At 71.4% G+C, this 56,064-nt stretch carries 58 protein-coding genes (2 of these 58 cut by a window edge); 49 read left to right on the top strand and 9 right to left on the bottom strand.

Annotated elements, in window-relative coordinates; all coding sequences use genetic code 11:
* The 4 genes from ACSGDB_RS03075 to ACSGDB_RS03060 all read left to right on the top strand — a co-directional run.
* Positions 1 to 173, top strand: the end of a protein-coding gene (locus tag ACSGDB_RS03075; RefSeq protein ID WP_434992756.1) for a CoA transferase subunit B. It extends 478 nt beyond the left edge of the window; 173 of the gene's 651 nt are visible here — the last part of the coding sequence; its start codon lies off the left edge, out of view; the stop codon is at positions 171 to 173.
* A complete protein-coding gene (locus tag ACSGDB_RS03070) occupies positions 170 to 676 on the top strand; it encodes a MaoC family dehydratase (RefSeq protein WP_434992754.1) in 507 nt (168 codons plus the stop codon). Before ACSGDB_RS03075 ends, ACSGDB_RS03070 begins: the two co-directional genes overlap by 4 nt.
* Positions 673 to 1,497 (top strand): HpcH/HpaI aldolase/citrate lyase family protein, encoded by an 825-nt coding sequence (locus ACSGDB_RS03065; protein ID WP_434992753.1) that lies wholly within the window; start codon positions 673 to 675, stop codon positions 1,495 to 1,497. Before ACSGDB_RS03070 ends, ACSGDB_RS03065 begins: the two co-directional genes overlap by 4 nt.
* Positions 1,498 to 1,581: 84 nt before the next feature.
* Positions 1,582 to 2,367, top strand: a complete 786-nt coding sequence (locus ACSGDB_RS03060) for a hypothetical protein (RefSeq protein WP_434992752.1) — start codon at positions 1,582 to 1,584, stop codon at positions 2,365 to 2,367.
* Positions 2,368 to 2,386: 19 nt separating this feature from the next.
* On the opposite strand, the gene ACSGDB_RS03055 is transcribed toward ACSGDB_RS03060, so the two are convergent.
* Together ACSGDB_RS03055 and ACSGDB_RS03050 are read right to left on the bottom strand one after the other, a co-directional pair.
* Entirely contained in the window at positions 2,387 to 3,640 is a 1,254-nt protein-coding gene (locus tag ACSGDB_RS03055) for a hypothetical protein (protein WP_434992750.1), read from the bottom strand.
* 514 nt (positions 3,641 to 4,154) lie between these two features.
* Positions 4,155 to 5,660, bottom strand: a complete 1,506-nt coding sequence (locus ACSGDB_RS03050) for a DUF222 domain-containing protein (RefSeq protein WP_434992748.1) — start codon at positions 5,658 to 5,660, stop codon at positions 4,155 to 4,157.
* A gap of 125 nt (positions 5,661 to 5,785) precedes the next feature.
* On the opposite strand from ACSGDB_RS03050, the gene dxr reads away from it, so the two are divergent.
* The 9 genes from dxr (at position 5,786) to ACSGDB_RS03005 (ending at position 14,806) form a co-directional block, all read left to right on the top strand.
* Positions 5,786 to 7,060 (top strand): 1-deoxy-D-xylulose-5-phosphate reductoisomerase, encoded by a 1,275-nt coding sequence (dxr, locus tag ACSGDB_RS03045; protein ID WP_434992746.1) that lies wholly within the window; start codon positions 5,786 to 5,788, stop codon positions 7,058 to 7,060.
* Positions 7,057 to 8,397 carry a M50 family metallopeptidase gene (locus ACSGDB_RS03040; protein ID WP_434992745.1) on the top strand — a complete coding sequence of 447 codons (1,341 nt, stop codon included), beginning with the start codon at positions 7,057 to 7,059 and terminating at the stop codon, positions 8,395 to 8,397. Before dxr ends, ACSGDB_RS03040 begins: the two co-directional genes overlap by 4 nt.
* 39 nt (positions 8,398 to 8,436) lie before the next feature.
* Positions 8,437 to 9,042 carry a MarR family transcriptional regulator gene (locus ACSGDB_RS03035; protein ID WP_434992744.1) on the top strand — a complete coding sequence of 202 codons (606 nt, stop codon included), beginning with the start codon at positions 8,437 to 8,439 and terminating at the stop codon, positions 9,040 to 9,042.
* A 140-nt stretch (positions 9,043 to 9,182) separates the two neighbouring features.
* Positions 9,183 to 9,629, top strand: coding sequence for a hypothetical protein (locus ACSGDB_RS03030; RefSeq protein WP_434992743.1), 447 nt, complete (start codon positions 9,183 to 9,185; stop codon positions 9,627 to 9,629).
* Between the two features lie 10 nt (positions 9,630 to 9,639).
* Positions 9,640 to 9,930, top strand: a complete 291-nt coding sequence (locus ACSGDB_RS03025) for a YciI family protein (RefSeq protein WP_434992741.1) — start codon at positions 9,640 to 9,642, stop codon at positions 9,928 to 9,930.
* A 99-nt stretch (positions 9,931 to 10,029) separates the two neighbouring features.
* Positions 10,030 to 11,196, top strand: a complete 1,167-nt coding sequence (gene ispG, locus ACSGDB_RS03020) for a flavodoxin-dependent (E)-4-hydroxy-3-methylbut-2-enyl-diphosphate synthase (RefSeq protein ID WP_434992740.1) — start codon at positions 10,030 to 10,032, stop codon at positions 11,194 to 11,196.
* Entirely contained in the window at positions 11,150 to 12,052 is a 903-nt protein-coding gene (locus ACSGDB_RS03015; RefSeq protein WP_434992738.1) for a GNAT family N-acetyltransferase, read from the top strand. The genes ispG and ACSGDB_RS03015 overlap by 47 nt, the downstream gene beginning before the upstream one ends.
* Positions 12,053 to 12,191: 139 nt before the next feature.
* Positions 12,192 to 13,991, top strand: coding sequence for a proline--tRNA ligase (locus ACSGDB_RS03010; protein ID WP_434992737.1), 1,800 nt, complete (start codon positions 12,192 to 12,194; stop codon positions 13,989 to 13,991).
* 2 nt (positions 13,992 to 13,993) lie between these two features.
* On the top strand, positions 13,994 to 14,806 hold the full coding sequence (locus tag ACSGDB_RS03005) for a sulfite exporter TauE/SafE family protein (protein WP_434992735.1): 813 nt from the start codon (positions 13,994 to 13,996) through the stop codon (positions 14,804 to 14,806).
* Positions 14,807 to 14,813: 7 nt separating this feature from the next.
* Here the strand turns inward: ACSGDB_RS03005 and ACSGDB_RS03000 are convergent, their stop codons facing one another.
* Positions 14,814 to 15,860 carry an aminoglycoside phosphotransferase family protein gene (locus ACSGDB_RS03000; protein WP_434992734.1) on the bottom strand — a complete coding sequence of 349 codons (1,047 nt, stop codon included), beginning with the start codon at positions 15,858 to 15,860 and terminating at the stop codon, positions 14,814 to 14,816.
* Positions 15,853 to 16,989, bottom strand: a complete 1,137-nt coding sequence (locus ACSGDB_RS02995; RefSeq protein ID WP_434992733.1) for a DUF4439 domain-containing protein — start codon at positions 16,987 to 16,989, stop codon at positions 15,853 to 15,855. The genes ACSGDB_RS03000 and ACSGDB_RS02995 overlap by 8 nt, the downstream gene beginning before the upstream one ends.
* A 108-nt stretch (positions 16,990 to 17,097) precedes the next feature.
* Here ACSGDB_RS02995 and rimP point away from each other — a divergent pair, with 108 nt between their 5' ends.
* The 5 genes from rimP to rbfA all read left to right on the top strand — a co-directional run bounded on the left by rimP (position 17,098) and on the right by rbfA (position 22,795).
* Positions 17,098 to 17,724, top strand: a complete 627-nt coding sequence (gene rimP, locus ACSGDB_RS02990) for a ribosome maturation factor RimP (RefSeq protein WP_434992943.1) — start codon at positions 17,098 to 17,100, stop codon at positions 17,722 to 17,724.
* 10 nt (positions 17,725 to 17,734) lie between these two features.
* Positions 17,735 to 18,724 carry a transcription termination factor NusA gene (nusA, locus tag ACSGDB_RS02985; RefSeq protein ID WP_434992732.1) on the top strand — a complete coding sequence of 330 codons (990 nt, stop codon included), beginning with the start codon at positions 17,735 to 17,737 and terminating at the stop codon, positions 18,722 to 18,724.
* A 35-nt stretch (positions 18,725 to 18,759) separates the two neighbouring features.
* Positions 18,760 to 19,191 carry a YlxR family protein gene (locus tag ACSGDB_RS02980; RefSeq protein ID WP_434992731.1) on the top strand — a complete coding sequence of 144 codons (432 nt, stop codon included), beginning with the start codon at positions 18,760 to 18,762 and terminating at the stop codon, positions 19,189 to 19,191.
* Positions 19,192 to 19,301: 110 nt separating this feature from the next.
* Positions 19,302 to 22,247, top strand: coding sequence for a translation initiation factor IF-2 (infB, locus tag ACSGDB_RS02975; RefSeq protein WP_434992728.1), 2,946 nt, complete (start codon positions 19,302 to 19,304; stop codon positions 22,245 to 22,247).
* 110 nt (positions 22,248 to 22,357) lie between these two features.
* Positions 22,358 to 22,795, top strand: a complete 438-nt coding sequence (gene rbfA / locus ACSGDB_RS02970) for a 30S ribosome-binding factor RbfA (RefSeq protein ID WP_055772560.1) — start codon at positions 22,358 to 22,360, stop codon at positions 22,793 to 22,795.
* Between the two features lie 64 nt (positions 22,796 to 22,859).
* Here the strand turns inward: rbfA and ACSGDB_RS02965 are convergent, their stop codons facing one another.
* Entirely contained in the window at positions 22,860 to 24,050 is a 1,191-nt protein-coding gene (locus ACSGDB_RS02965; RefSeq protein WP_434992726.1) for a pyridoxal phosphate-dependent aminotransferase, read from the bottom strand.
* Positions 24,051 to 24,105: 55 nt separating this feature from the next.
* Here ACSGDB_RS02965 and truB point away from each other — a divergent pair, with 55 nt between their 5' ends.
* From truB to ACSGDB_RS02895, 14 genes are all read left to right on the top strand, one after another.
* Entirely contained in the window at positions 24,106 to 25,008 is a 903-nt protein-coding gene (gene truB / locus ACSGDB_RS02960) for a tRNA pseudouridine(55) synthase TruB (RefSeq protein ID WP_434992725.1), read from the top strand.
* A gap of 2 nt (positions 25,009 to 25,010) precedes the next feature.
* The gene (locus ACSGDB_RS02955) at positions 25,011 to 25,379 is read left to right on the top strand and encodes a hypothetical protein (protein WP_434992724.1); all 369 of its coding nucleotides are present in this window, start codon (positions 25,011 to 25,013) and stop codon (positions 25,377 to 25,379) included.
* Positions 25,376 to 25,819, top strand: coding sequence for a hypothetical protein (locus tag ACSGDB_RS02950; protein WP_434992723.1), 444 nt, complete (start codon positions 25,376 to 25,378; stop codon positions 25,817 to 25,819). Before ACSGDB_RS02955 ends, ACSGDB_RS02950 begins: the two co-directional genes overlap by 4 nt.
* A gap of 45 nt (positions 25,820 to 25,864) precedes the next feature.
* Positions 25,865 to 26,479, top strand: coding sequence for a DUF4345 family protein (locus ACSGDB_RS02945; RefSeq protein ID WP_434992721.1), 615 nt, complete (start codon positions 25,865 to 25,867; stop codon positions 26,477 to 26,479).
* A 130-nt stretch (positions 26,480 to 26,609) separates the two neighbouring features.
* Positions 26,610 to 27,605 (top strand): bifunctional riboflavin kinase/FAD synthetase, encoded by a 996-nt coding sequence (locus ACSGDB_RS02940; RefSeq protein WP_434992720.1) that lies wholly within the window; start codon positions 26,610 to 26,612, stop codon positions 27,603 to 27,605.
* A gap of 103 nt (positions 27,606 to 27,708) precedes the next feature.
* Entirely contained in the window at positions 27,709 to 27,978 is a 270-nt protein-coding gene (rpsO, locus tag ACSGDB_RS02935; RefSeq protein ID WP_043447493.1) for a 30S ribosomal protein S15, read from the top strand.
* A gap of 246 nt (positions 27,979 to 28,224) precedes the next feature.
* Positions 28,225 to 30,477 (top strand): polyribonucleotide nucleotidyltransferase, encoded by a 2,253-nt coding sequence (locus tag ACSGDB_RS02930; RefSeq protein WP_434992941.1) that lies wholly within the window; start codon positions 28,225 to 28,227, stop codon positions 30,475 to 30,477.
* 106 nt (positions 30,478 to 30,583) lie between these two features.
* On the top strand, positions 30,584 to 31,969 hold the full coding sequence (locus ACSGDB_RS02925; protein WP_434992717.1) for a M16 family metallopeptidase: 1,386 nt from the start codon (positions 30,584 to 30,586) through the stop codon (positions 31,967 to 31,969).
* Positions 31,970 to 31,971: 2 nt separating this feature from the next.
* Positions 31,972 to 32,664, top strand: coding sequence for a DsbA family protein (locus ACSGDB_RS02920; RefSeq protein ID WP_434992716.1), 693 nt, complete (start codon positions 31,972 to 31,974; stop codon positions 32,662 to 32,664).
* A 5-nt stretch (positions 32,665 to 32,669) separates the two neighbouring features.
* Positions 32,670 to 33,308: a vitamin K epoxide reductase family protein gene (locus tag ACSGDB_RS02915; protein WP_434992715.1), complete on the top strand. Its 639-nt coding sequence runs from the start codon at positions 32,670 to 32,672 to the stop codon at positions 33,306 to 33,308.
* 123 nt (positions 33,309 to 33,431) lie between these two features.
* A complete protein-coding gene (locus ACSGDB_RS02910; protein ID WP_434992713.1) occupies positions 33,432 to 33,923 on the top strand; it encodes a DUF7793 family protein in 492 nt (163 codons plus the stop codon).
* A gap of 61 nt (positions 33,924 to 33,984) precedes the next feature.
* Entirely contained in the window at positions 33,985 to 34,374 is a 390-nt protein-coding gene (locus ACSGDB_RS02905; protein ID WP_434992711.1) for a DUF7793 family protein, read from the top strand.
* Between the two features lie 77 nt (positions 34,375 to 34,451).
* On the top strand, positions 34,452 to 35,969 hold the full coding sequence (locus ACSGDB_RS02900; protein WP_434992709.1) for a CHAD domain-containing protein: 1,518 nt from the start codon (positions 34,452 to 34,454) through the stop codon (positions 35,967 to 35,969).
* Positions 35,970 to 35,983: 14 nt separating this feature from the next.
* A complete protein-coding gene (locus ACSGDB_RS02895; RefSeq protein WP_434992708.1) occupies positions 35,984 to 36,325 on the top strand; it encodes a hypothetical protein in 342 nt (113 codons plus the stop codon).
* Here the strand turns inward: ACSGDB_RS02895 and ACSGDB_RS02890 are convergent.
* Together ACSGDB_RS02890 and moaA are read right to left on the bottom strand one after the other, a co-directional pair.
* Positions 36,322 to 36,573, bottom strand: coding sequence for a MoaD/ThiS family protein (locus ACSGDB_RS02890; protein WP_434992940.1), 252 nt, complete (start codon positions 36,571 to 36,573; stop codon positions 36,322 to 36,324). The genes ACSGDB_RS02895 and ACSGDB_RS02890 overlap by 4 nt on opposite strands.
* A 1-nt stretch (position 36,574) precedes the next feature.
* On the bottom strand, positions 36,575 to 37,645 hold the full coding sequence (gene moaA / locus ACSGDB_RS02885; protein ID WP_434992706.1) for a GTP 3',8-cyclase MoaA: 1,071 nt from the start codon (positions 37,643 to 37,645) through the stop codon (positions 36,575 to 36,577).
* A 178-nt stretch (positions 37,646 to 37,823) separates the two neighbouring features.
* On the opposite strand from moaA, the gene ACSGDB_RS02880 reads away from it, so the two are divergent.
* From ACSGDB_RS02880 to ACSGDB_RS02855, 6 genes are read left to right on the top strand one after another with little or no spacing between them, the layout of a single operon-like run.
* On the top strand, positions 37,824 to 39,137 hold the full coding sequence (locus tag ACSGDB_RS02880; RefSeq protein WP_434992704.1) for a molybdopterin molybdotransferase MoeA: 1,314 nt from the start codon (positions 37,824 to 37,826) through the stop codon (positions 39,135 to 39,137).
* Positions 39,134 to 39,619, top strand: a complete 486-nt coding sequence (moaC, locus tag ACSGDB_RS02875) for a cyclic pyranopterin monophosphate synthase MoaC (protein WP_434992701.1) — start codon at positions 39,134 to 39,136, stop codon at positions 39,617 to 39,619. The genes ACSGDB_RS02880 and moaC overlap by 4 nt, the downstream gene beginning before the upstream one ends.
* Entirely contained in the window at positions 39,616 to 40,101 is a 486-nt protein-coding gene (locus ACSGDB_RS02870; protein WP_434992698.1) for a MogA/MoaB family molybdenum cofactor biosynthesis protein, read from the top strand. Before moaC ends, ACSGDB_RS02870 begins: the two co-directional genes overlap by 4 nt.
* Positions 40,088 to 40,525 carry a molybdenum cofactor biosynthesis protein MoaE gene (locus ACSGDB_RS02865; protein WP_434992697.1) on the top strand — a complete coding sequence of 146 codons (438 nt, stop codon included), beginning with the start codon at positions 40,088 to 40,090 and terminating at the stop codon, positions 40,523 to 40,525. The genes ACSGDB_RS02870 and ACSGDB_RS02865 overlap by 14 nt, the downstream gene beginning before the upstream one ends.
* A 10-nt stretch (positions 40,526 to 40,535) precedes the next feature.
* Positions 40,536 to 41,309: a 4-hydroxy-tetrahydrodipicolinate reductase gene (gene dapB, locus ACSGDB_RS02860; protein WP_434992696.1), complete on the top strand. Its 774-nt coding sequence runs from the start codon at positions 40,536 to 40,538 to the stop codon at positions 41,307 to 41,309.
* A 17-nt stretch (positions 41,310 to 41,326) separates the two neighbouring features.
* A complete protein-coding gene (locus ACSGDB_RS02855) occupies positions 41,327 to 41,806 on the top strand; it encodes a hypothetical protein (protein WP_434992939.1) in 480 nt (159 codons plus the stop codon).
* A gap of 8 nt (positions 41,807 to 41,814) precedes the next feature.
* Here the strand turns inward: ACSGDB_RS02855 and ACSGDB_RS02850 are convergent, their stop codons facing one another.
* Positions 41,815 to 42,993 (bottom strand): heparan-alpha-glucosaminide N-acetyltransferase domain-containing protein, encoded by a 1,179-nt coding sequence (locus ACSGDB_RS02850; protein WP_434992694.1) that lies wholly within the window; start codon positions 42,991 to 42,993, stop codon positions 41,815 to 41,817.
* Between the two features lie 101 nt (positions 42,994 to 43,094).
* On the opposite strand from ACSGDB_RS02850, the gene dapA reads away from it, so the two are divergent.
* The 6 genes from dapA (at position 43,095) to ACSGDB_RS02820 (ending at position 50,338) form a co-directional block, all read left to right on the top strand.
* On the top strand, positions 43,095 to 44,033 hold the full coding sequence (gene dapA, locus ACSGDB_RS02845) for a 4-hydroxy-tetrahydrodipicolinate synthase (protein ID WP_434992692.1): 939 nt from the start codon (positions 43,095 to 43,097) through the stop codon (positions 44,031 to 44,033).
* Positions 44,030 to 45,730 carry a ribonuclease J gene (locus ACSGDB_RS02840; RefSeq protein ID WP_434992691.1) on the top strand — a complete coding sequence of 567 codons (1,701 nt, stop codon included), beginning with the start codon at positions 44,030 to 44,032 and terminating at the stop codon, positions 45,728 to 45,730. Before dapA ends, ACSGDB_RS02840 begins: the two co-directional genes overlap by 4 nt.
* Before the next feature lie 76 nt (positions 45,731 to 45,806).
* A complete protein-coding gene (locus ACSGDB_RS02835; protein ID WP_434992689.1) occupies positions 45,807 to 48,683 on the top strand; it encodes a DNA translocase FtsK 4TM domain-containing protein in 2,877 nt (958 codons plus the stop codon).
* 9 nt (positions 48,684 to 48,692) lie between these two features.
* On the top strand, positions 48,693 to 49,280 hold the full coding sequence (pgsA, locus tag ACSGDB_RS02830) for a CDP-diacylglycerol--glycerol-3-phosphate 3-phosphatidyltransferase (RefSeq protein WP_434992688.1): 588 nt from the start codon (positions 48,693 to 48,695) through the stop codon (positions 49,278 to 49,280).
* Complete coding sequence (locus ACSGDB_RS02825) at positions 49,277 to 49,774, top strand: CinA family protein (protein WP_434992685.1); 498 nt, start codon at positions 49,277 to 49,279, stop codon at positions 49,772 to 49,774. The genes pgsA and ACSGDB_RS02825 overlap by 4 nt, the downstream gene beginning before the upstream one ends.
* Before the next feature lie 123 nt (positions 49,775 to 49,897).
* Complete coding sequence (locus ACSGDB_RS02820) at positions 49,898 to 50,338, top strand: helix-turn-helix domain-containing protein (RefSeq protein ID WP_043447546.1); 441 nt, start codon at positions 49,898 to 49,900, stop codon at positions 50,336 to 50,338.
* A gap of 63 nt (positions 50,339 to 50,401) precedes the next feature.
* On the opposite strand, the gene ACSGDB_RS02815 is transcribed toward ACSGDB_RS02820, so the two are convergent.
* A complete protein-coding gene (locus ACSGDB_RS02815) occupies positions 50,402 to 50,911 on the bottom strand; it encodes a MarR family winged helix-turn-helix transcriptional regulator (protein ID WP_434992682.1) in 510 nt (169 codons plus the stop codon).
* A gap of 218 nt (positions 50,912 to 51,129) precedes the next feature.
* Here ACSGDB_RS02815 and ACSGDB_RS02810 point away from each other — a divergent pair, with 218 nt between their 5' ends.
* The 5 genes from ACSGDB_RS02810 to miaA all read left to right on the top strand — a co-directional run.
* Positions 51,130 to 51,348 carry a DUF3046 domain-containing protein gene (locus ACSGDB_RS02810; RefSeq protein ID WP_434992681.1) on the top strand — a complete coding sequence of 73 codons (219 nt, stop codon included), beginning with the start codon at positions 51,130 to 51,132 and terminating at the stop codon, positions 51,346 to 51,348.
* Positions 51,349 to 51,557: 209 nt separating this feature from the next.
* Positions 51,558 to 52,601 carry a recombinase RecA gene (recA, locus tag ACSGDB_RS02805; RefSeq protein ID WP_434992678.1) on the top strand — a complete coding sequence of 348 codons (1,044 nt, stop codon included), beginning with the start codon at positions 51,558 to 51,560 and terminating at the stop codon, positions 52,599 to 52,601.
* Between the two features lie 5 nt (positions 52,602 to 52,606).
* The gene (locus tag ACSGDB_RS02800) at positions 52,607 to 53,572 is read left to right on the top strand and encodes a regulatory protein RecX (protein WP_434992677.1); all 966 of its coding nucleotides are present in this window, start codon (positions 52,607 to 52,609) and stop codon (positions 53,570 to 53,572) included.
* Between the two features lie 64 nt (positions 53,573 to 53,636).
* Entirely contained in the window at positions 53,637 to 55,178 is a 1,542-nt protein-coding gene (miaB, locus tag ACSGDB_RS02795; protein WP_434992675.1) for a tRNA (N6-isopentenyl adenosine(37)-C2)-methylthiotransferase MiaB, read from the top strand.
* Positions 55,175 to 56,064: the 5' portion of a tRNA (adenosine(37)-N6)-dimethylallyltransferase MiaA gene (gene miaA, locus ACSGDB_RS02790; protein WP_434992674.1), read on the top strand. It continues 31 nt past the right edge of the window; 890 of the gene's 921 nt are visible here — the first part of the coding sequence; the start codon lies at positions 55,175 to 55,177; its stop codon lies beyond the right edge, outside the window. Before miaB ends, miaA begins: the two co-directional genes overlap by 4 nt.

The following is a 56,064-nucleotide window of genomic DNA, read 5'->3' as shown; positions in this document are numbered from 1 at the left end:
TCCCGCTCACCGGCAAGGGCTGCGTGGACCGGATCATCACGGACCTCGCGGTCATCGACGTCGAACCCGACGGCCTCGTGCTGCGCGAGACGGCCCCCGGCGTCAGCGCCGACGACGTCGTCGCGGCGACCGGTGCACCGCTGCGCCTGGAGCTCGGGGGAGACGCGGCGTGAGCGAATCCTCGTCCGATCGCACGGTGATCGAGCAGCGCGGCCGCTACGTCGACGAGCTCGAGGTCGGGGCCGTGTACGCGCACCGGCCGGGCCGCACGCTCACCGAGGCGGACAACGTCCTGTTCACCACGCTCACCATGAACACGCAGGCGCTGCACCTGGACGCGGCGTGGTCGGCGGGCCAGCCGTTCGGGCAGCGCCTCGTGAACTCGATGCTGACCCTGGCGACGCTCGTGGGGCAGTCCGTCTCCCAGCTGACGCAGGGCACCATCGTGGCCCAGCTCGGCCTCACCGACGTCGCGTTCCCGAAGCCGCTCTTCCACGGCGACACCCTGTACACGGAGACCGAGATCACCGGTGTGCGCCCGTCGTCGTCCCGGCCCGGGCAGGGCATCGTCTCGATGGCCCACACCGGACGCAACCAGCACGGCGACATCGTGGCGACCGCTACCCGCAGCGTCCTCATGTGGTTCTCGACGGCGCGTCAGGACGCGCAGGGATGAGCGGCATCGGCATCGGACCCGCGCTGCTGTTCTGCCCCGCGGACCGTCCTGAACGGTATGCCAAGGCAGCAGACCGCTCCGACACCGTGATCCTCGACCTCGAGGACGCCGTCGCGCCGGCGGCGAAGGAGGCGGCGCGGGAGGCGCTCGCCGCGTCCACGCTCGATCCGGAGCACACCGTGGTGCGCGTCAACCCGGTGGGGACACCCGACTTCGCCCTCGACGTCGCCGCCGTCCGCCGTACGTCCTACCGCACCGTCATGCTCGCCAAGACGGAGACGCCCGACGACGTCGCCGCCGTCCGGGCGGCCCTCGGAGACGTCGAGATCATCGCGCTCTGCGAGACCGCGCGCGGCGTCGTGAACGCCGTGGAGATCGCCCGCGCCGACGGGGTCGCCGCGCTGATGTGGGGTGCCGAGGACCTCGTGGCCTCGCTCGGCGGCACCTCGAGCCGGCGGGCCGACGGCGCATACCGTGCGGTGGCCCTCCAGGCGCGCTCGCAGGTGCTGCTCGCCGCCGGTGCCGCCGACCGGCTCGCCGTCGACGCCGTGTACGTGGACATCGCCGACCTCGACGGCCTCGCGGCGGAGGCCGACGACGCCGTCGCCTCGGGATTCGCGGCGAAGGCCTGTATCCATCCCGGCCAGGTCGCGCCGGTCCGGGCAGCCTTTGCGCCCGCCGAGGCCGACGTCGAGTGGGCGCGTGCGCTCCTTGCGGCGGCCGAGACCGAGCGCGGGGTCTTCACCTTCGAGGGGCGCATGGTGGACGAGCCGATCCTCCGGCATGCCCGCAGTGTCCTGGGGCGGGCGTCGGGGAGCTGAAGATCCCGCTTCGACTCCCAAGCGCTATAGAAAGCGGAGTCCAGCGCGCGACGGATGGCCGGTAATCGGGATGAGGAGCAGCTGGTGATGGAAGTGAAGCGGTCCGACGAATGGCACGCGACTGCCCTGACCGCCGAGCAGGCAGCGGAGCGTCTTGGCATGACGGGCAAGGCATTGCGCTCCTGGTTGCGAGCTCACCGCCCCGACGGCGCGGTTCAGGTGCCCCCGCAGAAGAACGGAAGTTGGTACCTCGGCGAAGAACTCGTGACCGCGCTCGAAGCCGGCAACCGGGTATCCAAGCAGACGCCCAACGCCCGAACCGCTACGCCTCCAGATGCAGCGCCTCTGCAACCGAGCACTCGCCCTCCCCAGCCGGACCAGAGTGTGATCAGCGAGCCAAACACGACTGAAACCGTGGAGGCGCCTGCAGGCTCAGGAGACCGGGCGCTCGAGTGGTCGGCGTGGGTACCCTTCGGGGACGTCATGGCAGTCGCCCCACGAAGCCCCGGCGTGTACATGATGCGCCTTGCTGCTGATCCCGAGCGCGGACCGGTGTACATCGGCATGGCGGGGGAGCGGAAGGGCAATGGGGTACGAGGACGCCTCGCGATCTACTTCAGCGGTCAGGGAGCCGCCTCAGGGCTCGGCGGGCACGCGTTCGATCGTGCGCTCGCTGACCCGGTCTGGGTGGAGGAACGACTCCGCGAGGCACGCGAGGGGCGCTCTGAGCGAGCGAAGAAGGCAGCGCGATCGGCTATCGACCACCTCGGATTGGAAGTGCGCTGGACGCTCGTTTCATCGCGCGCAGAGGCACTTCTGCTTGAATCGCAGTTGATCGGCCAGTACAGGGATCAATTGTGGAACTGGTGACATCTGGGACGTGACGATCTCAGCCCTCCTCGACGCGCTGCTCATCCTTCACGGCCTCGCGGAACGCTCGAACTCCGTTCGAGAGTCTGTCCTTCGATAACTTCGCGCGGTCCAGAGCCCCATCGCCGAAGCTACGGGCGGCGCCGACGCCGTCCACTCCAGTCTCGACGACCCTGTCCTTCACATCGACGACGGCTTCCATCCACCGCTTAGCAGCCAGAGGTTGTCGGTCTCCTTCTATGCCGAGCCGCTCGTGGAAGTCTCCGACTCCCGCAGCAAGTTGATTGCTGGTGTGGATCACGGCACGGGATGAAGCAGGGTGGAGGAGCACTTTCGAATTGGCCCACCCCGCGGCAGCGTCTATGCGATTCAGGAGTCGTTGGGTGCTGCGCGCGATGAGGTTCAAGCGGTTCTGACGGGCAGCCTGCAGCGCAACGCGATGCCGGTCCAGCTCGCTGGGAGATGCCTCCAGCACTCGGTCGAGTTCCAGCACAGCGATTGCATCCTGTAGCTGGAAGCAACGAGCCAGCACGGCGAGCCATTCGTGGATGGTCGCTTCGGCGTCTCTCGACGCCTTGGCAAGGTCTCCGACCTTGGCCTTTCGGTCCATCTTCTCCGCGAGGGCGTCGAGTTGTCTCAAGGCGTATCCCTGGGTGCGGGCAATTGTTGCCGAACTTGCCTGAACCTTCGACCATGTCGTCTCGGAGACCAGACCCACCTGCTCCCGGATGGTCATCGCCTCCTCGATGATGAAGTCCACGCCGATCACGTCCGCCAGCACCGTATCCTTCTGGGCGCGGAGCAGGTCGTCGACTTTTTCATCGATGGTGGCGAGGTAGTCGGTAATGTCATCCATGGTCTGTTGCATGGCTGCCTGCGTCATGATTCCGGCCACTCCGGACAACAGGGCCGGACTGGTCATGAGGGATCCCGGCCCCTTCGCGAATTGGACGATGCCCTTGATCCCGCTGGTCTCTCCCTTCGCTACGACGACACCCATGCTGAGACCCGTCTCCGAGTTCTTCATGAGGCCGTACTTCTTGACCAGCTGCGCGGATTCCTCGGTCAATTTCACCCATCGCCCCGAGTTGGCTGAGACCTCCGAGCCGGCCTGCGCAACCGCAGCCGCGCCGAAAGCGGTCGATTTGAGCTGTCGTATGCCCAGTTCCCTCGACGAGAACCCCTCTCCGACGAGAAACCGTTCGACGGTCGATGCATCCCCGATGATCGCGAGTCCGTCGTCATCGCTGATCAGCTGAATGTTGTCGTCCATTGCTGCGTCCCCCAAAGGCATGGAATGACCCCGAAAGAGTCCGGGGCTCGAAAGGATCCTATCCGGATCATGACCTCACGATGAGGCAGATGCCCCGTGCAACTCAGATGCCGTCGTGGCTCACACCGATGCCGGGGACGCGTCACGCGGGCGGACAGCTGGCACAGACATTCTCGCCTCGACAACTCTCGCGGCTTCATCCGCCGGAACAAGTTCGTTGAACTTCAGCGGGCGCAGGCTCGCGAGGTCGACCCTCGTATGCGCCTTCTCGAGTGCCGGGCTGAGAGTCTCTCTTGCTGGAGTGCGTCTCGCACCGCGCTGGTGTCGCATGCCCTGCGCAGGTTGATGAGCCGATCGCCGGGCGCGCGAATCCCATCCCGCCGCTCCTTGCCATACGAGTGGCTGTGGTAGCACTCGTAGGGTGCTGTGGCACCGCACCAACCTGTCCGCGCCGAGGTGATCGGACGGGACTGCGCTCGCCGGATGTGCTGTGGCGACGCCGCCCGCGCGACTATCAGAAGGGTGGGCTTTGCGCCGCGGGCATTCGCTTAGTAAGCATCGCCGTCTCGAGCTCGCGCAGGACGTGCACTGTCGCTGATGAGTCCGCGTCCGCGGGCGGTGGTTCGGGCGGCGTCGAATAGGTCCGGTCACCCGGCGACCGCCAGCTCAGTCCACCACCCGGATCCGGGCTCGGGGTCCAGTCCGTCCGGTGCTTCAGCATGTGGTGCCGCCTGCAGACGGGGTAGAGATTGGTCGCACCCGTGGAACCGTCCTCGGCCCAGGCCAGCAGGTGGTCGAGATCGCAGCGACTCGCCGGGCGGGAACAGCCGTAGAAGCTGCACGTCTTCTCCCGGAGCTGGACCCAGGTCCGCAGGTCCTCGCTCGGACGGTACCGGGTCCGGTCCAGGCCGAGCACCGCCCCCGTGTACGGATGCGTGAGCAGGCGCAGCCACGAGGTGGCGTCCGCGGCCAGTCGACGGGCTGCGTCGGCAGGGATGGGACCGTAGCCCTCCAGCTCGGCCGGCTCGTCGGTGAGCCCCATCAGCGAGAAGACCGGGACGGTCACCACGATCTTCGCCGCTACGGAGCGCGCACCCGAGGCGAAGGGCACGCCGGTGCCGCCCCGGCCCGCGCCCGTGAGCCCGCCGCCGAGCAGCATGTCGGCCAGGACGTCGGCCCGCAGTTGCGGCAGCGTCCGCGGATCGTCACCGCTCCGCAGGGAACGGGCCAGTGCGTCCACCGACGTGTGGACGGCGAGTGCCTGCTCCGCCGGCAGATAGGCGCTCAGCCACGCCATCCCGTCGTGGTCGGGCTCGAAGACGACGCACCGGTCGGACGCTGCCCGGACCCGGCGGGCTGTCACCGTCTCGGGGTGGAGTCTCTCCCGCAGCCGACGGCACCGTGCCGTGAGCCTCGGACGGTTCAGGCTTCCCGCCATCGTCAGGATCTCCGCTTCGAAGGCGGGCACCGCCTCGTCCGGGAGGGTCCGGGACTGCTCCACGACGACCGACGCCCGCCCCGGGCAGATCTCGCCCTTCTCCAGAGCGGCCAGTGTGTTCGTGAGCGGACCGGTCAGGGCCAGGGACTCCGAGACGAGGCGGGCGGCGGAGCCTTCGGACTGCTTGAGCAGCGCTGCGGTCTCGGCGACGGTTTCAGTGAACGCAAGCGAGGAGGACGGCCCCGACCAGGAGCGGTGGTCCGGATCGCTGAACGTGTGGACCCGGGCGACCAGTCGGGCCCGCTGCGCGGCGGCCCAGGACGCCAGCCGGTCGGCGGCCCGCAGCAGGTCGAGGGTGGCCGGGAGACTGGAAGGATCGACAGCGCCGGACCCGGCACTCTCCAGCCGGCCGACCAGCCCGTACGGCGATGCATCCTCGACGCGCGCCCGGGCATGCTCGTCGACCCCGTCGTCGTCGAACTCCCCGTCCGACCCGAGGATCTCCTCGAATGCCTGCGCAGGCCAGCCCCAGGTCGCCTCGCTGTAGGCGTCCTCGAGGGTCAGCAGCGCCGGTCCGTTCATGGTCTTATTCCATCATCCGGCACTGACAGAACAGGCGGCCGGAGAAGGCCGGGAACGGCTCATCTCGTCGGTCGGGAACCGCCGCCCGGCGCATCAGCACCGTCGGTCTGCGGGATACTGGGGCCATGGATTTCAGCAACCCCACCCGCGGGCACCGGCGCGTCACCATCCTCGGCTCCACGGGCTCGATCGGCACCCAGGCACTCGAGGTGATCGCCGCCGCCCCGGACCGCTTCAGCGTGGCCGGCCTGACCGCCGGCGGGCGGAACCTCGACCTCCTCGCCCGCCAGGCCGTCGCCGTCCGCGCCCCCGCCGTCGGTGTCGCGTCCGGCACCGAGGCCGAGCTCGAGAAGGCCATCGGAGAAGCCGCCGACGACGCCGGCGTCACCGGCTACGCCCCCCACCTGTTCGCCGGCGACCGCGCGGCGGCCGACGTCGCCGCCTGGCCGGACGCCGACGTCGTGCTCAACGGGATCACCGGGTCGATCGGTCTCGAGCCCACCCTCGCCGCCCTCGGCGCCGGGCACCTGTTGGCGCTCGCCAACAAGGAGTCGCTGATCGCCGGGGGGGCCCTCGTGCGTGCGGCGGCGGTCCCCGGGCAACTCGTCCCGGTCGATTCCGAGCACTCGGCGATCGCGCAGGCGCTCCGCGGGGGGACGGTGGACGAGGTGGACCGCCTCGTCCTCACGGCGTCGGGCGGCCCGTTCCGCGGCATGACCCGCGCGCAGCTGCAGCACGTGACCCCGGCCCAGGCCCTCGCCCATCCGACATGGGACATGGGCCGCGTCATCAGCACCAACTCGGCGTCCATGGTCAACAAGGCCCTCGAGGTGGTGGAGGCGCACCTGCTCTTCGACATCCCGCTCGAGCGGATCGACGTCGTCGTGCACCCGCAGTCCATGATCCACTCGATGGTCCAGTTCGTGGACGGGTCCACCCTGGCGCAGGCATCCCCGCCCGACATGCGCCTCCCGATCGCCCTCGGCATCGGCTGGCCCTTCCGGGTGCCCGGCGCGGCGAGGGCGTGCGACTGGAGCCGCCCCGAGGAATGGACCTTCGAACCGCTCGACGACGATGCCTTCCCCGCCATCGCGCTCGCCAAGCGGGCCGCGGCCGAGGGCGGCACTCGCATGGCCGTCTACAACGCCGCGAACGAGGAGGCCGTCGAGGCCTTTCACAGCGGGGTCCTAGGTTTCACGGGCATCGTGGACACCGTCGCCGCGGTCGTCGAGGAGCAGCGCGCCCAGGACACGGGCGCCGCCGCCGGCGACCTCACCCTCGACGCCGTGCTCGCGGCCGAGCGCTGGGCACGCCGGAGTGCCCGTGTCCGTTGTGGGCTCGGGGAGGCGCCCCTGCCGGAGCGTGCGGGGGATGTGCACGACCAGAAGGAAACACTGTGACCGTTCTGCTGTTCATCGCCGGAGTGCTGTTCGTCGTCGTCGGGATCGCCGCGTCGATCGCGCTGCACGAGGTGGGCCACCTGGTGCCCGCGAAGCTCTTCCGCGTCCGCGTCACCCAGTACATGGTCGGCTTCGGCCCCACCGTCTGGTCCAGGCGGCGCGGCGAGACCGAGTACGGGCTCAAGGCGATCCCCGCCGGGGGCTATGTCGCCATGGTGGGCATGTTCCCGCCCGCGACGACGGAGGCCGGCGCCGTCCGCCAGTCCAGCACGGGCGTCTTCCAGCAACTGTCCGACGACGCCCGCCGCGCCGCAGCGGAGCAGCTGCAGCCCGGCGACGAGGACCGCGTGTTCTACAAGCTGCCCATCTGGAAGCGCATCATCATCATGCTCGGCGGTCCGCTGATGAACCTGATCATCGGGACCGTCCTCTTCGCGGTGCTCATCATGGGCTTCGGCACCGCCCAGGCCACCACCACCGTCTCCGAGGTGTACCGCTGCGTCGTCCCCGCCAGCCAGCAGGCGGCCACGGGCCAGACCGACTGCGGACCCGACGACCCCGCCGCACCCGCCTTCCAGGCAGGGCTGGAGCCCGGCGACCGCGTGGTCGCCTTCGACGGCCGGGAGGTCACCGACTGGGACGAGCTGTCCGGCTGGATCCGGGACGCCGCAGGGCGCGAGGTCGCCATCTCCTACGTCCGTGACGGCGAGACCATCGACTCCACCATCACGCCCCTGCTGACGGAACGGCCCGTCGCGGCGGAGGACGGGACCGCGGCGGTCGACGACGGCACGGAGATCACGCAGGAGGTCGGCTTCATCGGAGTCGGCTCCACCCAGGAACTCGTGCCCCAGCCGGCCACCGAGGTGCTCCCCGCCGTCGGTGATTCCCTCGCGAGCGTGGCCGGCGTGGTGCTGAACCTGCCGCAGCGCGTGATCGAGGTGGGCCAGGCGGCGTTCTCGGACGCACCGCGCGACCCCGAGGGGCCCATCAGCGTGGTCGGGGTCGGCCGGATCGCCGGGGAGATCTCCGCGATGGAGGAGATCCCCGTCGCCTCCCGCGCCGCGACCCTCGTGGGACTCGTCGCGGGCGTGAATCTCGCCCTGTTCGTCTTCAACCTCATCCCGCTCCTGCCGCTCGACGGCGGGCACGTCGCCGGGGCGCTGTGGGAGGGGCTCCGCCGCGGGATCGCGCGCCTGTTCGGGCGCCCCGATCCGGGACCGTTCGACATGGCGAAGCTGCTGCCGCTCACCTACGCCGTCGCGATCCTCCTGCTGGGCATGGGCGTCCTGCTGATCTACGCCGACATCGTGAAGCCGGTCGATCTCTTCGGCTGATCGGTTGTAAATCGAAATTCAACCCCATACGGTTGAAAGATGTTCGTTCTCACGATCGACCAGGCCGCCAGCCGAACCTCCCCGGACCGCATCCCGGAACTGCTGGACCTCCTGCGGCCCATCCGTGCCGTCCTTCCCTGGGAGCGCTCGGTGGGGGACGAGGCGCAGGGCGTCCTCGCCGACCCGGCCGACGCCGTCGACGCCGTCCTGCTCTGCCTCCGCGCGGGCGGCTGGTACGTGGGGATCGGCGTCGGCGGAGTCGAGGAGCCCTTCCCCGACTCGCCGCGGGAAGGCCGGGGGCCCGCGTTCGTCGCCGCGCGGAAGGCCGTCGACCGGGCGAAGAAGACCGGTGACCGCGCGCCGCTGGCCGTCGAGGGGCCGGAGGGCCGCGCCGATGTCGCGGCGGAGGCCGAAGGGGTGCTCGCGCTGCTCGGCCGGCACGTCCTGGGACGCTCCGAGGCGGAGTGGCGCATCCTCGACCGCCTGCAGCCCGGCGAGCGCGGCACCCAGACCGCCGTCGCGCGGAGCCTCGGCATCAGCCCGCAGGCGGTGAGCAAGGCGGCCGCCCGGGCGGCCTGGCACGAGGAGCCCGCCGTCCGGAACGCCGCGGCGCGCCTCCTGGCCTGGACCGACCGGCAGGAATGAACCCCCGGGAAGGACCGCCGGGACGCGGATCCGCCGGTCACCGCGGATCCCCCGCGCCTGCACCACTTCCGGGGGTGGCATGCGGTAGACAGGGTGGACGGCGGTGAGCGGCACGGTCGACGACGGTTCGGGAGGTATCGGTGGAGGCTCTGTGGATCGCGGTGGCGCTCGTCGCCGCGGGCGGCCTGGGGTATCCCGTCACCATGCTCGTGCTGCGCCTGGCGCGATCGGTGGACACCGCGGAGCGGCGCAGGGAGCTCCCGGAGCCGGCGGACCAGCCGCAGCTCGAGATGCCGGAGCCCCCGGCCCGCCCGCCCCAGACGCCGATCGACGCACTGCCGCCCGGGGTGCTCCGCGGCGGGCTGGTCATCGGCGTGCTCGAGCGCCTCGCCGTGACCGTCGCCATCCTGGGCGGCCAGCCCGTCGCCATCGCCTACGTCGTGGCGGTCAAGGCCCTCGGGCGCTACGCCGAGCTGAAGGAGACCCCCGCCGCGGCGGAGCGCTTCATCATCGGCACGCTGACCTCCCTGCTGTGGGCCGCCGGTGTCGCGACCGTCGTCAAGGCCTACCTGCTGGGAGTCACGTAGGGTGACATCCATGAGTATCTTCGCCGTCGAGTACGTCTACAATCCCGATCACGACCACCTCCGCGCCGAGCACCGGCCGGCGCACCGCGAGTGGCTCGAAGCTCTCGTCGGCGACGGCCGTGTCCTCGCCTCCGGCCCCTTCGCAGACGGCACCGGCGCGCTCCTGCTCTTCGCCTCCCCGACCGAGGCCGACCTCAACCAGCTCGTGAGCGAGGACCCGTTCGCGCAGGCCGGGGCGATCTCCGCCGTAAAGACCACCGCGTGGAACCCCGTGATCGGGGCCTTCCGCAACCTCGTGTGACCTGCGTCCCGGCGGGGCGCCCCGGCGCCACGGCGGGTGGATAATGGGAACACGTATGTCGTCACACGTGCGGCCAGGGCCGCCAGCATGGAGGATGTTTTGACCTCGGTCAACCTAGGAATGCCAGCAGCACCGCCACCCGTCCTCGCGCCCCGGCGCAAGACCCGCCAGATCAAGGTGGGCTCGGTGGGGGTCGGGTCCGATTCCCCGATCAGCATCCAGTCGATGACGACGACGCCGACCACGGACATCAACGCCACCCTGCAGCAGATCGCGGAACTCACGGCCACCGGCTGCGACATCGTGCGCGTGGCCTGCCCGTCGGCGGACGACGCCGCGGCGCTGCCGATCATCGCGAAGAAGTCGCAGATCCCGGTGATCGCGGACATCCACTTCCAGCCGAAGTACGTGTACGCCGCGATCGACGCCGGCTGCGCGGCGGTCCGCGTGAACCCGGGCAACATCCGCAAGTTCGACGACCAGGTCAAGCAGATCAGCGACGCCGCGAAGGCCGCCGGCACCTCGATCCGCATCGGCGTCAACGCCGGGTCCCTCGACCCGCGCCTCATGGAGAAGTACGGGAAGGCCACGCCGGAGGCCCTCGTCGAATCGGCCGTCTGGGAGGCGTCCCTGTTCGAGGAGCACGACTTCCACGACTTCAAGATCTCCGTGAAGCACAACGACCCCGTGATCATGGTCCGCGCGTACGAGCTCCTCGCCGAGCGCGGCGACTGGCCCCTCCACCTCGGGGTGACCGAGGCCGGGCCGGCCTTCCAGGGCACCATCAAGTCCGCCACCGCGTTCGGCGCGCTCCTGTCCAAGGGCATCGGCGACACCATCCGCGTCTCCCTCTCCGCGCCGCCGGTCGAGGAGATCAAGGTGGGCAACCAGATCCTGCAGTCCCTCAACCTCCGCCCCCGCAAGCTCGAGATCGTGTCCTGCCCCTCGTGCGGCCGGGCACAGGTGGACGTGTACAGCCTCGCCGAGGAGGTGACCGCCGGCCTCGAAGGCATGGAGGTGCCGCTCCGCGTGGCCGTGATGGGCTGTGTGGTCAACGGACCCGGCGAGGCCCGCGAGGCCGACCTCGGTGTCGCCTCCGGCAACGGCAAGGGGCAGATCTTCGTGCGGGGAGAGGTCATCAAGACCGTGCCCGAGGACCAGATCGTGGAGACCCTGATCGAGGAAGCCATGCGGCTCGCGGAGGAGATGGGGGAGGCTGATGGCGAAACTGCTGGCCAGGGTGGCCCCATGGTTACCGTTAGCTAGGCCGCAGCCCGATCCGGAGGGGCCGTGGTCGTTCCGGGTGCTCGGCGAGGCGGACACCGCCGATCTCTGGACCCTCGTCGACGCGGACCCGGTAGCCAACGTCTTCGTCGCTTCGCACCTCGAGGCCACGCGCACAGCCGCGCCGTCGCTCGCGGGCGGCGAGGTCGTCGGGATGTTCCGCCACCAGGAGCTCCGCGCGGCCTGCTGGGCGGGGGTCAACCTCGTCCCGGTCGGCGTGACGGACGAGACGGGTGCCATCTTCGGCGACCATCTGGGCCGGTCGGGGCGCACCTTCTCCTCGATCTTCGGCCTGTCCGAGGGCGTGATGGACCTGTGGTCCACGCTCGAGGACTACAGTGCGGAGCCGTTCGACATCCGGCCCACCCAGCCCCTCATGGCCATCGACACCGACCCGCTCGTCGCCCCGGCGCCGGACCTGCGCTTCACCCGGCCCGACGAGCTGGACCGCCTCCTGCCGGCCTGCGCCGCGATGTTCGAGGAGGAGGTGGGCTACTCGCCCTTCCTCGGCGGGTCCGACCACTACCGCCGGCGGGTCGCATCCCTGATCGGCCGCCGGCACTCCCTGGCGGCGTTCGCCGACGACGGCACCGTGATCTTCAAGGCCGAGCTCGGCACCGTGTCCTCGCAGGCCGTCCAGGTGCAGGGCGTCTGGGTGCACCCCGACCACCGCGGGCAGGGCCTCAGCGCCGCCTACATGGCCGGCGTCGTCGTCGCCGCCCGCTCCCTGGCACCCACCGTGAGCCTCTACGTGAACTCCTACAACGCGCGCGCCATCGCGGCGTACAAGCGCGTGGGCTTCGAGCAGGTGGACACCTTCGCGACGATCCTCTTCTGAGGACCGTCCGTCGCGCGGCCGACGGCGGCGGGGCGGGCGGACCGGCTAGATTGGTACCTGTTGTTTCCCGCCGGACGGCGGGGGAGTGAATGGCAGTGCGCGATCCAGCAGCGCCCGATGAATACGAACGGACACCCGCGTGGTCTTACGACTCTCGACCCTTTTCCTGCGCACCCTGCGTGAGGATCCCGCCGACGCCGAAGTCGCGAGCCATCGCCTCCTGGTCCGGGCCGGCTACATCCGGCGCGCGGCCCCGGGCATCTACAGCTGGCTGCCCCTGGGCCTGAAGGTCCTCGCGCGGGTGGAGGGCATCATCCGCGAGGAGATGGAGGCCATGGGCGCCCAGGAGGTCCACTTCCCGGCGCTGCTGCCCAGGGAGCCCTACGAGGCCACCAACCGCTGGACCGAGTACGGCGAGGGCCTCTTCCGGCTCCAGGACCGCAAGGGCGCGGACTACCTCCTGGCCCCCACGCACGAGGAGATGTTCACGCTGCTCGTGAAGGACCTGTACAGCTCGTACAAGGACCTCCCGGTGAGCCTGTTCCAGATCCAGACGAAGTACCGCGACGAGGCACGACCCCGTGCCGGGCTCCTGCGGGGCCGCGAGTTCATCATGAAGGACTCGTACTCCTTCGACATCGACGACGAGGGGCTGGAGGCCAGCTACCAGCTCCACCGTGCGGCCTACCTGCGCATCTTCGAACGGCTCGGCCTCGAGGTCATCCCCGTGACGGCGACCGCCGGCGCGATGGGCGGCTCGAAGAGCGAGGAGTTCCTGCACCCGACGCCGATCGGTGAGGACACCTTCGTCCGGTCGGCCGGCGGGTACACCGCGAACGTGGAGGCCGTGACCACGGTGGTCCCCGACGCCGTCGACCACTCGGACGCCCCGGCGGCCGAGGTGCTGGACACCCCGGACACCCCGACCATCGACACGCTCGTGGCCGGAGCCAACGCCGTGTCCCCCCGCGGGGACCGGCCCTGGACCGCCGCGGACACCCTGAAGAACGTCGTGCTCGCCGCCGTCCTGCCCACCGGCGAGCGCGAGATCGTCGTCGTCGGCGTGCCCGGCGACCGCTCCGTGGACCTCAAGCGCATCGAGGCGAACATCGCGGGCCACCTGGAGACCGGCGGCGAGGTGGCCGTCGAGGCCGCCACCGAGGAGGACCTCAGGAAGCACCCCGGCCTGGTGAAGGGCTACATCGGCCCGGGCCTGACGCCCGATGCCGCGGTGCTCGGCGCCGAGTCCGCCACGGGCCTGCGCTACCTCGTGGACCCCCGCGTGGTCAGCGGGACCTCGTGGATCACCGGCGCCAACGAGCACGGCAAACACGTGTTCGGCCTGATCGCCGGTCGCGACTTCACCTGGGACGGCGTCGTCGAGGCCGTCGAGGTGCGCGAGGGCGACGAGGCACCCGACGGCTCGGGGCCGCTGGTCGCGGCCCGCGGGATCGAGATGGGCCACATCTTCCAGCTCGGGCGGAAGTACGCCGACGCCCTGGGCCTGAAGGTCCTCGACCGCAACGGCAAGCTCGCCACGGTGACCATGGGGTCCTACGGCGTCGGCGTGACGCGCGCCCTCGCAGCCCTCGCCGAGGCGAACCACGACGACCGCGGAATCATCTGGCCCCGCAACGTCGCGCCCGCCGACGTGCACATCGTCGCCACGGGCAAGGGCGCCGAGGTGTTCGAGGCAGCGGAGAAGCTTGCCGCGGAGCTGGAGTCGTCCGGCCTGACCGTGCTCTACGACGACCGCCCGAAGGTTTCCCCGGGCGTCAAGTTCGGCGACGCCGAACTCATCGGCGTGCCCACCATCGTCGTCGTCGGGCGCGGGCTCGCGGACGGCCTGCTCGAGGTCAAGGACCGGCGCACCGGCCAGACGCAGGACGTCGCCGTCGACGGGGCCGCCGCGACGCTGCGCGAACTCACAGCGCACTGACCTTGGCGGGTTCGGGACTCGAGGAGCTGCACCTCGCCACGATCCTGCTGGTCCTCGTCGCCGGCTTCGCGGCCGGGTGGGTGGACGCCGTCGTCGGCGGCGGGGGCCTGCTGCAACTGCCGGCGCTGCTCCTGGTGCCCGGCATCGCGCCCGTGGAGGCGCTGGCCACCAACAAGATGGGGTCCATCTTCGGGACGACGACGAGCGCCGTCACGTACTACCGGCGCGCCCACCCGGACCTGCGGACCGCGCTGCCCATGGCGGGCGTGGCCCTCGCCGGCAGCTTCGGCGGGGCCGTCCTCGCTTCGTCGCTGCCGGCGTCGGTCTTCAAGCCGATCATCGTGGTGGCGCTCATCGGCGTCGCCGTGTTCACGGCCCTGAAGCCCACCGTCGGGACGCTCACGAAGCTGCGGTACCAGGGCACGCGGCACTACGCGACCGCGTGCGCGATCGGCCTCGTCATCGGCTTCTACGACGGACTCATCGGCCCCGGCACCGGGTCCTTCCTGATCATCGCCATGGTCACGCTGCTGGGCTACAACTTCCTCGGCGCCAGCGCCAAGGCCAAGATCGTCAACATGGCGACCAACGCCGGCGCCCTCCTGTTCTTCCTGCCCAGCGGGTCCCTCCTGTGGGGCGTCGGGCTGCTGCTCGGCGTCGCGAACATGGCCGGTGGCTACACCGGGTCGCGGATGGCCATCAGCCAGGGCAGCCGCTTCATCAGGATCGTGTTCCTCCTCGTCGTCGGCGCGCTGATCGTCAAGCTCGGCTTCGACGTGTGGGTCGAGAACGTCAGCCCGCTCGTCGCGGGCTGACGGGCGCTCAGGGGACGGACAGCCGGCCGGCCGGCGGCAGCCCGTCCAGGGTCCGCCCGAGCACCGAACTCGCCACCCACAGCGACCGCTGGGCCTCGCCCGTGGAGCCGTGCGCCAGGTACGACAGCGCGTTGCGGACCTCGCGGACCACGGTCCACCCCCGGGCCAGCTCCGCGTCGAGGCCCGCGGCCCCGGCCAGCGCCCGGCAGTGCGCCTGCAGGTGACCGGCCGGGTCGCCGGCGTCGAGCTCGCCGAGCCTGTTCCACAGCATGGGTGCCACGGCGTATTCGGCGTCGCCCAGCACGGGCTTCGGATCGATCGCGACGAAGTCCCCCAGCCGGTGCGGCGAGGACGGCAGGAGGTTCTCGTAGTGCAGGTCCGCGTGCACGAGGACGTCCCGCTCCGACCGCCGGCCGAGGACCCCGCGCGACTGGCAGACTTCCAGGGCGGACTCCATGAGCCAGCGCGGGAACGGTTCGCCGAGGTCGTCCCAGTGGGCGGGAATCGTGTCCGTCCACTGCTCGGCCTCGGACGCGAGGTGGGGGAAGGCCGCCCAGGGCGCACTGTCGCCCGCCCGGAGGCAGAGCCGCCGCAGGACCGCGCCCCATGGCCCGGGGGTCTCGTCGAGCGGCACGTCCCGCAGGGAGCGGTCCCCGTCGAGGCGCTGCAGCAGCAGGGCGTGGTCGGGGCGCGACGACGCCAGCAGGCGGACCGCGCCCGCGCCGTCCCACAGCGTCAGCGCATCGGGCTCGGGCAGGGCCTCGTCGTGGGGGACGGTCAGTTTGAGGACGGCCGGGGTGCCGTCGCGCTGCAGCACCGGGAGGACGACGGCGCACCGGCCCGCCCAGGCGGGCTGCCCCGGCCGGAGGTCGAGGTCCAGGTCCCAGTCCTCGAGTCGCTCCGCGAGGAGGTCGTGCCACGTGCGCGTCCATCGCACCCCGCCGTCGATCGCCCGCGCGGACCGGGCGAGGGACGGCGGGAGATCGGGCAGGCCCGCGCGCGGGCCGGAGGCCGAGGAGCGCCCGCCCCCACCGCCACGGGGGTCGCTAGCCACCGGGCTGCTCCGCCGGGTCCGCGGGGGTGGCGTCCGGCGCCGCCGTGCCGACGGCCAGGCCGGGCAGGGCTTCGAGCGGCGCCCCGGCGTCGAGGCTGCGCTGGGCGGAGGCACTGAACGAGGCGACGGCCCAGGCCCGCTCCTCCGGTCCGACCGCGGCGATGAGGCCCGCGTAGAGCTCGGCGTGTTCCTGCTCGATGGCGCGGGTCGCGGCGAGGGGGTCGGCGCGGAAGTCCGGCCCGATCGCATACCCGGCAGGGGGCGGGTCCGCGGGCACGCAGAGGGCGGCCAGGCGATCGGTCACCGCCTCCGCGGCGTCGTCGTGGGTCGCCGCCGCGTCCAGGGCCTGCGCGGGATCGGGGAGCAGCGCCGCTGCGACCTCGTACGCGTACCGCGCCTGGTCCTCGGCGGTCCTCGCGTCGAGGAGGGCGCGGCGGTCGGCCGCGGTGCCGAGCGGGGTCCCGGTGCACTCCCCGGGTGCGGGCGCCGCGTCGAGGTCGACGGCGGACAGGGAGCCGTCCGCGGGCAGCCCCGGGTCCACGCCCAGGAGGTGGCCGAGCCGCAGGGCATGCCGCCACTGGTTCACCCCGGCGGCGGCGAGCACGCGCCCGGGGCCCGGATCCGCGCGGACCGCGTCCTGGAGGCTCTGCCGTGCGCTGTCGCGGAGGACCCCCAGCACGGCGGGGGCGTCGGCGGGGGCGTAGGCGGGTGCGGTTCCGGCCGGCGAGCCGGTGGCGGTACCGGTGGCGGGCGGTGCGGCCGTGCCGGGTTCCGCCGTCGGACCGGGGGAGCGCGGCAGGGCGACGGCGTCCGCCTGGTGGTCGAGGTCGAGCGCCACCGCGGACAGTTCCGCCGCCGTCTCCGGATCCAGACCGGGGGAGCCCACGAGTGCGCGTGCCTGGTCGGCCGCGGAGCGGTAGCGGTCCTCGGCGTCGAGCTGAGCCTGTTCGGAGGCGGAATGGACCCGCTGCTGCGGTTCCGCGGGGCCGACGCCCAGCCCGATGCCGACCACGAGGAGCATCCCGGCGAAGAGGCCCACGAGACCGACGGACCGCCGCGCCACGCGTCCGGCGCGGGATCCGCGGCGCACTCCACCGGCCTGCCGCTCGTTCGTCCCCGCCCCCGTCATCACAGTTCCCGATGATGTCACGGAGCGTCCCGTTTCTCCCGCCGATACACCGGGTGCCGCGGAATGTCGGTACTCTTGGAGCACAACATCATCGAGTGGGAGGCAGCCATGGCGGTCCGGTCCGGGAACGAAAATCACGCCTCGACCAGCAGGTCGGCCTCAGAGGCAGAACTGCAGGACGAAGCGCAGCGTCTCAGGACACGACTGAAGCCGGTCGTCGACCGGCACAACCTCTACCTCGAGGACGTCGAGGTCAAGGTCGCAGGGTCCCACCGCACGGTCCACATCGTCGTGGACCTGCCCGAGGAGACCACGGGGAGCGTCGGTTTCGATGTGATCTCCGCCATCTCGACCGACCTCTCCGAGGCGATGGACAGCCTGGAGGACGACGACCGTCCGTACAACCTCGAAGTGTCCTCGCCCGGGGTCTCCCGCCCCCTCACCGAACCGCGCCACTGGCGCCGCAACGTGGGGCGCCTGATCGAGGTGAAGCCCGTGACCGGTGACGTGGTCCTCGGCCGGCTGGAGGGCGTCTCGGACACCGGGATCCGGCTGATCCCGCAGCTGCCGGTCAAGAAGGGCATGAAGCCCAAGCAGGGCGATCCGCTCGCCCTCGAGTTTTCCAGGATCCGCAAGGGGACCGTGCAGGTCGAATTCGCGCATCCCGAGGATGAACACCACGACGACACCGATGGGGCCGATCCGGAGATCTCCGGCGCCGTGCACCACGCGTAAGGAGACCCACATGGATATCGATATGAGCGCGCTGAGGCTCCTCGAGCACGAGCGCGAGATTCCCCTCGACAAGCTGGTTCCCACGATCGAGCAGGCACTGCTCATCGCGTACCACCGTTCGCCCGGTTCGCACGAGACCGCCCGCGCCGAGCTCGACCGCCGCACCGGGCACGTCACCATCTGGGCCACGGAGAAGGACGAGGACGGTGCGCCCGTCGGTGAGTTCGACGACACCCCCACCGGCTTCGGGCGCATCGCGGCGAGCACCGCACGGCAGGTCATCCTCCAGCGCCTGCGTGACGCCGAGGACGACAACATCCTCGGGGAGTTCCGCGGCAAGGAGGGCGAACTCGTCGCCGGCATGATCCAGCAGGGCACCAACCCGCACATGATCCAGGTCAACCTCGGGTCCGTGGAGGCGGTCCTGCCGCCGCCGGAGCAGGTGCCGGGGGAGAAGTACCTGCACGGCTCCCGGCTGCGCGCTTTCGTCGTCGACGTGCACCGCGGCATGAAGGGGCCCTCCATCACCCTGTCCCGCTCGCACCCCGGCCTCGTGCGCAAGCTCTTCGAGCTGGAGGTCCCCGAGATCGCCGACAGGACCGTCGAGATCGTCGCCCTCGCCCGCGAGGCGGGGCACCGCACCAAGATCGCGGTGAAGGCGAACGTCCCTGGCGTCAACGCCAAGGGCGCGTGCATCGGCGAGATGGGCAGCCGCGTCCGCGCCGTCATGAACGAGCTGAACGACGAGAAGATCGACATCGTCGACTACAACGACGACGCCGCCGCCTTCATCGCGAGTTCCCTGTCGCCGTCCCGCGTGACCTCCGTGACGATCACCGACGAGGCCACCCGGTCCGCGCGCGTCGTCGTCCCGGACTACCAGCTCTCCCTCGCGATCGGCAAGGAAGGCCAGAACGCCCGCCTCGCCGCCAAGCTCACGGGCTGGCGGATCGACATCGTGTCCGACGCCGCGCAGCAGGCGTCGGTGGCGAAGGCCTGAGCCGCGGGTCCGGCGGCAGCATCAGAAGGGGTAGAATGGACGAGACTGCCGCCCGGCCGTTCCCGGACAAGGCTTCACGCCGACACGATCCCGGGAACCGACCGGCGGACGCACATCCGATACGCACCTGCGTGGGATGCCGCCGACGGGACCGCCAGTCACACGTGATGCGGGTTGTTGCACGACCGATGGATGGCCGAATGGCGGCCGTCATCGATGAGCGGCGCCGGTTATCCGGACGGGGTGCTTGGCTGCACCCCGACCCGGCATGCATGGAGACAGCCGTCAAGCGGAAAGCCTTCAACAGGGCCTTCCGCGGGCCGGTGGACACTGCCGATCTTGCAGCGTCCTTCCAGGCACATCTGGAGCGTCGACACGGACGCTCCGTACACACCGTCCTCCCTGAAAGCGGGTCAGTACCCTCATGGAAACCCGATGAGCACCCAGCGATGAGTGCGCAACGATGACCAATCCGTTGCGCTCGATCTTTGATCTGCCGGACGCGCTTGCGACTGGGATCAGCAGTAGGAAATAGACGGTTCGTGCCTGACTCGGTGCGGACCGAGACAGGAGAAATGTGGCCAAGGTCCGCGTACACGAGCTCGCGAAAGAGCTCGGTATCACCTCGAAGGACGCAGTTGCGAAACTGCAGGAACTGGGCGAGTTCGTCCGTTCGGCGTCATCCACCATCGAAGCCCCCGTCGTGAAGAAGCTTCGCGGCGCCTTCCCGGATGCCGCGCCGGCCGCGGCACCCCCCGCAGCATCACGCCCCTCGGCGCCCTCACCGGGTCCGAAGCCGGGTGCCGCGCAGGCAGCTCCCGAGGCGCCCGCCCCGGCGGCACCGGAAGCACCGAGCACCCCCGCACCGGCAGCCCCGGTCGCACCGCAGGCGTCGCCGTTCTCCGACGGTTCCGTCCCCGCTCCGGCAGCCCAGGACGCCCCGGCGCCCGCAGCGCCGAGTACCCCTGCGCCGGCGGCGCAGGACGCACCGGCGGAGCAGGCCACCCAGGCCGAGGCTCCCGGTGACGGGGCGCGTCCCGCCCCGCGCCCGGCAACGCCTCCCGCAGCACCCTCCGCGGGAACGACGCGCCCCACCGGCGCCCGTCCCGGCGGCGCTCCCCGCCCCGGCAACAACCCGTTCGCCCCCTCGCAGGGCATGGGCTCGCGCCGCGGCGACACCGATCGTGGTGCCGAGCGCGGGTCGGATCGTCCCCCGCGTCCCGGCAACAACCCGTTCGCCCCCTCGCAGGGCATGCCCCGGCCCGGTCGCCGTGACGACGCCCAGCAGCGTCCCGCCGCCGGCGCCGGCGGACCCCGCCCGGCAGCCGGTGCGGGTGGACCGCGTCCCGCGGCCGGTGCCGGCGGACCCCGTCCGGGCGCACCGCGTCCGGGTGCGCCCCGCCCCGCCGGAGCCCCGGGCTCCCGTCCCACGCCCGGCATGATGCCCAACCGCACCGAACGTCCCGTGGCCCCCGGCCGCGGAGCGCCCGGTGCCGGCCCGCGCCGGGGGCCCGGTGGAGCACCCAACAGCCCCAGCGGGGCACCCGCCGGCGGCGGCTTCGGCAAGGGCGGCCGCGGACGCGGCGGCACCGCCGGCGCCTTCGGCAAGGGTGGCGCCGGTCGCGGCAAGCAGCGCAAGTCGAAGCGTGCGAAGCGGCAGGAACTGGAGCAGATGTCGGCTCCGTCGCTGGGCGGCGTGAGCGTACCCCGCGGCGACGGCAACACCGTCGTCCGCCTGCGCCGCGGTTCGTCCATCACGGACTTCGCCGACAAGATCGAGGCGAACCCCGCCGCGCTGGTCACCGTGCTGTTCCACCTCGGCGAGATGGCGACGGCGACGCAGTCCCTCGACGAGGACACCTTCCAGGTGCTCGGCACGGAGCTGGGCTACCTGATCCAGGTGGTCTCGCCCGAGGACGAGGAACGCGAGCTCCTCAGCAGCTTCGACATCGACTTCGACGCCGAACTGGAAGCCGAGGGCGACGAGCAGCTCGAGGCACGCCCGCCGGTCGTCACGGTCATGGGCCACGTCGACCACGGTAAGACGCGACTGCTGGACGCCATCCGCAACACCAAGGTCGTCGAGGGCGAGCACGGTGGCATCACCCAGCACATCGGTGCCTACCAGATCCAGCACGTCCACGAGGAGGCGCCCCGCGCCATCACCTTCATCGACACCCCGGGCCACGAGGCGTTCACCGCCATGCGTGCCCGTGGCGCGAAGGTCACCGACATCGCGGTGCTCGTCGTCGCGGCCGACGACGGCGTCATGCCGCAGACCGTCGAGGCGCTGAACCATGCGCAGGCGGCCAACGTGCCGATCGTCGTCGCCGTCAACAAGATGGACAAGGAAGGCGCGAACCCGGACAAGGTCAAGGGCCAGCTCACCGAGTACGGCCTCGTCCCCGAGGAGTACGGCGGCGACACCATGTTCGTGCACGTCTCGGCGCTGCAGGGCATGGGCATCGACGAACTTCTCGAGGCCGTCCTGCTCACCGCCGACGCCGCGCTGGACATGCGGGCCAACCCGAACAAGGACGCCCGCGGCATCGCGATCGAGGCGAACCTGGACAAGGGCCGGGGTGCGGTCGCCACCGTCCTGGTCCAGTCCGGAACGCTGCACGTCGGCGACACGATCGTCGCCGGTACGGCCCACGGCCGTGTGCGTGCCATGTTCGACGAGAACGGCGACGTCGTCACGACGGCGGGACCCTCGCGTCCGGTCCAGGTCCTCGGCCTGTCCAACGTGCCCCGCGCCGGTGACACGTTCTTCGTCACCGACGACGAGCGCACCGGCCGCCAGATCGCCGAGAAGCGTGAAGCGGCGGACCGCAACGCGGCCCTCGCGAAGCGCCGCAAGCGCATCAGCCTCGAGGACTTCGACCAGGCCGTCGCCGAGGGCAAGGTCGACACCCTCAATCTCATCCTCAAGGGTGACGTGTCGGGTGCCGTCGAGGCCCTGGAGGACTCGCTGCTCAAGATCGACGTCGGCGAGGGCGTGCAGCTGCGCGTCATCCACCGTGGCGTCGGTGCGATCACGCAGAACGACGTCAACCTGGCCACGGTCGACAACGCGATCATCATCGGCTTCAACGTGAAGCCGGCGGAGCGCGTGGCGGACCTCGCCGAGCGTGAAGGCGTGGACATGCGCTTCTACTCGGTCATCTACGCCGCGATCGACGACATCGAGCTCGCCCTCAAGGGCATGCTCAAGCCGGAGTACGAGGAGGTGCAGCTCGGTACCGCAGAGGTCCGCGAGGTGTTCCGCTCCTCGAAGTTCGGCAACATCGCCGGTTCGATCGTCCGCTCGGGCATCATCCGACGCAACACCAGGGCCCGTGTCCTGCGCGACGGCAAGGTCATCGGGGACAACCTCTCCGTCGACTCGCTCAAGCGCTTCAAGGACGACGCCACCGAGGTCCGCACGGACTTCGAGTGCGGTATCGGCCTCGGCTCGTTCAACGATGTCAAGGAAGGCGACACCATCGAGACCTTCGAGATGCGGGAGAAGCCCCGCGCCTAGCAGGTAGCGCAGGTCGGGCGCCCCGGGTCCTCCGGGGCGCCCGACCTGTCGGTACCGCCGGAACCCGCCGAGGGTTCCTCACCAGACCAGCCCCAGTAGGAGTAACAGCAATGGCAGATCCGGCCCGCGCCGCGCGGCTCGCGCAGCGCATCAAAGTCATCGTCGCCGAGGCGCTGCGGCGCCGCGTGAAGGACCCGCGGCTGGAAGCCGTGACCATCACGGACGCGCGCGTCACGAACGACCTCCAGCACGCGACCCTGTACTACACCGTGCTCGGCGACCCGGAGGAGCAGCAGGCCACCCGGATGGCGCTCGAATCCGCCCGCGGCGTGCTGCGGTCGGAGGTCGGGAAGAACATCACGGCGCGGCTCACGCCCACCCTCGAGTTCGTCCCCGACGAGGTGCCGGTGAACGCCAGCCACCTCGAGGAACTCCTGCAGAAGGCACGCGAGCGCGACGCCGAGGTGGCGGCGATCGCACAGGGTGCCGACTTCGCCGGCGACGCGGACCCGTACCGCACGTCGGAGGACGACGAGGCGGCACGCTAGTCCCGGTCCCGCCCGGCAACGAACGGGAGGCAGCCGACCCGCCCGGGTCGGCTGCCTCCCGCGTTCACGGGGTGGGCCGGGTCCGCGGCGGGGCGGGGAGCCGGGAGAGCCCCTCGACGAGCTCGTCGGTCCGGCCGCAGAGGGCGATCCTGACCCAGCCCTCGCCGCGCGCGCCGAAGGCCGTGCCCGGGGCGAGCGCCACCCCGCGGTCCGCGAGGAACGAGCGGGTCCACGCGCGGACGTCGCCGCCGGTCGCGTGCGACAGGTCGGCCCACAGGTAGAAGGCGCCGCGGGCGTCGAGGTAGTCGATGCCCAGGCCGTCGAGGACCGCCGTCGCCGCGTCCCGGTTGGACCGGTAGTGCCGCAGTGCCGTGGACACGTAGTCCTGGGGGCCGGTGAGCGCGGCGACGGCGGCGTACTGCGACGCCGCCGAGACGCAGGACACCGTGGCCTCCATGATGTTGCTCAGCAGCGCCTCCATCCCGGGCGGCGTGACGAGCGCACCGATCCGCAGCCCCGTCAGCCCGTACGTCTTGGACAGCGTCAGCGACGTGATCACGCGTGGCTCCCGGGCCTCCGGGACCGCCTCCGGACCGCCGGCGTCGAAGCGTGCCGGGCTGACGTGCGGGACGTCGTAGGTGAAGGCCTCGTAGCACTCGTCGGAGACGATCCACAGGTCGTGCTCGTGGGCGAACCGCACGAGTTCACGCGTGAGCCCGTGCCCGAACACCGAGCCGAGGGGGTTCGAGGGGGAGTTCAGCAGGAGGACCTTCGTGCGCGCGGTGACGAGGCTCCGCAGGTCCTCGATCCGGGGCTGGAACCCGTGCTCGGGCACCAGCGGGTAGGGGACCTGCACCCCGCCGAGCAGGCCGACCATCATGGCGAACGTGGGGTAGCCCGGATCCGGGAGGAGCACCTCGTCACCGGCCCCGAGAAGGGTGCTCAGCGCGAGGTGCAGCCCCTGCTGCGCGCCGGCGACGACGAAGACGCGCGAGGGATCCTCGTCGACCCCGGACAGCCGCGAGAACCGTTCCGCGAAGGCAGCCCTGGCCGGCGCGATCCCGGCGTTGGGGGTGTAGTTCGTGTCGTCGCGGTCCAGTGCCGCCATGCCCGCCTCGAGGACGTGCCGTGCCACCGGGAAGCCCGGTTCGCCGATGCTGAGCACGATGGCGTCGGGAGTGGCCCAGGCCGCCTGCGTGATCTCGCGGATCTGGTTGACCGGGACGTTCACCACGTGGGCTGGAGCGGAGGGCATACGGAGGATGCTATCGCGCACGGGCGCTCCCGGTGCGGACCATATACTGGGAGGCGTGAATGACGGGCAGGTCCACTCAGGGCTGATCATCGTGGACAAGCCGCAGGGCTGGACCAGTCATGACGTCGTCGGGCGCCTGCGCCGCCTCGCCGGCACCCGGAAGGTCGGCCATGCCGGCACCCTCGACCCGATGGCCACCGGGGTCCTCGTCGTCGGCATCAACCGGGCCACCCGCCTCCTGACGTTCATCGTGGGCACCACGAAGACGTACACGGCCACGATCCGGCTGGGCCAGTCCACTCTCACGGACGACGCCGAGGGCGAGGTCACCGGCGGGAGCATCGCCGCGGCCGTGACCGAGGAGGACATCCGCACCGCCGTCGCCGCATTCACGGGTGAGATCCGGCAGGTCCCGAGCAGCGTCAGCGCCATCAAGGTCAAGGGCGAGCGCTCCTACGCGCGGGTCCGCTCCGGCGAGCAGGTCACCCTCGCCGCGCGGCCCGTGACCGTCCACCGCTTCGACATCCACGCGATCCGGCGCGTGAGCAACGGCCGCCTCCAGGACGTCGACGTCACCGTGGAATGCAGTTCCGGCACGTACATCCGTGCCCTCGCCCGCGACCTCGGCGCGGCGCTCGGCGTCGGCGGCCACCTCACGGCGCTCCGACGCACCCGGGTGGGGCCGTACACCATCGGCCAGGCGCGCACCCTCGAGCAGCTCGCCGACGAGCTGGAGGTCCTCTCGCTCGACGACGCCGGACGGGCCCTGTTCCCGGTCCGGGAACTCTCGGACACCGAGACCGCCGACGTGTCCCACGGCCGGAAGGTGGCGGCGAACACGGACCCGGACGGGCCGGTCGCGGCCTACGCACCGGACGGCACGCTCGTGGCGCTGCTCGAGAACCGCGGGGACGCCGCCCGGACCGTCCTGGTGTTCGCGCCCGGGGGGAAGGAGTAGGCATGGACGCCTTCTTCCTCGTCGGGGCCCTCGTGTGCGCCGTCGCCGCCGTCCTGTGCATCGGGGCGGGCGTGCTGCGCCGTCCCCCGAACGACATCACCATCCTCTCGATCGCGGCCGTCGAGCTCTTCCTTCTCGCCTACACCGTCGGCGCCGTGATCCGGCAGCTCACGGGGGAGCCGGTGCTCGGGGAGGCCTGGGAGTTCTGGGGCTACCTGCTCACCGCACTCCTCGTGCCCGTCGGGGCGTTCTGGTGGGCCATCCTCGAGAAGACGCGGTGGAGCAATTTCGTGCTGGGAGCGGCGGGGCTGACCGTGTTCGTCATGCTCTTCCGCATGGAGCAGATCTGGGACGGGGTGGCGGGACTGTGAGCAGGCAGAGGCACGGGGCGGCACCTGGGGCGACCGCGGCGGCCGGCACGCACCGCGCGAGCGGCCCCGGGCGGCTGCTGATCGCGGTGTACGGCGTGTTCGCCCTCGCGGCGACGGCCAGGGCCGCGTTCCAGATCGCCACGAAGTTCGACGAGGCCCCGCTGGCGTACCTGTTGTCGGCGTTCGCCGCCGTCGTGTACATCGTCGCCACTGTCTCCCTGGCCCGCCCGGGCGCCCGGGCCTACCGCGTCTCCGTCGTCGCGGTGACCACGGAACTCGTGGGGGTCGTCGTGGTGGGACTGCTCAGCGTGTTCGACGCCCAGGCGTTCCCGAGCGAGACGGTGTGGTCGGCGTTCGGCCGCGGCTACGGTTTCGTGCCGCTCGTCCTGCCGGTCCTCGGCCTGCTCTGGCTGCGCAGGAACCGGCCGGACGCACCGTGAGAGGATGACGGAAGAGCACCATCCACCCGGCCTCCAGGGAGCGACATGACCAGCACCAGCCCCGAGCACGACGATCCCTCCACGCCGGGCGGACGGCCCACCCGGCCGGCCCCTTCAACGCCACGCGCGTCGACCCCCGCGTCCGGGACGGCGGGCCCCGCGCCGTCGGGCACGACCGCCCGCACCTCCGGGGACGGTGCCCCCGCCACGGGGAAGAAGGCGGGCAGGACGGCGTCCACGGGCGGTGACTGGAACGTGTTCCGCACCGTCGTCGTCCTGCTGGGCCTGGCCCTCGCCGCCTTCGGCGTCTACTACCTGGTCTTCGGCACGGCGGGGCTGCCGGACTCCGACGGCACGCCGGTCAATCCCACCCTCGAGAGCCAGTTCCGGTTCTACTCGGCCATGATGGTGGGGGTCGGCGCGGCGTTCATCACGATCGCCATCAAGTTCCAGTGGGCCAACATGCTCTGGCTCGTGTGCCTCATGGTGTTCTTCGGCGGCATCGGGCGCGTCCTGTCGTGGGCGTTCTCCGGCACCCCCAACTACCTGATGATCATCCTCATGGTCATCGAACTCGCGTTCCCGGCGGCCCTGCTCGTCTGGCACAAGTACATCGCGAAGACCACCGAGCTCCGCCGGGAGTTCGCTCAGGGCAGCTGACCCCCACCATCCCGTCGCCCCGGGGCGCGATGCCGGTCGTCGCGGGGCCGTCGGCCATAATGGGATCGGCGATCGACCCGCCGGACCACACCCGCGGTTCCGGGGATCGGCCGAACCGCGAAGGAGATGCGTGTACTACTGGAGAGACCTGGACAGCGTGCCCGAGGACTTCGGGCCCTCCGTCCTGACGCTCGGCAACTTCGACGGCGTGCACCGGGGCCACCAGCATGTCCTGCAGCAGGTCGTCGAGGCGGCGCGGCAGCGATCCGCCGCGGCCGTCGTCGTGTCCTTCGACCCGCACCCCTCCCAGGTCCACCGGCCGGACACGGCGCCAGAACTGATCATGGGCCTCGACGACCGCGTGGAGACCCTCGCCGAGACCGGCATCGACGCCCTCCTGATGATGCACTACACGCTCGACCTGGCCTCCGATTCGCCGGAGGAGTTCGTGGAGCGCGTGTTCGTGCGGGGGCTCAGGGCCAAGGCCGTGGTCATCGGCCACGACGTCCGGTTCGGACGGGGCAACAGCGGGGACCTCGACACCATGCGGCACCTCGGCCGCACGCTCGGGTTCGAGGTCATCACCATCGACGACTTCGGCGCCGGCTACCCGTCGGACGTCACGGACGCCGACGGCGACCGCCGCTGCTCCTCGACCTGGGTCCGGGAGGCGCTGGAGGCCGGCGACGTGGCCACCGCGGCCCGCGTGCTCGGCCGGCTCCACCGCATGCGCGGCGACGTGGTGCACGGGGCCGCCCGCGGCCGGGAACTCGGCTACCCGACCGCCAACCTGGGCGCCTCCGCGCAGGGCTTCACCCCCGCCGACGGCATCTACGCCGGCTGGCTCACCGACCAGGCCGGCACGCGGTGGCCCGCCGCCATCTCCGTCGGATCCAATCCCACCTTCGACGGCGTGGACCGCCAGGTCGAGGCGCACGTCATCAACCGTCCGCCGGAGCGGGTGCAGGACTTCGACCTGTACGGGCAGTCCGTCGTCGTCGAATTCGTCGAACGGCTGCGCGGGCAGATCGCCTACACCGGACCCGAAGCGCTCATCGACCAGATGAGGCTCGACGTCGACCGCGCGCGCGGACTGCTTTCGACAGAACATCAGCCCAGACGCTAGACTGAGGCCAGATCCGGCTGCAGTCCGTGGTGGCTGGATTTTTCTGTGTCGTCGTGCAAACGATGCTCAGCACCTGTTCACGGTACAACTCTAGGAGTTACTCGTGGCCCTTGACGCCGCCATCAAGCAGGAAATCATCAAGGCATACGCCCTGGCCGAAGGCGACACCGGTTCGCCCGAGGTCCAGATCGCGATGCTTTCCCGCCGTATCCTCGACCTGACCGAGCACCTGAAGATGCACAAGCACGACCACCACACGCGTCGTGGCCTGCTTCTTCTCGTCGGTCGCCGCCGTCGCCTGCTGGACTACCTGCGGGACACCGACATCACGCGCTACCGGACGCTCATCGAGCGCCTGGGTCTGCGTCGATAAGTAGCATCGGAAGGCGGCATCCCCTCCACGCGAGGGGGAGCCGCCTTCTTGCTGGAAACAGCACCGAAGTACCCCACGCATAACAGGAGTCGATCGGCACCACGCATTCGCGGTCCTCGGTAGTGATCTCCGGAACACCGGTTCCGTGGATCTCGATCGAAGACCGGGTGCTGTGGACCGTCCACGAGGGACGAGCCATGTCGGGTGCCGACCGCCTCCACCTACCAGGAAACGGAGGTGACTCTCTTGGAGGGTCCCGAAATTCAGTTCGCCGAAGCAGTGATCGACAACGGTCGCTTCGGAACACGCACCGTCCGGTTCGAGACCGGTCGCGTCGCCCAGCAGGCCGCCGGCTCCGCCATGGTCTACATCGACGAGGACACCGCGCTGCTCTCGGCGACCACCGCCGGCAAGCACCCGCGCGAAGGCTTCGACTTCTTCCCGCTGACGGTCGACGTCGAAGAGCGCATGTACGCCGCGGGCCGCATCCCGGGCTCGTTCTTCCGCCGTGAAGGCCGCCCCTCGACGGAGGCCATCCTCGCCTGCCGCCTCATGGACCGCCCGCTGCGCCCCGCCTTCGTCAAGGGACTCCGCAACGAGGTCCAGGTCGTCGTCACCGTCCTCGCGATCAACCCCGACGTCCGCTACGACGTCGTGGCCATCAACGCGGCGTCCATGTCCACGCAGCTCTCCGGCCTGCCCTTCTCGGGTCCGATCGGCGGGGTCCGCGTCGCACTCGTCTCCGACGGCAGCGGCTCCGACCAGTGGATCGCCTTCCCGAAGCACTCCGAGCTCGAGAACTCCGTCTTCGACATGGTCGTCGCCGGACGCATCGCCGGCGACGACGTCGCCATCATGATGGTCGAGGCCGAGGCCACCGACAACTCGTGGAACCTCATCAAGGAGAACGGTGCGACCGCTCCCACCGAGGAGATCGTCGCGGACGGCCTCGAGGCCGCCAAGCCCTTCATCCGCGCGCTGTGCGAGGCGCAGGCCGACCTCGCCGCCCGCGCCGCGAAGCCGACCGTCGAGTTCCCCGTCTTCCTCGACTACCAGGACGACGTCTACGCCGCCGTCGAGTCCGCCGGCGCCGAGAGGCTCGGACAGGTCTTCCAGATCGGCGACAAGCAGGAGCGCGAGAGCGCGTCCGACGCCCTCAAGGCAGAGCTCGTGGAGGCCCTCGGCGCCCAGTTCGAGGGACGCGAGAAGGAACTCTCCGCAGCGTTCCGGTCGCTGACCAAGGCCGTCGTCCGCCAGCGCATCCTCAAGGACCAGGTCCGCATCGACGGCCGCGGCCTGAGCGACATCCGCAAGCTCACGGCCGAGGTCGAGGTCCTGCCGCGCGTGCACGGCTCCGCGATCTTCGAGCGCGGCGAGACCCAGATCCTCGGTGTCACCACGCTGAACATGCTCAAGATGGAGCAGCAGATCGACTCGCTGTCGCCCGTCACGCGCAAGCGCTACATGCACAACTACAACTTCCCGCCCTACTCCACCGGTGAGACCGGCCGCGTCGGTTCGCCGAAGCGCCGCGAGATCGGCCACGGGGCCCTCGCGGAGCGCGCCCTCGTGCCGGTCCTGCCGAGCCGCGAGGAGTTCCCGTACGCGATCCGTCAGGTCTCCGAGGCGCTGAGCTCCAACGGCTCGACGTCGATGGGCTCGGTCTGCGCCTCCACGCTGTCGCTGCTCAACGCCGGTGTCCCGCTCCGCGCACCGGTCGCCGGTATCGCCATGGGCCTCGTCTCCGACGTCGTCGACGGTCAGACCCGCTACGCGGCGCTGACGGACATCCTCGGTGCGGAGGACGCCTTCGGTGACATGGACTTCAAGGTCGCCGGAACGTCCGAGTTCGTCACGGCCATCCAGCTGGACACGAAGCTCGACGGCATCCCCGCCTCCGTGCTCGCCGCCGCCCTGAAGCAGGCCCGCGAGGCGCGCCTGCACATCCTGGGCGTGCTGCAGGCCGCGATCGACACCCCGGACGAGCTCTCCGAGTTCGCGCCGCGAATCATCTCGGTGAAGATCCCCGTGGACAAGATCGGCGAGGTCATCGGCCCCAAGGGCAAGATGATCAACCAGATCCAGGAGGACACCGGGGCGGACATCTCCATCGAGGACGACGGCACCGTGCTGATCGGCGCGACGAACGGCGAGTCGGCGGAAGCCGCACGCGCCGCCGTCAATGCCATCGCCAACCCGCAGGTCCCCGAGATCGGTGAGCGCTACCTGGGCACGGTCGTCAAGACCACGACCTTCGGCGCCTTCGTCTCGCTGACCCCCGGCAAGGACGGCCTGCTGCACATCTCCGAGCTGCGGAAGCTCGCCGGCGGGAAGCGCGTCGACAACGTCGACGAGGTCGTCTCCGTAGGCCAGAAGGTCCAGGTCGAGATCACCAAGGTCGACGACCGCGGAAAGCTCTCGCTCTCGCCCGTCGTCGCGGAGGACGTCTCCGAGGACGCCGGTATCGAGCTGCCCGAGGCCACCGAGGGCGACGACTGACCTCTTGCCCCGCTCTTCCCGAGCACCGTACGGCCCCGGCGCGTTCCGATCGATCCGATCGGCGCCGGGGCCGTACGCCGTTGTCCGACAGACCAGAAAGTCCAGGATGTCCCTGTCCTCCGTAGTGTCCCTGCCCCTGCTCCCCACGTCCACCGGCGGGGAGGGCGCCGACCCCACCTTCGTCGCCGGTGACCCCGGCGGCAACGTGGTGCGGCGCAGCGTGCTGCCCGGCGGCGTCCGTGTGCTCACCGAGGCGATGCCGGGCCAGCGGTCAGCGACGATCGGCTTCTGGGTGGGCGTCGGATCCCGCGACGAGGCCGACGGCCAGCACGGCTCCACCCACTTCCTCGAACACCTGCTGTTCAAGGGCACCGCGCGCCGGAGCGCCATGGACATCGCCTCCGCCTTCGACGAGGTGGGCGGCGAATCCAACGCCGCCACCGCGAAGGAGAACACCTGCTACTACGCGCGGGTCCTCGACACCGACCTGCCGATGGCCATCGACGTCATCGCGGACATGGTCACCTCCGCCGTGCTCGACCCGGAGGAGCTCGAGCAGGAGCGGGACGTGATCCTCGAGGAGATCGCGATGGACAGCGACGATCCCGCGGACGTCGCGCACGAGCGGTTCGTCAAACTGGTGCTGGGGGAGCACCCCCTCGGCCGGCCCATCGGCGGGACGCCCGAAGCGATCCGCGCCGTGCCGCGCGACTCCGTGCTCGCGCACTACCGCCGCTACTACACACCGGCCGAACTGGTCGTCACGGCCGCGGGCGGACTGGACCACGACGTCGTCTGCCGTCTCGTCCAGGACGCGCTGGAGACCGCCGGGTGGACCCTCGAGGAGGGCGCCCTGCCCGTCCCGCGCCGCCGGACTACCGAGGCCGCCGTCCAGGGGGCGACGGGCGTGCACGTGATCCGCCGCGCCGTCGAGCAGTCGAACATCCTGATCGGCTGCCCCTCGCTCACGGCGACGGACGAGCGCAGGTTCGCGATGAGTGTCCTGAACGCAGTCCTGGGCGGGGGCATGTCGTCGCGCCTGTTCCAGGAGATCCGCGAGAAGCGCGGGCTGGTCTACTCCACCTACTCGTTCTCGGCCGCCTACGCCGACGCGGGGTACTTCGGCATGTACGCCGGATGCTCGCCGGCCAAGACGGCCCAGGTCATCGACCTGCTCGGCGCCGAACTGGACCGGCTCGCCGCCGACGGCATCGACGCCGAGGAGCTCCGCAAGGCGGTCGGGCAGCTCTCGGGCGGACTGGTCATGGCGCTCGAGGACAGCAGCTCCCGCATGTCGCGGCTCGGCCGGTCGGAACTCGTCTCGGGCGAGTTCGTCGACATGGACACCTCCCTCCACCGCATCCGGTCCGTCACCGCCGAGGACGTCCAGGCCCTGGCGCGGGAGCTCGCCGCAGCGCCGCGCACCACGGTCGTCGTCGGACCGTTCGACTCGGAAGCGGACCTCGCCGCCCAGGGCTCCTGGCAGGCATGATGATGCCCGCTCCCACTGCGACGCCTGACGCGAAGAAGGCCCTGAGCCTGCCGAACCGGATCGCGATCGGCCTCCTCGCGGCGGCTGCCGCCGTGGTCGGTCTGCTGCTCCTCTCCAATGCGCTCGGCGGGGACGAGGACCGCACCGACGGGACGACGGCCGCGGCCGAGGTCGTCAGGGAGGACAGCCACCGCCTGTCCCAGGCGCCGGACGAGAAGGCCGTGCTGGTCGAGTTCCTCGACTTCGAATGCGAATCCTGCCTGGCCGCGTACCCGGTGGTGGAGGACCTCGCCGAGGAGTACGGGAAGAACCTGACGGTCGTCTCCCGGTACTTCCCGCTGCCGGGCCACCCCAACTCCGAGACAGCGGCCGCGGCCGTCGAGGCCGCCGCCCGGCAGGGCCGGTTCAAGGACATGCACGCGCGCATGTACGAGACGCAGCCCGAGTGGAGCCACACCAACGAGGACCGGTCACCGGTCTTCAGGGGCTACGCGGAGGACCTCGGGCTGGACATGGCCGCCTACGACGCCGCGATCGCCGACCCGGCCACCATGGAGCGGATCGAGGCCGACAAGGCCGACGGCATGGCCCTGGACGTGCAGGGCACCCCGACGTTCTTCCTCGAGGGACGGAAGATCCAGCCGGCCACGATCGAGGAGTTCCGGAGCCTCATCGAGACCGCCATCGGGGACTGAGCACCATGGCGCATCCCACCGGCGACCGGGGTCGCGTGTCGTCACCGCGGCCCGACGACGCAGCCCTGCCCGGGTTCGCGCGCCGGATCCCGTTCGGCCTGATGCTCGTCGTCACCGGGGCCATCGGCTGGGGTGCCGCCGGCATCCTGATCCTCGAGAAGCTCGAGCTCTACCGGAACCCCGACCACGTCACCAGCTGCGACATCAACCCGTGGGTGTCCTGCGGGCAGGTCATGCAGACCTGGCAGTCCGAGCTCTTCGGCTTCCCCAACCCCTTCATCGGGCTCGTGGGCTTCACCGTCGTCATCACCACCGGCATGGCCCTGCTCGCCGGAGCCCGGTTCAGCCGCTGGTACTGGGCCGGCCTGCAGGCGGGCCTCACCCTCGGCGCGGTGTTCGCGGCCTGGCTGTGGAGCCAGGCACTCTTCGACATCTACATCCTGTGCCTCTACTGCATGGTCGTGTGGGCGGCGATGATCCCCCTGATCGTCCTCACGACGGTGCGCAACCTGGTCCACGGGGTCATCCCCGCGCCCGCCGTCGCCACGCGCACCCTCGCCGCGTGGGTAGGTCCGATCATCGTGCTGACCTGGATCGCCGTCGCCGCCTCGGTGTTCCTCCGCTTCCCCCACGTGTTCACCTGAGGGGGTGCGGGACCTCCCGTGACGGCGCGGACCCGGCCGGTCCCGGACGTGCGGACAACCTGCGGATAAGCTGCGGGCGCGCACGCCGCCGGAGGCCCCGCGGGTTCGTAGGATGGGACCCTGATGACCACTGCGGCCGGGGAGCTGATACGTATCGACGATCGAGCGATCGAGCAGGCAGCGCGCCCGGCTCAGGGCACGGTGCCGGCACCCGGCCACCCGCGGGCGGTGCAGAGGTCCGCGGCCGGGGGCCGGGCGACGCTCACGCTGCTCCGCCCGGCCCTGCTCCGCCTGAGCTGGGCACCGGAGACCGAGGTGGGGGAGGCCGACGCCAGGGACGTCCTCCGGCAGAGCCTCGAACTGGTCGGCCACGTCCCGTACGCGGTCCTGGTGGACATGCGCCACATCACGATCATCACGGCCGGTGCCCGGGCCGCCTACGGGTCCGACCTGATGGTCCTGGCGGCCGCGATGCTCGGCGCCACCCCCGTGGACCGGGTGATCGCCGCATCCGTGCAGCAGGCGGTGCACGAGGTCCGTTTCTTCACCGACGCGGATGCGGCGCTGGCCTGGCTGGCCGGTCATCTCCCCGACCCGTCGTCCCGCCTCCCCTAGCGGCGCCGGCGACCCCGATAGTGTGCGACCGGAGGCCGACGCGCGTGACGGAGGGGAAGCGATGGTGATCGACGGGGACCCTCGGGTGGCGGACGAGGCCTTCACGGCGACGCTGCGGGACGGCGTCCTGTGGGTGGAGTGGCTCGCCGGCACGAGTGTGGGGGATACGGACGCCGGTGCCCTCGTGGAGCGGGCCGACGCGATCGGCGGGGGCGTGTGCCCGCCGATGCTGGTCGAGCTCAACGGCATGGTGACCCTCAGCCGGACTGCCCTGCTCCGGTTCGCCCGTGAGCTCAACATCGCAGCGATGGCGATCGTGGGGCCGACCGCCGTCGACCGGGCCCTCGCGTCGTTCTTCGCCGAGGTCCACGATCCGCCGTATCCGACCCGGTACTTCCCGCACCGCACCTCCGCCCTCCACTGGCTCACGGACTGCCCCCACGCGACCTGACACACCCGGCGGAGTCGCCTGGGATTACGGGCTTTCGGCCTGCTGACGCCGTCCGGGGTGCGGGTATACAGTGCCCTATGTCTCCCGATTCTGCGGTCGAGATCGAGCGGAAGTTCGACGTCGACGACGACGCCGCCGTCCCCGTGCTGCACGACCTCCCAGGGGTCGGGACGGTGGACCAGCCGGTCGAGCACCGGCTCGAGGCCCTGTACTTCGACACCGAGGACTTCCGCCTCGCCTCGCGGGGCATCACCGTCCGACGGCGGACCGGGGGAGAGGACGCCGGCTGGCACCTGAAGATCCCCGTCGCTCCCGACGAACGCCAGGAGCACCGCGAGCCGCCGGGCAGGAAGGCCGACGGCGTCCCCGCGTCGCTGCTGGATCTCGTCAGGGTGCACACCAGGGACAGGGCGCTGGTCCCGGTCGCGCGGCTGACGACGCGACGCACGGTGCACCGCCTCCACGGCACGGGGGACGACGTCCTCGCCGACGTCTCGGACGACCGCGTGGAGGCGGAGGTGCTGCGTCCCGGGGGGTCCGGCCTGCGCTGGCGGGAATGGGAGATCGAACTCGTCGACGGGACCAGGGACCTGCTCGACGCCGCACGGGCCCGGATCGTGGCGGCCGGGGCACGCCCCGCCGTCCACGGGTCCAAGCTGGAGCGGAGCCTCGGGCCGCTGCTCCCCGGCGTGGGCCGGCGCCCCACGCCGACGCCGGACGGTCCGGCCGGGGACGTCCTCCTCGCCTATCTCCACGAGCAGCTGACCGTGCTCGAGCAGCAGGACCCCCAGGTCCGCCAGGACGCGCCCGACGCGGTCCACCGCATGCGGGTCGCCACCCGGCGCGCGCGGTCCGTCCTGGGCACCTACCGGTCCCTGCTGGAGGACGCCGACGCCGTCCGGCTGCTGCGCGAGGAACTGAAATGGCTCGCCGGCGTCCTGGGCAGGGCACGGGACGCGGAGGTCATGCACGCGCGGCTCGACCAGATGCTGGCCGGGGAGCCGGTCGAACTCCTGCTGGGACCGGTCGCGCGCAGGGTGGACCTGGAACTCGGGGGCGACTACCGGAAGGCCCACGCCCGCGCCCTCAAGGCGCTGGACGGCAGGCGCTACTTCCGGCTGGTCGACGCCTTCGGGTCGCTGCTCGCAGCGCCGGCCCTGACCGCGCGTGCTGCCGAGCCGGCGGCCAGGGTGATCCCGGATCTCCTCGACCACGACATGCGGCGACTGCGCTCGGCGGTCCACGAGGCCAGGCACCACCCGGCCGGCCTGGGCGACCACCCCGCCCTCCACCAGGCGCGCAAGGAGGCGAAGCGGCTGCGCTATGCGGCGGAGGCCGCGGCGCCGCTCGGCCGGAAGAAGATCGCACGCGTGGCCGACGCGGCCCTGGGGATCCAGAAGATCCTCGGCGAGCACCAGGACAGCGTCGTGACCCGTGACATGCTGCGCCGTCTGGGCGCCGTGGCCACTGAGCAGGGCGAGAACGGCTTCACCTACGGCCGGCTGCACGCCCTGGAACAGGTCGCCGCCCTGCGGGCCGAGAAGCGGTTCCGCCGCGAATGGAAGTACTTCCCCCCGATGTTCGGCACGAAGTAGGGACGGTGTCCGCCATGACGAGCTACCCGCGGCACGAGACGGTCAGCTTCCTGCGCGCAGCGGGAGCCGGCTACATCGAGGGCCTGATGCTGATGCGCTACGCGCAGAGGGCCGTCGAGGAGCGCGGGCTCGCCGCCCGCGAGCGGGTCGTCCACGTCGAGGTCTGGGGCGAGGAGACGTGCGGCACGAGCTACCACCAGGGGCACCCGGTGGACCTGAGCCACGACCGCAAGGCCATCTACTGGTATCGCGTCACCATCGACAGGATGCAGGAGGAACGGCGTCCGCCGCCCGGCGCGGCGTCGGGCGACGCGGACGAGGGCCCGGCGCTGGTCGAGGGATCCGCCGCCCCCTAGCCCCCGGCAAAGGGCGGCAGGACGTCGAGCACGTCGTCGTCGGCCAGGACGGTCGCGGTGTCGCGCAGTGCGACCTCGTTGAGCAGGAAGCTGCTGCGGTCGAGGACCACCGCCAGCGACGGAGCGCCGGGGGAGGCCGGGCGTGCGCGCAGTTCGTCGAGCACGGCCCGGAGCGTCCGATTCCCGGCCAGCCGTTCCTCCCCGACACCGGTGGCGGCCTTCGCCGCACCGAAATATCTCACCAGCACCTCAGCCACCGATGGCGCTCATCGACCGGTCGGGCTGGACGAAGTCGTCGGCGCCGAGCCCCGTATGGCTCATGCCGTGCGCCCGCGGCTTGAGCCACATGGCATCACGCCACCGCTGGGCCACGGCCTCGTCGTCCGCGTCCGATCGCAGGAGGTCGCGCAGGTCCGTCTCCTCGCGGGAGAACAGGCAGCTCATGATCTTGCCCTCGGCCGTCACCCGCGTCCGCCGGCAGTCGGCGCAGAACGGCTCCGTGACCGACGCGATGATGCCGACGGTCCCGAGGACGACGTCGGGCGCCGCCTTCGCGCGGACCTCCCACCGTTCGGCGGGAGCGCCGTCCCGATTCCGGGGGTCGGGGGTGAGGACGAAGCGGGTCTCGACCAGCGCGCGCATCTCCGCGGCGGTCACCATGCCCTCCTTCGTCCACCCGTGGTCGGCGTCGAGGGGCATCTGCTCGATGAAGCGCAGTTCGAAGCCGCGGGAGACCGCCCATTCCACGAGATCGGGCGCCTCGTGGTCGTTGATGCCGCGCATCAGCACGGCGTTGATCTTCACGAGGCCCAGTCCGGCGTCGGCGGCCGCCTCGATGCCGCGGAGCACCCGGTCCAGGAACGGGCGACGCGTCAGGCGGGCGAAGGTCTCGGGGTGCAGGGAGTCCATGGAGACGTTGATGCGCGTGAGCCCCGCGTCCTTCAACTGCGCCGCACGGCGGTCCAGGCCCAGGGCGTTGGTCGTCATCGAGATCGGCAGGTCCGCGTGGTCGGCGCGGATGTCCCGGATGATGTCGAGCAGGTCGGCCCGGACGAGGGGCTCCCCACCCGTCAGGCGCAGCTCACGGATGCCGAGCAGATCGACGCCGATCCGGACGAGCCGGACGATCTCCTGGCGGGACAGGACCTGGTCCTTCTGCAGCCAGTTGAGGCCCTCCGCGGGCATGCAGTACGTGCACCGCAGGTTGCACTTGTCCGTGAGCGACAGCCGCATGTCCGTCGCCTGCCTGCCGTGGGTGTCCAGAAGGCCCTCGATCGCGCCCGCGCGGGCGGTGCGCGGCATTCCCAGTTGGATTCCCATGCAGACGAGGCTACGCCCTCCGTCGGCTCCGACCTACCGGGGGAGCGCGCCGGCGCGCGGGGTTGCGGTCGGGGGCGCGACGCCGCAGCCCCCGACGCCGGATTCCACACGGTAACGTTCTCGGTGACCCAGGCCACGCCCGCCGCGCGGCCGCGGCACCAGCGTGCGGAAGGCAACCATGAGACGTACCGTCGCCGAACACCAGGCCGCCGTGGCCGGGCTGCTGCGCACCGGGTACCACCCTGCGCCCCCCGAGGTCCTCGCCCTCCGCGACGCCCTCGGCCGGGCACTGGCGGAGGACGTGCGCGCGCCCGTGAGCCTCCCGCCGTTCGACAACTCGCAGATGGACGGGTACGCCGTCCACGCCGCGGACCTTCCGGGGGCGGCCACGCTGACGGTGGCCGACCCCATCCCGGCGGGCACGGTACCGCCGCCGCTCCAGCCGGGGACGGCGGCCCCGATCATGACCGGGGCCATGCTGCCGGACGGGGCCGCCGCCGTCGTGCCCATCGAGCGGGCGGACCCGGACCGGTTCTACTCCGCAGCCGACCGGGCGGACGAAAGCGTGACGGTGCGGCTCCCCGGAGACGTCGACGCCGGGCAGTTCGTGCGGCGCGCGGGAAGCGACATCACCGCGGGCGATATCGCGCTGCAGGCCGGGACACTGCTCGGTGCCGCCCAACTCGGGCTCCTCGCCGCCTGCGGCGCGGACCGGGTCCGGGTGGCGCCGCGCTTCCGCGTGCTGCTGCTGTCCACGGGCGACGAGGTGACCGAGCCCGGCTCCGCCCTCCCACCGGGACGGATCTACGACGCCAACACCACGCTCCTCGAGGCGGCGCTGCGGGAGGCGGGCGCCGACGTCACCCGCCACCGCCTGCTCGGGGACGATCCCGCCGTGCTCCGGCAGGCCCTCGCCGCCATCACCGAGGGCAGCACCGACCTCGTCCTGAGCACCGGGGGCATCAGCCAGGGCGCCTACGAGGTGGTGAAGCAGGCCCTGGCGGCGAGCCGCGTGGAGTTCTCCTCCGTGGCCCTGCAGCCCGGCGGCCCGCAGGCGCACGGCACCATCTCCGGCGTCCCGTTCCTCGGGTTCCCCGGCAACCCCGTGAGCGCGATCGTCTCCTTCGAGATGTTCCTGCGGCCGGCCCTGCACCGGATCACCGGGGTCCCGGCGCCCCGCCCCGTGCTGGAGGCGGTCCTCGCCGAGGGAGTCGACAGTCCTCCCGCGAAGCACCAGGTACGCCGCGGCGTCTACCGCGACGGGAGGGTGACGCTCGTCGGCGGCCCCGGATCCCACCTGCTGCATGCGCTGGCCGCCGCGAACTGCCTCGTGCACCTGCCCGAGGGCGTCGCCTCGCTCGCCTCGGGGAGTCGCGTCGAGGTCACGCTCATCGGTCCCGTCCCGACGGACCCGGTGGCACCCGCGGCACCGATCACCGGGGAGCGGGCAGGATCTGGTGGAATGGACTCCGCAGAAAGGACTCTCCCATGAGCACTCCACCCCCTCCCTCGGGGCTCTCCCACGTCCGGGCCGACGGCACCGCCCACATGGTCGACGTCTCCGGCAAGCAGGCGACCGCCCGCCAGGCCGTCGCCGAGGCGACCCTCGAGACCACGCCCGACGTCGTCGCGCTCATCACCGACGGCAGCCTCCCGAAGGGTGACGCCCTCGCCGTCGCCCGCGTCGCCGGCATCATGGCGGCCAAGCAGACCTCCACCCTGATCCCGCTGTGCCACCCGCTGCCGCTGTCGAAGGTGACCGTCGACTTCGAGCCCGACGGCGGCCGGGTGCGGGTGGTCGTGCTCGTGAGGACCACCTCGCTCACCGGCGTCGAGATGGAGGCCCTCACGGCGGCGTCCGTCGCCGCGCTGACCCTCTACGACATGATCAAGGCGGTCGACAAGCACGCCGTCATCACGGGCACGCGCGTGCTCTCGAAGTCCGGCGGCAAGAGCGGGGACTGGGCCGTATGACACCCCTGCGCACCGCCGCCGTCGTCATCGCCTCCACGCGCGCCGCCGCCGGCACCTACGAGGACGAGTGCGGCCCCGCCATCGCCCGCTGGCTCTACGACCACGGCTACGCCGTCGCCGACGCCGTCGTGGTGCCCGACGGCGACGCCGTGGGGACCGCGATCGGCGCGGCACTGGAGGCCCGCCCCGCGGTGCTCATCACGAGCGGGGGCACGGGGCTCAGCCCCGACGACGCCACGCCCGAACAGACCGCGCCGTACCTGACGCGCAGCCTGCCCGGCGTGATGGAGGCCATCCGCCGCGCCGGCGCCGATGCCGTCCCGACGGCCGTCCTCAGCCGCGGGCTGGCGGGCGCTGCGGGCACGACGTTCGTCGTCAACCTGCCCGGATCGCCCGGGGGAGTCCGGGACGGCCTCGCCGTCCTCGCCCCGCTCATCGACCACATCTGCTCCCAGCTGGAGGGCCACCATGACCACCGGTGAAGTCGTGCACGCCGCCGTCGCCGACACCCCGATCACCCCCGAGGAGGCGCACGCCGGCGTCGACTCCCCGCACTGCGGGGCCGTGGTGGGCTTCAGCGGCGTGGTGAGGGACCACGACGGCGGCCGGGACGTGAGCTCGCTGAGCTACTCGGCGCACCCGAGCGCCGAGCGCGTCATCCGGGAGGTCGCCGAGGAGATCGCCGCGCGGCACGACGGCATCCGGATCTGGGTGGCGCACCGGGTCGGACCCCTCGCGATCGGGGACCAGGCGCTCGTCGCGGCCGTCGGTGCCGCGCACCGCGGCGAGGCGTTCCGTGCCTGCTCGGACCTCGTGGACCTCGTGAAGGAGCGCGTCCCCATCTGGAAGGAGCAGTTCTTCGCGGACGGCAGCGTGGAATGGGTCGGGGCAGGGACGGAACAGTAGGCTGGAGGACATGACCGAACTGATGCCGGTGGCCGTGCTGGGTGCCAAGGGCCGCATGGGGGCCGAGGCCGTCCGCGCCATCGAGGCGGCGGAGGACCTCGAGCTCGTCGCGGCCCTCGGCAGCAGCGATCCCCTCGACTCGCTCGTCTCCGCCGGTGCCCGCGTCGTCGTCGACCTGACCGTCCCCGGGGCGACCGTCGGGAACGTCGGCTTCGCCGTCGAGCACGGCATGCACGCCGTCGTCGGGACCACGGGGTGGACCGCCGAACGCCTGGCCCACCTGGAGTCCCTCCTGGCGTCCACGCCGTCCACGGGCGTGCTGATCGCCCCGAACTTCGCGCTCGGGTCCGTGCTCGCCACGGCGTTCGCCGCCGCCGCGGCACGCTACTTCGACTCCGTCGAGATCGTGGAACTCCACCACCCGGACAAGGTCGACGCCCCCTCCGGCACCGCCGTGCGGACCGCCCAGCTCGTCGCGGCGGCGCGGACCGCCGCGGGCGTCCCCGAGGCCCCGGACGCGACACGGGACCAGCTCGACGGCGCACGCGGCGCGCGCGTGGACGGCGTCCCCGTGCACTCCGTGCGGCTCCGCGGGCTGACGGCCCACCAGGAGGTCTTGCTCGGCAGCACGGGGGAACAGCTGACCATCCGCCACGACTCGTTCGACCGTGCCTCGTTCATGCCCGGCGTCCTCCTCGGCATCCGCTCGGTGGCCGGGCATCCCGGGCTGACCGTCGGACTCGACGGCTACCTGGACCTGCAGACGGGCGGGACGGCGTCGTGACCACGCCGACGAACCCGGTGCGCGGGTTCTACCGGCGGCACGGGGTCAAGGCCGGCGTACTCCTCGTCACCGCGCTCCTCGTCTTCTGGCTCGTGGTCGCCTTCCAGCGCAGCTTCCTGCTCCTCGGCGACCCCGACCCCGTGGCCAAGGCCCTGGGCGCGGGGTACCTGCTGCTGCCGTGCATCGGTGCCTGGGCCCTGGTCAGGGAACTGCTCTTCGGCGCCCGGACCGAGCAGATGGCCCGCCGCCTCGACGCCGAGGGCGGACTGCCCGTCGACGACCTTCCGAGGACCCCGGCCGGGCGGATCGTGCGGTCGGCGGCCGACGCCGCCTTCCCCGCGTTCCAGGCCGAGGTCGAGGCGGACCCGGAGAACTGGCGGAGCTGGTTCAGGCTCTCCTGCGCGTACGACGCCGCAGGCGACCGCAAGCGCGCCCGACGGGCGATGCGCGACGCCGCGAAGCTGTACCGGCAGCACGGAGCGGGCGCCACCGGCTAGTGCGCCCGTCAGCGCCGCGCCTCGGCGCGTCCGTCGCGCGCCGCGTTCGCCGCGCCGGAGGCGAGCAGTTCCAGGGGACCACGGGAGTGCAGGCGCTGGAACAGGACGCCGATCGCCACGGCGGCGGCGACCTGCAGCCAGAAGAGCACGAGCGGGTCCGGCAGCGGGGCCAGCTCGTCCGCCCAGCTCATGACGCAGATGTGGAGCGCGTACAGGGTCAGGGTCATGGCCCCCGGCGCCGAGAGCGGCAGCAGCGCCTGCGGGAAGCGGCGCGTGAGCAGGAGGCAGACGGCGACCACGGCGGCAGCGGACCCGGCCACGTGCACGAGGTCGGGCGTCGTCCCCGAATGGGGTGCGCTGACCGCGAGCCACCACCACGAGCCCGACTGGTCCACGCCGCCGAGCCCGACGTCGAGCATCGCCTCCAGCGGGTAGCGGCTGCCGTCCGGGGTCTCCCGGAGGGCGGTGAGGCCGCCGGCCGGCCCGAGGAGCTGCGCACTGAGCAGCCTCGCCCCGGCTGCGGCGAGCACGCCCGCGGCGAGGAGCCCCAGCTGCACGCCGAGCCGGGACAGATCCAGCCGTCCGATCAGGAGGCCCACGAGGACGAAGCCGAGCCACTGCAGCACCGGGTAGTACCCGGTGAGGAAGAGGTCCGCCCCGAGGGTCGCCGGCTCGAGGACGTGCTCGAACACCGGGTTGCCGCCCACGGACGGCGGATCCACGGCCGCGCTCATGAGCGGTCGCAGCAGATACGCGGCCACCGGGGCGAGCAGCAGCCAGCCGGCCGTCCACGCGGCGAGCACCCGCAGCCGCAGGCCCACGAACGGCAGGGCGAGGAGGAACAGCACGCCGTAGTGGACGAGGATGATGGCGATGTTCGTCTCGACGCCGCCGAGGACGAACCCGATCAGGGCGATCACGACCGCGCGCACGGCGATGCCCGTGCGGTCGGCGGAGAGCGTCCGCTCGCGGTGCGGGGAGCGCCCTCCCGTCAGCAGGGCCAGGCCGATGCCCGCGACGACGGCGAACAGGCCGGACGCGCGGCCCGAGAAGAGCAGGGCGGTCCACGTGGCCTCCGTGGAGCCCGGGGCGTACAGGGGCAGGACGTGGGTGCTCATCATGCCGAAGAGGGCCAGGCCGCGCGCCGCGTCGATCCCGGTCAGGCGGCGCGCGGACGTCGTGTGCATCCAGCCATGGTCCCACAGGCGGCTCCGCCGCCTGCGTGCGGTGACATCCGGCCCGGTGCCGCGTCCCACCGGGCCCTGCCCGACCGGGTAACGTCTTAACCATGGCTGAAACCCCCTCCCGCATCCTCCCGTTCGGTTCGCTCGTGGCCGCCATGGTCACGCCGTTCACCGAGACCGGTGGCGTCGACTTCGACGCCACCGCCGCCCTCGCAGCGAAGCTCGTCGACGACGGGTGCGACGGCCTGGTCGTCTCGGGCACGACCGGCGAGACCTCGACGCTCGAGGACTCCGAGAAGGAGGACCTCTACCGCGTGGTCGTCGAGACGGTGGGGGACCGCGCCCGGGTGATCGCCGGGACGGGCACGAACCACACGTCGCACTCGGTGGAGATGGCGCGCCGCGCGGAGCGGGCCGGAGCCCACGCGCAGCTCGTCGTGACGCCCTACTACAACAAGCCCACGCAGTCCGGCGTGCTGGCCCACTTCACGGCCGTGTCCGAGGCGAGCGACCTGCCGATCATGGTCTACGACATCCCGGGCCGCTCCGGGATCCCCATCACCACCGAGACGATGCTCCGCCTGGCCGAGAACCCCCGGATCGGCGCGCTGAAGGACGCGAAGGCGGACTTCAGCGCCATCACGCGGGTGCTCGCCGGCACCGACCTGGACGTGTACGCGGGTGACGACGGCCTCACCCTGCCGTGGATGGCCGCCGGCGCCGTCGGCGTCGTGAGCGTCAGCGCGCAGGTCGCCACCGTCGCCTTCCGCGCGCTGGTCGACGCCGCGGCGGCGGGCGACCTCGACGAGGCCCGCCAGATCCACTTCGCCCTCGACCCCGTGGTGCGTGCCGTGATGACGCACCTCCCGGGCGCGGTCTCGGCGAAGCAGATCCTGCGCCTGCAGGGCGTGCTGGCGAACGCCGTCGTGCGCCTGCCCCTCGTCGAACCGGACGCCGGCGAACTCGGGCCCGTCCTCGCCGACCTGGCGGAGGCCGGATGGGACATCGGGTCCGCGGGAGCCCCCCGGGCCGCGCGCGCATGAGCACCGCGGCCCACGCCGGTCCCGGCCCGGGCAGCCCGCCGCCGGCGCTGGAGCCGGGCACGCTGCGTATCGTCCCGCTCGGCGGACTGGGAGAGATCGGCCGCAACATGGCGGTGTTCGAGATCGACGGCAAGCTCCTGATCGTCGACTGCGGCGTGCTCTTCCCCGAGGAGACCCAGCCCGGCGTCGACCTGATCCTGCCCGACTTCTCCTCCATCGAGCACCGGCTCGACGACGTCGTCGGCCTCGTGCTCACGCACGGCCACGAGGACCACATCGGGGCGGTGCCGTACCTCCTGCGCCTGAAGGCCGACATCCCCCTCGTCGGCTCCCAGCTGACCCTCGCGCTCGTCGAGGCGAAGCTGCAGGAACACCGGATCCGCCCCTACACGCTCACCGTGTCCGAGGGGCAGATCGAGCAGCTCGGGCCCTTCGAGTGCGAGTTCGTCGCCGTCAACCACTCGATCCCCGACGCCCTCGCCGTGTTCCTCCGGACCGAGGCCGGCACCGTCCTCCACACCGGCGACTTCAAGATGGACCAGCTGCCGCTCGACGGGCGCATCACCGACCTGCGGGCCTTCGCTCGCCTCGGCGAGGAGGGCGTGGACCTGCTCATGGTCGACTCCACGAATGCCGACGTCCCCGGCTTCACGACGGCGGAACGCGAGATCGGTCCGGTCCTCGAGTCCCTCTTCGGCCGAGTCCGGAAGCGCATCATCGTCGCCTCCTTCTCCTCCCACGTGCACCGCGTCCAGCAGGTGCTCGACGCCGCCTCCGCCCACGGCCGCTTCGTGTGCTTCGCGGGCCGGTCGATGGTGCGCAACATGGCGATCGCGGCGAGGCTCGGCTACCTGAAGGTGCCGGACGGCATCCTGGTCGACATCAGGAACGTCGACGACCTCCCCGACGACCGCGTGGTCCTCATGTCCACCGGGTCCCAGGGCGAACCCATGGCGGCGCTGTCCCGCATGGCCAACGGGGACCACCGCATCACCGTCGGCGAGGGCGACACCGTGATCCTGGCGTCCTCGCTCATCCCCGGCAACGAGAACGCCGTGTACCGCGTGATCAACGGGCTCCTGAAGCTCGGCGCCGACGTCATCCACAAGGGCAACGCCAAGGTGCACGTGTCCGGGCACGCCGCCGCCGGCGAGCTCCTGTACTGCTACAACATCCTGAGGCCGCGGAACGTCATGCCGGTCCACGGCGAGATCCGGCACCTCATCGCCAACGGGAGGCTCGCGGAGCAGACGGGCGTCCCGGCGTCGAACGTCCTCCTCACGGAGGACGGCTCCGTCGTCGACCTCGTGGCCGGCAGGGCGCGCGTGGTGGGCAGCGTCGAGTGCGGCTACGTGTACGTGGACGGCTCCACCGTGGGGGAGGTCACCGACGCGGACCTGAAGGACCGGCGCACCCTCGGCGAGGAGGGCTTCATCTCGATCATCACCGTGGTGAACCGCAGCACGGGAACCATCGTGTCCGGGCCGGACATCCATGCGCGCGGATTCGCCGAGGACGACGCCGTGTTCGACGAGATCAAGCCGGAGATCGCCCGGGCCCTCGAGCAGGCTGTGGCGAACACGCCGGACCACACGGCCTACCAGCTGCAGCAGGTGGTCCGGCGCATCGTCGGCACCTGGGTCAACAGGGGCTACCGGCGCCGTCCCATGATCATCCCAGTGGTCCTGGAGGCCTGAGGGCGGCCGGTCCGGGAAGCCCGCCAGCGCGCGGAAATTCGACGGATCGGGGGAGTGGTCCGGTACCGTGAGGAGCATGGCCACTCGAACCTCCCCTGCCCCGCGGGGCCAGCACCAGACCCGCGGCAAGGGAGCGTCCGCCGTGACGGCATCCTCCCGGGGCAAGGCGCCGGCCAAACCGCCCGCCAAGGGAACCGGCCGCGCCCCTGCCAGGACCAGGCAGTCCCCGGTGACGCCCGAGCCGCGGGACGAGGACCAGCTGGCCCTGCCGCTGCGGGCCGTCCGGGCGGTCTGGATGGGGACCGCCCGCATCGTCGGCTCCGGGGTCCGCACCTTCGGCCACGACGTCAGCCCCGACCGTGAGAGCCGCCGCGACGGCTCCGGCTTCTTCCTCCTCCTGGTCGCGCTGGCCGTGGCCGCCGTCGAATGGTGGGCCCTCGGCGGGACCGCCGCCGACATCGTGCACGCGGCCGCCGGAGGGACCTTCGGCTGGATGGCCCTGCTCGTCCCCTTCCTGCTCGGCATCGGCGCCGTCCGCCTGTTCCGGTATCCGGAACGGCATCGGGCCAACAACCGCATCGCCATCGGCCAGCTCGTGATCCTGTTCGCCGGGTCCGGCATCGCCCACCTCGTCGGCGGCATGCCCCGCCTCTCCGACGGCCTCGACGCCCTCTGGCGCGCGGGCGGCGTCGCCGGATTCCTCGTCGCAGGACCGCTCAGCAGCGTCCTGACGGCCTGGCCCGTCGGCGTCCTGCTCGCGGCAGCGATCTTCGTCGGACTGCTGATCGTCACGGCCACCCCCTTCCGGCACATCCCCGCCCGCCTCCGGTCCCTGTACGAGCGCCTGATGGGGCAGGACCCGGACGCCGGGGCCCGACGCGAGGACGGCCACGACCAGAGCTACCTCTACGAGACGCACGGCGCCACCGCGAAGCCGGCGCCGAAGCGCCGCAAGCGCCTGTTCGGCAAGGACGCGCCCGAGGCATCGGGGAACGAGCGCGACCAGCACGACGACGGGGACGGCTACGTCGGCGACGAGGCGTTCGAGCGGGCCGTCATCGAGGACGAGGAGCGGCGCGCCCGGGAGGCCGAGGCCGCCGTCCCGCCCGGCGTCCGACGCCCCACGCGGCAGGAACTGGCCGCCGAGGAGCTCAAGCGGTCGCAGGGGATCGGCGCGCCGGACCCCGAGCCCGGGCGCGAACCGGAGGGCGCGACCGAGGCCATCGACGTCGTCCCCGCCGCGAAGGCGCTGATCGTCCCCTCCACGCCGGTCCAGCCGCAGGTGCCGCCCACGCCCATCCCGCAGCGCACCGAGCAGCTGCAGCTCGCCGGCGACGTCGCCTACACGCTGCCGCCGTCGGACTACCTGCCCGCGGGCACCCCGCCCAAGGAGCGCTCGGAGGCCAACGACGCCGTCGTGGCCGCCCTGACCCACACCATGGACCAGTTCAACGTGGACGCGAAGGTCACCGGGTTCTCCCGCGGCCCGACGGTCACGCGCTACGAGATCGAGCTGGCGCCGGGCACCAAGGTGGAGCGCGTGACGGCGCTGTCCAAGAACATCTCCTACGCCGTCGCCAGTTCGGACGTGCGCATCCTCTCGCCCATCCCCGGCAAGTCGGCCATCGGCATCGAGATACCGAACACCGACCGCGAGACGGTGTCCCTCGGCGACGTGCTGCGCTCCGGGAACGCCCGCAAGACGGACCACCCCATGGTGATGGGCGTGGGCAAGGACGTCGAGGGCGGCTTCGTCGTCGCCAACCTCGCGAAGATGCCCCACCTGCTCGTGGCCGGAGCCACGGGCGCGGGCAAGTCGTCCTTCGTCAATTCGATGATCACCTCCATCCTCATGCGCTCCACCCCCGACGAGGTGCGCATGGTCATGGTGGACCCGAAGCGCGTGGAACTCACCGCGTACGAGGGCGTGCCCCACCTCATCACGCCCATCATCACGAGCCCCAAGAAGGCCGCTGAGGCGCTGCAGTGGGTGGTCCGCGAGATGGACACCCGCTACGACGACCTCGCGAACTACGGCTACAAGCACATCGACGACTTCAACAAGGCGGTCCGGAACGGGAAGGTCGTCCCGCCCGAGGGGTCCAAGCGCGTCGTCCGCCCCTACCCGTACCTGCTGGTCATCGTGGACGAGCTCGCCGACCTGATGATGGTCGCCCCGCGCGACGTCGAGGACTCGATCGTCCGCATCACCCAGCTCGCGCGTGCCGCCGGCATCCACCTCGTCCTGGCCACGCAGCGTCCGTCGGTCGACGTCGTGACCGGCCTGATCAAGGCGAACGTCCCGTCCCGCATGGCCTTCGCGACCTCCTCCGTCACCGACTCGCGCGTGGTGCTGGACCAGCCGGGCGCCGAGAAGCTCATCGGCCAGGGCGACGCCCTGTTCCTGCCCATGGGCGCGTCCAAGCCCATGCGCGTGCAGGGCGCCTGGGTCACCGAGTCGGAGATCCACCGCGTCGTCGAGCATGTGAAGGGCCAGCTCCAGGCCGTCTACCGCGAGGATGTCGCGGTCGATGCCCCGAAGAAGCAGATCGACGACGACATCGGCGACGACCTCGACGTGCTCCTCCAGGCGACGGAACTCGTGGTCACCACCCAGTTCGGATCCACCTCCATGCTGCAGCGCAAGCTGCGCGTCGGCTTCGCGAAGGCCGGCCGCCTCATGGACCTCCTCGAGTCCCGGGGGGTGGTCGGACCGTCCGAGGGATCGAAGGCCCGCGACGTGCTGGTCAAGCCCGACGACCTCGCCCCCGTGCTCGCCGCCATGCGCGGCGACGAGCCCTCCGCGCACCCTCCGGCCCAGCCCCAGGCGCCGGCCGACCTCGTCGCGGACGACCTCGCCTCCCGGGCGCACGCGGTCGACTACTACGACGGCGCCGACCCGTCCGGCGACGACGGCGAGAGCACCGACGCCTGGAACCTCACCGGCAGGTAGCCTGAGAGGGTGACAAGCTCCCCGAGCCCGGCCGTGCCGGTCCTGAACATCGCGAACGTCCTGACCGTCGTGCGCATCCTGCTGGTGCCGTTCTTCGTCTGGTTCCTCCTGCTCGACGACGGCAGCGACGGGTTGTTCCGCTGGCTCGCCGTCCTCGTCTTCGTCGTGGCGATCTACACCGACAAGCTCGACGGCGACCTCGCCCGCAGCAGGGGACTCATCACCGACTTCGGGAAGATCGCGGATCCGATCGCCGACAAGCTGCTCATCGGCTCCGCACTGATCATGCTGTCGGTCCTGGGCGAGCTCTGGTGGTGGGTGACCATCGTCATCCTCGTCCGCGAGATCGGGATCACGCTCCTGCGGTTCGCGGTGATCCGGTACGGGGTCATGCCGGCCTCCCGCGGCGGCAAGCTGAAGACCGTCGTCCAGACGGTCGCCATCCTGCTGTTCCTCATCCCGCTACAGTCCGTCGCGGGGGCCTGGGCCTGGTGGCCCGCCGCCGCGGTCATGGCGGCCGCCGTCGTGATCACCGTGGTGACCGGCATCGACTACGTGGTCCAGGCCATCCGCCTCCGCGCCGCCGCCCGCTCGTGACGGGCGCGGGACCGGCCGCCGACGTCGTCGACCTCGCCGCGCGCCGCGGCCTCACCGTGGCCACGGCGGAGTCCCTGACGGCCGGCATGGTCGCCGCCACGCTCGCCGACGTCCCGGGCGCGTCCGCCGTCCTGCTGGGCGGGATCATCGCCTACCAGGGCGATGTCAAGCAGAAGCTCCTGCGGGTCGACGCCGAACTTCTTTCGAGCGCCGGAGCCGTCGACCCGCGGGTGGCGGCGGCCATGGCGGAGGGCGCCCGGAACGCGTTCTCCGCGGACATCGGCGTCGCGACGACCGGCGTGGCGGGCCCCTCCCCACACGAGGGGAAGCCCGTGGGGACCGTGTTCACGGCGATCTCGACCCCGTGGGGCACGACGACGTTCGACCATCACTTCGCCGGGGACCGTGCCGCGATCAGGAGCGCCTCCCGCGACGCGGTGCTCGTCGAGCTCCGCGATGCCCTGGCCGAGGGAACAAACAGTCGGCCGCGGTAGTTATAAACTCCGTCGGCCGTTGATAAGGTTGGCGACTCAAGCTCAAGCAGAACGGGCAGGTCATCATCACGGGGCGGACGTCCACCGGACGCCGCCGCATTATGAGGGAGCAAGGCGATACAGATGGTAAAGCAGCCCGTATCCGTAAACGGCGTGGTCCGTTGGCGTGATGTGGGGTTGGCGGATGATGCACAACGCAGGCCCAAGGAGCGCAAACTGGTGGTTCTCCGCCATGAGATCGGCGACGTCCTCCGTGACGTCCGCCAGCGCCAGGGCCGCACCCTGCGGGAGGTGTCGCACAGTGCGAGGGTTTCCCTCGGATACCTCAGCGAGGTCGAGCGTGGACAGAAGGAAGCATCGTCCGAACTCCTCTCATCAATCTGCAGTGCGCTCGAGGTGCCGCTCTCCTCGATGCTGCGGGAAGTCAGCGACCGCCTGGCAGAAGCAGAAGGCGTGTCCATCCCGGACACCATCCCCCAGGAGTTCTCCCGCGAATTCGGGGACGACCTCACCGACGAACTGAACGACGACTTCCGTCGGGGTCTCGCGGCCACCAACCGCTAGGTCCCGCACACAAGGAAGGCCCGTCCCCGGCACGATCGAGGGGACGGGCCTTCCTGCTGCCTGCTACCAGTTGTCCTTGGTGTAGGTGCTGTTCAACTGGGCGATGAGCGTGCCCAGGCGGGTCAGGTCCTCGACGTCCCAATCCTCCATGAGCTGATGGAACGCCTGCTTGCGGGCGGTCTGCGCGGCCACGAGCTGCCGTGTGCCGGCGTCCGTGAGGGAGATGGACTGCGCGCGGCCGTCGAGCGGATCGGCTTCCTTCCAGACGAGGCCCAGCTGCTCCAGCATCGCGATCTGCCGGCTGACGGACGGCTTGCCCACGCCGACGCTGGCCGCGATGTCGGTGAGGCGCATCGAGCCCTCGCGCTGGAGAATCACCAGAAGCCCGTACGCGGCCGGTTCCATCTCGGGGTGCACCCGGCGGGCGACCTTGTAGGAGTTCGACCGGGCGCGTCGCCACAGCATGCTCAACTGCTGCTCGAGGGCTTCGATGGCCGCGTCCGTGTCAGGATCCTCGCCGGGGTGGCCTGCACGGCCCGCGTCGGCGTCGGTGATGCTCGGTTTCGCGTTCATGGGGCCATTCTAGGGCGCCGTTCCGGAATTCCCATGCCGCGCTGCCGGATTCCTCGGCCGAGTGCTCGAATCGGCATGCGAGTCATCCTCTCGGGTGATTCCGCCCGGTGATCCCGCCGGCGGCGGCGGGTGGTCGGTGCGGGCCTCCGCGCCGAGGACCCAGAATGGTAGGCGGGCGGGACGGACGACCGGCCGACGACGAGAGCAAGGAACAGTGCATGCGGCTGAGCGATTTCTGGCGACTGATGGACGACGAGTTCGGGGAGCGGTACTCCCGCACCCTCGCGCGCGATCTCGTCGTCGACCGGCTGGGTGACAGGACGGCGGCAGAGGCCCTCGGCGCGGGCGCCGATCCGAGAACGGTCTGGGAGGCGGTGTGCCGTGCGCAGGACGTGCCGCCGAGCCTCTGGCTCGGCCGTGACGTCAAGCCGCGCTGACCCGCCGGCCCACAATCCGGGGACATCGGGACACACAGAGGACCGGCGAATAATCGAATACCTGTTCGGACCGGGATATGATGGGTGGACGGCCGGAACGCTGTTATGCACATGGCGGCGGTCCCCCCGCAAAGTGTCGGTGCGGGCTCCTACAGTCGAATCGAACACGTACACACAGGCCAGTTGGCCATGAACAACCGAGGTGAAGAATGGCCGCTCCAGACCGCGAGAAAGCCCTAGAAGCTGCTCTCGCCCAGATCGACAAGCAGTACGGCAAGGGCTCGATCATGCGCCTCGGCGACGAGACCAGGGCGCCCATCGAGACCATCTCCACGAGCTCCATCGCCCTGGATGCGGCGCTCGGCATCGGCGGCCTGCCCCGCGGCAGGGTCGTGGAGATCTACGGCCCCGAGTCGTCGGGCAAGACCACGGTCGCCCTCCACGCCGTGGCCAGCGCCCAGCGCAACGGCGGGATCGCCGCCTTCATCGATGCCGAGCACGCCCTGGACCCCGAGTACGCGAAGAAGCTCGGCGTCGACACGGACGCGCTCCTCGTCTCGCAGCCGGACACAGGGGAGCAGGCACTCGAGATCATGGACATGCTCGTGGGCTCGGGGTCGATCGATATCGTCGTCATCGACTCCGTCGCAGCGCTCGTGCCGCGCGCCGAGATCGAGGGCGAGATGGGCGACAGCCATGTCGGCCTGCAGGCGCGGCTCATGAGCCAGGCCCTTCGGAAGATCACCGGCCGGCTGAGCCAGACCAAGACCACGGCCATCTTCATCAACCAGCTCCGCGAGAAGATCGGCGTGTTCTTCGGAAGCCCCGAGACCACCACGGGCGGCAAGGCGCTGAAGTTCTACGCGTCGGTCCGCATCGATGTGCGACGCATCGAGACCCTGAAGGAAGGGGTCAACCCGGTCGGCAACAGGACGCGCGCCAAGATCGTCAAGAACAAGATGGCCCCGCCGTTCAAGCAGGCCGAGTTCGACATCCTGTACGGGCACGGCATCTCCCGCGAGGGCGGCCTGATCGATGTGGGTGTCGAGAACGGCCTGGTCAAGAAGTCCGGCGCCTGGTTCACCTACGACGGCGACCAGCTGGGGCAGGGCAAGGAGAACGCCCGGAAGTTCCTGAAGGACAACCCGGGTCTGGCCGACGAACTCGAGCAGAAGATCAGGGTCAAGCTGGGGATCGGAGTGCAGCCGGACGAGCCCGACGCACCCAAGCTCAAGGCCGTCAGCGGAGAGTAGGCGGGATGGCTTCGGAGACCGGACCGGATCCCGCGGGGTGGGGGACCTCCTACGGCCGCTTCGGTTCGGACGCGTCCGGCGACTCCGGAGCGTCCGGGTCCTCCGAGCGGACCCGATCCGCACGTGGGGGAGCGTCGCGGTCGGCGTCCTCGTTCGGCCGGTCGGCCTCGACCCGGGGCCGAGGGGCGGCGCGGACCCGACGCCGCCAGGGCGCTGCGGACCGGGCCTCCGTCGACGACCCGTTCGGCCCGGTCGTGGGCGCATCGGCCGACGCCCCGGCGGCGGACGCCCCCGCGGATGATGCACGGCCCGATGGCGCGTTGCCCGGCGGCGCGCTGCCCGATGGCGCACTTCCAGACAGAGCCGGGGCGGCCGGCCGCGGTCGGCGGGCACGCGGCGGCCGGACCGCGGGCGCACGGCGCGGACGTCGGGGGGATGCCGGGCCCGGCGACGGCGCCACGGCAGCGCAGGACGCGCCCGCCAGGAGCGACGAGGAGTGGACGTCGCTGGCACGCTCCGTGCTGCTGCGACAGCTGGCCCTGGGGGCCCGCAGCCGCCATCAGCTCGACCTCAAGCTCACCGAGAAGGAGGTACCGCCGCCGATCGCCACGGCCCTCCTCGACAGGTTCGAGGAGGTGCACCTGATCGACGACGCGGAGTTCGCGCGGATGTGGGTCCGCACCCGCACGGCCGCCAAGGCGCTCTCTCGGTCCTCGCTCCGGCGTGAACTCGCGGCCAAGGGCATCGACGCCGAGCTGGCGGAGGACGCCCTGCTGCAGCTCTCCGACGAGGACGAGGACGAACAGGCCCGGGAGGTCGTGCGCCGCAAGCTCCGCCGTGCGGCCGATCTCTCGGACCGTGCGGTGCGGGACAAGGAGGTGCGGCGCCTCGTCGGCGTCCTCGCCCGCAAGGGGTACAGCCCCGGGACCGCGTTCTCGATCGTGAAGGATGTGCTCGCCGAGGCGCAGTGACGGCATGGGTGCCGCAGGGATTACAGGCGCCCGGCGTCCCGGCCGTAGGCTTGAGGACGTGAGCATGACACTTCCTGTTTCCCTCGACGAGACACCCCGCGGCGCGGGCGGACAGCGCACCTACGAGGTGCGGACGTTCGGGTGCCAGATGAACGTCCACGACTCCGAGCGCATCTCCGGGCTGCTCGAGGGAGCAGGTCTCGCGCGGGTGGAGGACGGGCAGGCCGACGTCGTCGTCTTCAACACCTGCGCGGTCCGCGAGAACGCGGACAACAAGCTGTACGGCAACCTCGGGATCCTCAAGGCCGTCAAGGAGGCCCGGCCCGACCTCCAGATCGCCGTCGGCGGCTGCCTCGCCCAGAAGGACCGGGAGACCATCCTCCGGAAGGCCCCCTGGGTGGACGCCGTCTTCGGGACGCACAACATCGGCGCGCTGCCCGCGCTGCTCGAGCGCGCCCGTCACAACCAGGACGCCCAGCTGGAGATCCTCGAATCCCTCGACGTGTTCCCGTCGACCCTCCCCACGCGGCGCGAGTCGGTCTACGCCGGGTGGGTCTCGATCTCCGTCGGGTGCAACAACACCTGTACCTTCTGCATCGTGCCGTCGCTGCGCGGCAAGGAGCGGGACCGCCGGCCGGGGGAGATCCTCGCCGAGATCGAGGCTCTCGTCGCCGACGGCGCCGTCGAGGTCACCCTCCTCGGCCAGAACGTGAACTCCTACGGCGTCGAGTTCGGCGACCGGGGCGCCTTCGCGAAACTGCTCCGCGCGTGCGGCTCCATCGAGGGCCTCGAACGGGTCCGGTTCACCAGCCCCCACCCCGCGGCATTCACCGACGACGTGATCGACGCCATGGCCGAGACGCCCAACGTGATGCCCCAGCTGCACATGCCCCTGCAGTCGGGCTCGGACCGCGTCCTGAAGGCGATGCGCCGGTCCTACCGGTCGAGCCGCTTCCTGGGCATCCTCGACCGGGTCCGCGCCCGGATGCCCCACGCCGCCATCTCCACCGACATCATCGTGGGCTTCCCCGGCGAGACCGAGGAGGACTTCCAGGCCACCCTCGACGTCGTCGAGCAGTCGCGCTTCGCGACGGCCTTCACCTTCCAGTACTCGAAGCGTCCCGGCACCCCGGCGGCGGACCTGCCCGACCAGCTGCCCAAGGCCGTGGTGCAGGAGAGGTTCGAGCGGCTGACCGCGCTGCAGGACCGCATCGCCCGCGAGGAGAACGCACGGCAGGTCGGGACGGTCGTCGAGGTGCTCGTCACCGACCAGCAGGGACGGAAGGGCGGCGAGACGCACAGGCTCACCGGACGCGCGCGCGACCAGCGGCTCGTCCACTTCTCCGTGCCCGAGGGCGCGGCCGTGCCCCGACCGGGTGACGTCGTGACCCTGCCCGTCACGGAGGCGGCGTCCTTCCACCTGCTGTCGGACCCCGCCCCGGAGCAGTACGCGGTGCGCCGCTCCCGCGCCGGCGACGCATGGGACAGGAGCCAGGCCGACAGCTGCGGGGTCCCCGCGACGCCGGACGGCGCCGTCCCCGCCGGTGCGCCGCGCCCGGTGTCGCTGGGCATGCCGTCCCTGCCGGTCCGCGGAGTGCGTCCTTGACCCTTCCCGTCGTCGCGGTCGTCGGCCCCACGGGGTCGGGCAAGTCCGGGCTCGGCATCGCCCTGGCCCGGCGCCTCGACGGTGAGGTCGTCAACGCCGACGCCCTCCAGTTCTACCGCGGCATGGACATCGGGACGGCGAAGCTGGCCCCGGCCGACCGGCAAGGCATCGAGCACCACCTCCTCGACGTCCTCGACGTCACGCAGGAGGCGAGCGTCGCGGCCTACCAGGTGGACGCCCGCCGGATCGTCGGGGACATCCGCGCGCGCGGTAAGGTGCCCATCCTCGTCGGCGGATCCGGCCTGTACCTCCGCGCGGCCCTCGACCGGCTCGAGTTCCCGCCGACCGACGCCGGCGTCCGTGCCCGGCTCGAGGCGGACCTCGGGGCCACCGGGAGCGCGGCGTTCCGCGACCGGCTCCGGGCGGTCGACCCGGCCTCCGCCGAACGGATCGACGACGACCGCCGCCTCGTCCGTGCGCTCGAGGTGTACGAGATCAGCGGACGGCCCTTCAGCGCGTTCATGCCGCGCCGCGAGTACCACCAGCCCGCGGTGCAGATCGGTCTCGCCGTCGACCGGGACGTCCTGCGCACCCGGCTCGCCGACCGCGTGCAGGCCATGGTGCGGGCCGGGCTGGCCGACGAGGTGGAGCGTCTTGCGGCGGCGGGTCTCCGGGACGGGCGGACGGCCTCCCGCGCCCTCGGGTACGGGCAGTTCCTCAGGGTGCTGGACGGGTCCATGACCGAGCAGGAGGCCGTCGAGGACACCGTCGCGGCGACCCGCCGGTTCGCCCGCCGCCAGCTGACCTGGTTCCGGGGCGACCCGCGCGTGGCCTGGACGGACTGGCAGGCCCCCGGGCTCGTCGACCGGGCGGTCGGTCTCGTGCA

The sequence above is a fragment of the Arthrobacter sp. Ld5 genome (assembly GCF_051172775.1).
In the GTDB taxonomy this organism is placed as follows: Bacteria; Actinomycetota; Actinomycetes; order Actinomycetales; family Micrococcaceae; genus Arthrobacter_D.
Note: the sequence above shows the minus strand (reverse complement) of the source record. Positions and strands in the feature narration are given on the sequence as shown.

Coding starts and splice junctions, on each gene's coding strand:
- ACSGDB_RS03065 (WP_434992753.1), top strand. CDS start 673: ATGAGCGGCATCGGCATCGGACCCGCGCTGCTGTTCTGCCCCGCGGAC.
- rimP (WP_434992943.1), top strand. CDS start 17,098: ATGGCGGTCCGGTCCGGGAACGAAAATCACGCCTCGACCAGCAGGTCG.
- rbfA (WP_055772560.1), top strand. CDS start 22,358: ATGGCAGATCCGGCCCGCGCCGCGCGGCTCGCGCAGCGCATCAAAGTC.
- ACSGDB_RS02880 (WP_434992704.1), top strand. CDS start 37,824: ATGAGACGTACCGTCGCCGAACACCAGGCCGCCGTGGCCGGGCTGCTG.
- ACSGDB_RS02835 (WP_434992689.1), top strand. CDS start 45,807: ATGGCCACTCGAACCTCCCCTGCCCCGCGGGGCCAGCACCAGACCCGC.
- ACSGDB_RS02915 (WP_434992715.1), top strand. CDS start 32,670: ATGGCGCATCCCACCGGCGACCGGGGTCGCGTGTCGTCACCGCGGCCC.
- ACSGDB_RS02925 (WP_434992717.1), top strand. CDS start 30,584: ATGTCCCTGTCCTCCGTAGTGTCCCTGCCCCTGCTCCCCACGTCCACC.
- ACSGDB_RS02895 (WP_434992708.1), top strand. CDS start 35,984: ATGACGAGCTACCCGCGGCACGAGACGGTCAGCTTCCTGCGCGCAGCG.
- recA (WP_434992678.1), top strand. CDS start 51,558: ATGGCCGCTCCAGACCGCGAGAAAGCCCTAGAAGCTGCTCTCGCCCAG.
- ACSGDB_RS03050 (WP_434992748.1), bottom strand. CDS start 5,660: ATGAACGGACCGGCGCTGCTGACCCTCGAGGACGCCTACAGCGAGGCG.
- ACSGDB_RS02850 (WP_434992694.1), bottom strand. CDS start 42,993: ATGCACACGACGTCCGCGCGCCGCCTGACCGGGATCGACGCGGCGCGC.
- ACSGDB_RS02945 (WP_434992721.1), top strand. CDS start 25,865: ATGACCAGCACCAGCCCCGAGCACGACGATCCCTCCACGCCGGGCGGA.
- ACSGDB_RS02865 (WP_434992697.1), top strand. CDS start 40,088: ATGACCACCGGTGAAGTCGTGCACGCCGCCGTCGCCGACACCCCGATC.
- dxr (WP_434992746.1), top strand. CDS start 5,786: ATGGATTTCAGCAACCCCACCCGCGGGCACCGGCGCGTCACCATCCTC.
- ACSGDB_RS02815 (WP_434992682.1), bottom strand. CDS start 50,911: ATGAACGCGAAACCGAGCATCACCGACGCCGACGCGGGCCGTGCAGGC.
- miaB (WP_434992675.1), top strand. CDS start 53,637: ATGACACTTCCTGTTTCCCTCGACGAGACACCCCGCGGCGCGGGCGGA.
- ACSGDB_RS03025 (WP_434992741.1), top strand. CDS start 9,640: ATGAGTATCTTCGCCGTCGAGTACGTCTACAATCCCGATCACGACCAC.
- nusA (WP_434992732.1), top strand. CDS start 17,735: ATGGATATCGATATGAGCGCGCTGAGGCTCCTCGAGCACGAGCGCGAG.
- ACSGDB_RS02870 (WP_434992698.1), top strand. CDS start 39,616: ATGACACCCCTGCGCACCGCCGCCGTCGTCATCGCCTCCACGCGCGCC.
- ACSGDB_RS03055 (WP_434992750.1), bottom strand. CDS start 3,640: ATGGACGACAACATTCAGCTGATCAGCGATGACGACGGACTCGCGATC.
- ACSGDB_RS03035 (WP_434992744.1), top strand. CDS start 8,437: ATGTTCGTTCTCACGATCGACCAGGCCGCCAGCCGAACCTCCCCGGAC.
- ACSGDB_RS02800 (WP_434992677.1), top strand. CDS start 52,607: ATGGCTTCGGAGACCGGACCGGATCCCGCGGGGTGGGGGACCTCCTAC.
- dapB (WP_434992696.1), top strand. CDS start 40,536: ATGACCGAACTGATGCCGGTGGCCGTGCTGGGTGCCAAGGGCCGCATG.
- ACSGDB_RS02910 (WP_434992713.1), top strand. CDS start 33,432: ATGACCACTGCGGCCGGGGAGCTGATACGTATCGACGATCGAGCGATC.
- ACSGDB_RS02820 (WP_043447546.1), top strand. CDS start 49,898: ATGGTAAAGCAGCCCGTATCCGTAAACGGCGTGGTCCGTTGGCGTGAT.
- ACSGDB_RS02905 (WP_434992711.1), top strand. CDS start 33,985: ATGGTGATCGACGGGGACCCTCGGGTGGCGGACGAGGCCTTCACGGCG.
- ACSGDB_RS02810 (WP_434992681.1), top strand. CDS start 51,130: ATGCGGCTGAGCGATTTCTGGCGACTGATGGACGACGAGTTCGGGGAG.
- ACSGDB_RS02965 (WP_434992726.1), bottom strand. CDS start 24,050: ATGCCCTCCGCTCCAGCCCACGTGGTGAACGTCCCGGTCAACCAGATC.
- ACSGDB_RS02995 (WP_434992733.1), bottom strand. CDS start 16,989: ATGACGGGGGCGGGGACGAACGAGCGGCAGGCCGGTGGAGTGCGCCGC.
- moaC (WP_434992701.1), top strand. CDS start 39,134: ATGAGCACTCCACCCCCTCCCTCGGGGCTCTCCCACGTCCGGGCCGAC.
- ACSGDB_RS03015 (WP_434992738.1), top strand. CDS start 11,150: ATGGCGAAACTGCTGGCCAGGGTGGCCCCATGGTTACCGTTAGCTAGG.
- ACSGDB_RS02955 (WP_434992724.1), top strand. CDS start 25,011: ATGGACGCCTTCTTCCTCGTCGGGGCCCTCGTGTGCGCCGTCGCCGCC.
- ACSGDB_RS02840 (WP_434992691.1), top strand. CDS start 44,030: ATGAGCACCGCGGCCCACGCCGGTCCCGGCCCGGGCAGCCCGCCGCCG.
- ACSGDB_RS02920 (WP_434992716.1), top strand. CDS start 31,972: ATGCCCGCTCCCACTGCGACGCCTGACGCGAAGAAGGCCCTGAGCCTG.
- moaA (WP_434992706.1), bottom strand. CDS start 37,645: ATGGGAATCCAACTGGGAATGCCGCGCACCGCCCGCGCGGGCGCGATC.
- ACSGDB_RS02980 (WP_434992731.1), top strand. CDS start 18,760: ATGGACGAGACTGCCGCCCGGCCGTTCCCGGACAAGGCTTCACGCCGA.
- ACSGDB_RS02900 (WP_434992709.1), top strand. CDS start 34,452: ATGTCTCCCGATTCTGCGGTCGAGATCGAGCGGAAGTTCGACGTCGAC.
- dapA (WP_434992692.1), top strand. CDS start 43,095: ATGGCTGAAACCCCCTCCCGCATCCTCCCGTTCGGTTCGCTCGTGGCC.